This window comes from Aliivibrio sp. S10_S31 (assembly GCF_014694495.1).
Classification (GTDB): Bacteria; Pseudomonadota; Gammaproteobacteria; order Enterobacterales; family Vibrionaceae; genus Aliivibrio; species Aliivibrio fischeri.
Genome location: NZ_JAAUWR010000023.1, coordinates 1 through 57,671, shown reverse-complemented (window position 1 = coordinate 57,671; position 57,671 = coordinate 1). Strand labels below are relative to the sequence as shown.

Annotated in this window: 53 protein-coding genes (1 of these 53 running past the window's edge); 40 read left to right on the top strand and 13 right to left on the bottom strand. The window is 38.9% G+C overall.

All coding sequences use genetic code 11. The features are described from left to right. The 4 genes from recC to HC728_RS17095 form a co-directional block, all read left to right on the top strand. Positions 1–3,021 carry the 3' portion of an exodeoxyribonuclease V subunit gamma gene (gene recC / locus HC728_RS17110; RefSeq protein ID WP_190395801.1) on the top strand. 399 nt of this gene lie to the left of the window's left edge, so 3,021 of the gene's 3,420 nt are visible here — the last part of the coding sequence; its start codon lies off the left edge, out of view; the stop codon is at positions 3,019–3,021. A gap of 299 nt (positions 3,022–3,320) precedes the next feature. Continuing rightward, positions 3,321–6,947 carry an exodeoxyribonuclease V subunit beta gene (gene recB, locus HC728_RS17105; RefSeq protein ID WP_190395800.1) on the top strand — a complete coding sequence of 1,209 codons (3,627 nt, stop codon included), beginning with the start codon at positions 3,321–3,323 and terminating at the stop codon, positions 6,945–6,947. Then, positions 6,940–8,958 (top strand): exodeoxyribonuclease V subunit alpha, encoded by a 2,019-nt coding sequence (gene recD, locus HC728_RS17100; protein WP_065640137.1) that lies wholly within the window; start codon positions 6,940–6,942, stop codon positions 8,956–8,958. Before recB ends, recD begins: the two co-directional genes overlap by 8 nt. A gap of 231 nt (positions 8,959–9,189) precedes the next feature. Further along, positions 9,190–9,522 (top strand): multidrug efflux SMR transporter, encoded by a 333-nt coding sequence (locus HC728_RS17095; protein ID WP_065640143.1) that lies wholly within the window; start codon positions 9,190–9,192, stop codon positions 9,520–9,522. An 81-nt stretch (positions 9,523–9,603) separates the two neighbouring features. On the opposite strand, the gene argA is transcribed toward HC728_RS17095, so the two are convergent. Next, entirely contained in the window at positions 9,604–10,944 is a 1,341-nt protein-coding gene (argA, locus tag HC728_RS17090; protein ID WP_190395799.1) for an amino-acid N-acetyltransferase, read from the bottom strand. Between the two features lie 152 nt (positions 10,945–11,096). On the opposite strand from argA, the gene HC728_RS17085 reads away from it, so the two are divergent. From HC728_RS17085 to tcdA, 3 genes are all read left to right on the top strand, one after another. Then, a complete protein-coding gene (locus HC728_RS17085; protein WP_005417866.1) occupies positions 11,097–11,480 on the top strand; it encodes a DUF2850 domain-containing protein in 384 nt (127 codons plus the stop codon). 190 nt (positions 11,481–11,670) lie between these two features. Next, positions 11,671–12,771: a murein transglycosylase A gene (gene mltA, locus HC728_RS17080; protein WP_005417868.1), complete on the top strand. Its 1,101-nt coding sequence runs from the start codon at positions 11,671–11,673 to the stop codon at positions 12,769–12,771. Between the two features lie 93 nt (positions 12,772–12,864). Then, a complete protein-coding gene (tcdA, locus tag HC728_RS17075) occupies positions 12,865–13,674 on the top strand; it encodes a tRNA cyclic N6-threonylcarbamoyladenosine(37) synthase TcdA (RefSeq protein WP_005417869.1) in 810 nt (269 codons plus the stop codon). An 81-nt stretch (positions 13,675–13,755) separates the two neighbouring features. Here the strand turns inward: tcdA and csdE are convergent, their stop codons facing one another. Both csdE and HC728_RS17065 read right to left on the bottom strand, forming a co-directional pair. After that, positions 13,756–14,181: a cysteine desulfurase sulfur acceptor subunit CsdE gene (gene csdE, locus HC728_RS17070; protein WP_190395798.1), complete on the bottom strand. Its 426-nt coding sequence runs from the start codon at positions 14,179–14,181 to the stop codon at positions 13,756–13,758. Positions 14,182–14,204: 23 nt separating this feature from the next. Then, positions 14,205–15,422 carry an aminotransferase class V-fold PLP-dependent enzyme gene (locus tag HC728_RS17065; RefSeq protein WP_190395797.1) on the bottom strand — a complete coding sequence of 406 codons (1,218 nt, stop codon included), beginning with the start codon at positions 15,420–15,422 and terminating at the stop codon, positions 14,205–14,207. A 369-nt stretch (positions 15,423–15,791) separates the two neighbouring features. On the opposite strand from HC728_RS17065, the gene HC728_RS17060 reads away from it, so the two are divergent. Genes HC728_RS17060 through rlmM form a run of 3 tightly spaced genes read left to right on the top strand, consistent with a single transcriptional unit; the run spans position 15,792 to position 18,167 of the window. Continuing rightward, entirely contained in the window at positions 15,792–16,700 is a 909-nt protein-coding gene (locus HC728_RS17060) for a transcriptional regulator GcvA (protein WP_005417875.1), read from the top strand. Further along, positions 16,693–17,079 carry a DUF423 domain-containing protein gene (locus tag HC728_RS17055; RefSeq protein WP_012534127.1) on the top strand — a complete coding sequence of 129 codons (387 nt, stop codon included), beginning with the start codon at positions 16,693–16,695 and terminating at the stop codon, positions 17,077–17,079. The genes HC728_RS17060 and HC728_RS17055 overlap by 8 nt, the downstream gene beginning before the upstream one ends. After that, positions 17,076–18,167 (top strand): 23S rRNA (cytidine(2498)-2'-O)-methyltransferase RlmM, encoded by a 1,092-nt coding sequence (gene rlmM / locus HC728_RS17050; protein ID WP_017019840.1) that lies wholly within the window; start codon positions 17,076–17,078, stop codon positions 18,165–18,167. The genes HC728_RS17055 and rlmM overlap by 4 nt, the downstream gene beginning before the upstream one ends. 274 nt (positions 18,168–18,441) lie before the next feature. On the opposite strand, the gene xni is transcribed toward rlmM, so the two are convergent. From xni to queF, 5 genes are all read right to left on the bottom strand, one after another. Next, the gene (gene xni / locus HC728_RS17045) at positions 18,442–19,221 is read right to left on the bottom strand and encodes a flap endonuclease Xni (RefSeq protein WP_190395796.1); all 780 of its coding nucleotides are present in this window, start codon (positions 19,219–19,221) and stop codon (positions 18,442–18,444) included. A gap of 93 nt (positions 19,222–19,314) precedes the next feature. Further along, complete coding sequence (gene ppnN / locus HC728_RS17040; protein ID WP_012534000.1) at positions 19,315–20,673, bottom strand: nucleotide 5'-monophosphate nucleosidase PpnN; 1,359 nt, start codon at positions 20,671–20,673, stop codon at positions 19,315–19,317. Positions 20,674–20,824: 151 nt separating this feature from the next. Further along, complete coding sequence (locus HC728_RS17035; RefSeq protein WP_155663101.1) at positions 20,825–22,387, bottom strand: GGDEF domain-containing protein; 1,563 nt, start codon at positions 22,385–22,387, stop codon at positions 20,825–20,827. A gap of 175 nt (positions 22,388–22,562) precedes the next feature. Continuing rightward, complete coding sequence (locus HC728_RS17030; protein WP_190395795.1) at positions 22,563–24,782, bottom strand: lipopolysaccharide assembly protein LapB; 2,220 nt, start codon at positions 24,780–24,782, stop codon at positions 22,563–22,565. A 98-nt stretch (positions 24,783–24,880) separates the two neighbouring features. Beyond that, entirely contained in the window at positions 24,881–25,726 is an 846-nt protein-coding gene (gene queF, locus HC728_RS17025) for an NADPH-dependent 7-cyano-7-deazaguanine reductase QueF (RefSeq protein ID WP_065622248.1), read from the bottom strand. 104 nt (positions 25,727–25,830) lie between these two features. Between queF and syd the strand changes: the two genes are divergently transcribed. Both syd and HC728_RS17015 read left to right on the top strand, forming a co-directional pair. Then, on the top strand, positions 25,831–26,382 hold the full coding sequence (gene syd, locus HC728_RS17020; protein WP_005417891.1) for a SecY-interacting protein: 552 nt from the start codon (positions 25,831–25,833) through the stop codon (positions 26,380–26,382). Positions 26,383–26,463: 81 nt separating this feature from the next. Then, positions 26,464–27,237 (top strand): Zn-ribbon-containing protein, encoded by a 774-nt coding sequence (locus HC728_RS17015; protein WP_005417893.1) that lies wholly within the window; start codon positions 26,464–26,466, stop codon positions 27,235–27,237. 41 nt (positions 27,238–27,278) lie between these two features. Here HC728_RS17015 and HC728_RS17010 read toward each other — a convergent pair whose 3' ends face one another. Further along, positions 27,279–27,728 carry a YaiI/YqxD family protein gene (locus HC728_RS17010; protein ID WP_005417894.1) on the bottom strand — a complete coding sequence of 150 codons (450 nt, stop codon included), beginning with the start codon at positions 27,726–27,728 and terminating at the stop codon, positions 27,279–27,281. Further along, the gene (locus tag HC728_RS17005; protein WP_065622247.1) at positions 27,728–27,997 is read right to left on the bottom strand and encodes a hypothetical protein; all 270 of its coding nucleotides are present in this window, start codon (positions 27,995–27,997) and stop codon (positions 27,728–27,730) included. Before HC728_RS17005 ends, HC728_RS17010 begins: the two co-directional genes overlap by 1 nt. A gap of 963 nt (positions 27,998–28,960) precedes the next feature. On the opposite strand from HC728_RS17005, the gene HC728_RS17000 reads away from it, so the two are divergent. The 7 genes from HC728_RS17000 (at position 28,961) to HC728_RS16970 (ending at position 36,011) form a co-directional block, all read left to right on the top strand. After that, positions 28,961–30,316 (top strand): PTS sugar transporter subunit IIC, encoded by a 1,356-nt coding sequence (locus HC728_RS17000; protein ID WP_012533885.1) that lies wholly within the window; start codon positions 28,961–28,963, stop codon positions 30,314–30,316. Positions 30,317–30,348: 32 nt separating this feature from the next. Continuing rightward, positions 30,349–30,654, top strand: coding sequence for a PTS sugar transporter subunit IIB (locus HC728_RS16995; RefSeq protein ID WP_005417897.1), 306 nt, complete (start codon positions 30,349–30,351; stop codon positions 30,652–30,654). A 39-nt stretch (positions 30,655–30,693) separates the two neighbouring features. Next, complete coding sequence (locus HC728_RS16990; protein ID WP_005417898.1) at positions 30,694–32,103, top strand: glycoside hydrolase family 1 protein; 1,410 nt, start codon at positions 30,694–30,696, stop codon at positions 32,101–32,103. A gap of 26 nt (positions 32,104–32,129) precedes the next feature. Next, positions 32,130–33,065 (top strand): ROK family protein, encoded by a 936-nt coding sequence (locus HC728_RS16985; protein ID WP_190395794.1) that lies wholly within the window; start codon positions 32,130–32,132, stop codon positions 33,063–33,065. Between the two features lie 11 nt (positions 33,066–33,076). Next, on the top strand, positions 33,077–33,400 hold the full coding sequence (locus tag HC728_RS16980; protein ID WP_011261351.1) for a PTS lactose/cellobiose transporter subunit IIA: 324 nt from the start codon (positions 33,077–33,079) through the stop codon (positions 33,398–33,400). 69 nt (positions 33,401–33,469) lie between these two features. Continuing rightward, on the top strand, positions 33,470–34,474 hold the full coding sequence (locus tag HC728_RS16975; protein ID WP_190395793.1) for a LacI family DNA-binding transcriptional regulator: 1,005 nt from the start codon (positions 33,470–33,472) through the stop codon (positions 34,472–34,474). 259 nt (positions 34,475–34,733) lie between these two features. Next, the gene (locus HC728_RS16970) at positions 34,734–36,011 is read left to right on the top strand and encodes a carbohydrate porin (protein ID WP_190395792.1); all 1,278 of its coding nucleotides are present in this window, start codon (positions 34,734–34,736) and stop codon (positions 36,009–36,011) included. A gap of 66 nt (positions 36,012–36,077) precedes the next feature. On the opposite strand, the gene HC728_RS16965 is transcribed toward HC728_RS16970, so the two are convergent. Next, positions 36,078–36,386, bottom strand: a complete 309-nt coding sequence (locus HC728_RS16965) for a DUF3301 domain-containing protein (protein ID WP_065621584.1) — start codon at positions 36,384–36,386, stop codon at positions 36,078–36,080. A gap of 3 nt (positions 36,387–36,389) precedes the next feature. Further along, positions 36,390–37,427 carry a DUF3549 family protein gene (locus HC728_RS16960; protein WP_190395791.1) on the bottom strand — a complete coding sequence of 346 codons (1,038 nt, stop codon included), beginning with the start codon at positions 37,425–37,427 and terminating at the stop codon, positions 36,390–36,392. 102 nt (positions 37,428–37,529) lie between these two features. Here HC728_RS16960 and HC728_RS16955 point away from each other — a divergent pair, with 102 nt between their 5' ends. Together HC728_RS16955 and truC are read left to right on the top strand one after the other, a co-directional pair. After that, entirely contained in the window at positions 37,530–37,844 is a 315-nt protein-coding gene (locus HC728_RS16955) for a YqcC family protein (protein ID WP_017018645.1), read from the top strand. A gap of 1 nt (position 37,845) precedes the next feature. Continuing rightward, positions 37,846–38,625, top strand: coding sequence for a tRNA pseudouridine(65) synthase TruC (truC, locus tag HC728_RS16950; RefSeq protein ID WP_188863758.1), 780 nt, complete (start codon positions 37,846–37,848; stop codon positions 38,623–38,625). Positions 38,626–38,689: 64 nt separating this feature from the next. Here the strand turns inward: truC and suhB are convergent, their stop codons facing one another. After that, the gene (gene suhB, locus HC728_RS16945) at positions 38,690–39,493 is read right to left on the bottom strand and encodes an inositol-1-monophosphatase (protein WP_017018643.1); all 804 of its coding nucleotides are present in this window, start codon (positions 39,491–39,493) and stop codon (positions 38,690–38,692) included. A gap of 207 nt (positions 39,494–39,700) precedes the next feature. Here suhB and trmJ point away from each other — a divergent pair, with 207 nt between their 5' ends. The 19 genes from trmJ to der all read left to right on the top strand — a co-directional run bounded on the left by trmJ (position 39,701) and on the right by der (position 57,488). Further along, a complete protein-coding gene (gene trmJ / locus HC728_RS16940) occupies positions 39,701–40,426 on the top strand; it encodes a tRNA (cytosine(32)/uridine(32)-2'-O)-methyltransferase TrmJ (protein ID WP_005417908.1) in 726 nt (241 codons plus the stop codon). A gap of 107 nt (positions 40,427–40,533) precedes the next feature. Next, entirely contained in the window at positions 40,534–41,040 is a 507-nt protein-coding gene (gene iscR / locus HC728_RS16935) for a Fe-S cluster assembly transcriptional regulator IscR (protein WP_054776010.1), read from the top strand. Positions 41,041–41,071: 31 nt separating this feature from the next. Next, positions 41,072–42,286 (top strand): IscS subfamily cysteine desulfurase, encoded by a 1,215-nt coding sequence (locus HC728_RS16930; RefSeq protein WP_026029255.1) that lies wholly within the window; start codon positions 41,072–41,074, stop codon positions 42,284–42,286. Between the two features lie 34 nt (positions 42,287–42,320). Next, positions 42,321–42,704, top strand: a complete 384-nt coding sequence (iscU, locus tag HC728_RS16925; RefSeq protein WP_005417914.1) for a Fe-S cluster assembly scaffold IscU — start codon at positions 42,321–42,323, stop codon at positions 42,702–42,704. A 124-nt stretch (positions 42,705–42,828) separates the two neighbouring features. Beyond that, entirely contained in the window at positions 42,829–43,152 is a 324-nt protein-coding gene (gene iscA, locus HC728_RS16920) for an iron-sulfur cluster assembly protein IscA (protein WP_005417916.1), read from the top strand. Between the two features lie 15 nt (positions 43,153–43,167). Beyond that, complete coding sequence (gene hscB / locus HC728_RS16915) at positions 43,168–43,683, top strand: co-chaperone HscB (protein ID WP_011261361.1); 516 nt, start codon at positions 43,168–43,170, stop codon at positions 43,681–43,683. Between the two features lie 38 nt (positions 43,684–43,721). After that, positions 43,722–45,572: a Fe-S protein assembly chaperone HscA gene (gene hscA, locus HC728_RS16910; protein ID WP_012534025.1), complete on the top strand. Its 1,851-nt coding sequence runs from the start codon at positions 43,722–43,724 to the stop codon at positions 45,570–45,572. A 2-nt stretch (positions 45,573–45,574) separates the two neighbouring features. Then, positions 45,575–45,913 carry an ISC system 2Fe-2S type ferredoxin gene (gene fdx / locus HC728_RS16905; protein WP_005417920.1) on the top strand — a complete coding sequence of 113 codons (339 nt, stop codon included), beginning with the start codon at positions 45,575–45,577 and terminating at the stop codon, positions 45,911–45,913. A 123-nt stretch (positions 45,914–46,036) separates the two neighbouring features. Continuing rightward, complete coding sequence (iscX, locus tag HC728_RS16900) at positions 46,037–46,237, top strand: Fe-S cluster assembly protein IscX (RefSeq protein ID WP_005417922.1); 201 nt, start codon at positions 46,037–46,039, stop codon at positions 46,235–46,237. 229 nt (positions 46,238–46,466) lie between these two features. Then, on the top strand, positions 46,467–47,753 hold the full coding sequence (gene pepB, locus HC728_RS16895; RefSeq protein WP_065623539.1) for an aminopeptidase PepB: 1,287 nt from the start codon (positions 46,467–46,469) through the stop codon (positions 47,751–47,753). 283 nt (positions 47,754–48,036) lie between these two features. Then, on the top strand, positions 48,037–48,471 hold the full coding sequence (gene ndk, locus HC728_RS16890; protein WP_012534215.1) for a nucleoside-diphosphate kinase: 435 nt from the start codon (positions 48,037–48,039) through the stop codon (positions 48,469–48,471). 289 nt (positions 48,472–48,760) lie between these two features. Further along, entirely contained in the window at positions 48,761–49,879 is a 1,119-nt protein-coding gene (locus tag HC728_RS16885; RefSeq protein ID WP_005417927.1) for a bifunctional tRNA (adenosine(37)-C2)-methyltransferase TrmG/ribosomal RNA large subunit methyltransferase RlmN, read from the top strand. A gap of 30 nt (positions 49,880–49,909) precedes the next feature. After that, a complete protein-coding gene (pilW, locus tag HC728_RS16880; RefSeq protein ID WP_005417928.1) occupies positions 49,910–50,680 on the top strand; it encodes a type IV pilus biogenesis/stability protein PilW in 771 nt (256 codons plus the stop codon). Then, complete coding sequence (locus HC728_RS16875) at positions 50,661–51,575, top strand: RodZ domain-containing protein (RefSeq protein ID WP_005417929.1); 915 nt, start codon at positions 50,661–50,663, stop codon at positions 51,573–51,575. Before pilW ends, HC728_RS16875 begins: the two co-directional genes overlap by 20 nt. A gap of 12 nt (positions 51,576–51,587) precedes the next feature. Beyond that, complete coding sequence (gene ispG / locus HC728_RS16870) at positions 51,588–52,706, top strand: flavodoxin-dependent (E)-4-hydroxy-3-methylbut-2-enyl-diphosphate synthase (protein WP_005417930.1); 1,119 nt, start codon at positions 51,588–51,590, stop codon at positions 52,704–52,706. A gap of 38 nt (positions 52,707–52,744) precedes the next feature. Beyond that, complete coding sequence (hisS, locus tag HC728_RS16865; RefSeq protein ID WP_005417932.1) at positions 52,745–54,013, top strand: histidine--tRNA ligase; 1,269 nt, start codon at positions 52,745–52,747, stop codon at positions 54,011–54,013. Between the two features lie 11 nt (positions 54,014–54,024). Next, positions 54,025–54,636 carry a tetratricopeptide repeat protein gene (locus tag HC728_RS16860; RefSeq protein WP_054776006.1) on the top strand — a complete coding sequence of 204 codons (612 nt, stop codon included), beginning with the start codon at positions 54,025–54,027 and terminating at the stop codon, positions 54,634–54,636. A gap of 10 nt (positions 54,637–54,646) precedes the next feature. Continuing rightward, complete coding sequence (bamB, locus tag HC728_RS16855) at positions 54,647–55,804, top strand: outer membrane protein assembly factor BamB (RefSeq protein ID WP_005417946.1); 1,158 nt, start codon at positions 54,647–54,649, stop codon at positions 55,802–55,804. A gap of 181 nt (positions 55,805–55,985) precedes the next feature. Then, positions 55,986–57,488 (top strand): ribosome biogenesis GTPase Der, encoded by a 1,503-nt coding sequence (gene der, locus HC728_RS16850; RefSeq protein ID WP_005417948.1) that lies wholly within the window; start codon positions 55,986–55,988, stop codon positions 57,486–57,488. Positions 57,489–57,671: the final 183 nt, after the last annotated feature.

The following is a 57,671-nucleotide window of genomic DNA, read 5'->3' as shown; positions in this document are numbered from 1 at the left end:
ATCTTTGACCAATACTTGGTGTTCCGCCCTGAGTGGATTCAACTGTGGGAAGCCGGAGAAGAAGTTGCTGAATTAGAAGGGGAGCATCCTTGGCAACCTATTTTATGGCGAGCGTTATATGATCAAACGCTTGCTCTTGGTCATTCGCCTTACCATCGTGCCAATATGTTTGAGCACTTTATTGAAACTCTCGAAAATTACCTACAAACGGGCACTTTGCCAAAAGGGATGCCTAAGCGTTTGTTTGTGGTGGGCATTACTTCACTTCCTCCTCGTTATTTAGATGCGCTTGCGGCGTTAGGTCAGCATATTGATGTGCATTTAATGTTTACCAATCCTTGCCGTTATTACTGGGGAGAAATTCGAGACAGAAAATACCTTGCTCGTTTAGAAGCCCGTAATCGCCTGCAAGTTAAATGGCTAGATGATCATAGTGAGCATATTGGTGATTCCGAACAATTAAAAGGTTCTATTGAGGCTAATTTTGAGGATGAATTACATACTTCTGAAGTGGGGAATTCATTGCTTGCCTCGTGGGGTAAATTAGGCAGAGATAATCTTTGTTTATTATCAGAAATGGAAGCACAAGAGATTGATGCCTTTGTTGATGTTGGTAGCGATAATCTGTTGCACTCCATTCAGTCTGATATTTTAAATCTTGAAGAGCGCAGTCGTGATGATGTGCTTGATAATAGTCAGCATAAACAATTAATCGATCCTAATGATCGTTCGATTCTTTTACATTCGTGCCATAGTCCAATGCGAGAGGTCGAGGTTTTACATGATCAGTTATTGGATATGTTTGCTAATGACCCAAACTTAAAGCCGCGCGATATTATCGTGATGGTGGCTGATATCAATGTTTACAGTGCGGCGATTCAAGCCGTCTTTGGTAATGCGGCGTTTGATCGTTATATTCCTTTTGCGATTTCAGACCAAAGTGCTGAGCAAGAAAACCCAGTGTTATTGGCTTTCATGACCTTGATGGCGCTGCCTGAGAATCGTTGTGGTCTTTCTGAATTGCTCACATTATTGGAAGTGCCTGCCGTAATGTCTCGTTTTAAATTCAATGCTGAGCAATTTGAAATTGTGAAACGCTGGGCTGAAGAAACCGGTATTCGCTGGGGATTAGATAACAGCACATCTGCACAGTTTGATCTTCCTGAACACAATCAAAACTCGTGGTTATTTGGTATTCAACGCATGTTGCTTGGTTATGCGATGGAGCAAGGTGCTGGGCTATTCGAAGGCATGGCGAGTTACGAACAAGTGCAGGGCATGAATGCGGAAATTGCCGGTAACTTAGCGCAGTTTATTGATCAGCTTTTGACTTATCAGATCATCCTAGGCCAACCGCATGCCATTACAACATGGCGAACCACCATCAACCAATTAATGGATGATTTTTTAGATGTTGAATTAGAAGGTGAATTGGTCGTTAAAAGCATTCGAGATCAACTGCAAAAGCTAGAAGAGAACTTAGAAGATGCGGGTTTTGATGCGCCAATCTCTGCACCAATTATTAATAATTATCTGAAAAATAACTTATCTGGCGGTAAAGCGAGTCAACGATTCTTAGCCGGGCAAGTTAACTTTTGTACTTTAATGCCAATGCGTTCTATTCCATTTGATGTGGTGTGTTTGCTTGGGATGACGGATGGGTCTTACCCGCGAACCATGCCTGTTGAAGGTTTCGATTTAATGCAAAAACGCATGAAACCGGGTGACCGTTCACGTCGAGATGATGATAGATATCTGTTCTTAGAAGCACTGCAATCGGCAAATAAAGCATTTTATTTAAGTTATATTGGGCGTTCAATTCGCGATAACACAGAAAAAGCACCGTCAGTATTAGTCAGTGAGTTACTTGAATATTGCCAGCAAGGTTATTGCCTAGAGGGTGATAGTGAGTTAAATCCTGAAGCATCCGCAAAACGCTTGGTTAAGCAATTAACCATAGAACACCCTCTGGTTCCTTATAGCCAACAAAGTTTTATTGGTGATAACACAAGCTATGCAAGTGAGTGGTTACCAACGGCTAAATTAGAAGGGGCAGCGGCACCTGAATTTCAGGCTGCGCCATTAGTGTATACACCAGAAACAAAAGAATTGGAGCTTACTGAACTGCAACGTTTTTGGCGATTACCTGTTGCTTATTTCTTTAATCGTGGCTTAAAAGTCTTTTTTGAAACGGTAGAGAGTCGAGTTGAAGATGATGAGCCGTTTACCATCGATGGTCGTACTGGCTATGGTATGAAATCGGATCTATTAGAGGACTTATTGGCCTATGATGATCCTAACCATGTATCTCAAATATCTCGCGATTTTTATCAGCAGCAAAAAGCCCAAGGTAAATTACCGATTGGTAGCTTTGGTGAGATAGCTGCAGATAAAGAAGTGAACACGGTAAAAGATTTGGTTGCTCATATTCAACCATTAACGACATTACCATTAGATGATCAAGAAGTGCGTTTACGCTTTACCTTCTCTCATGGTGAAATGGAACTGCAAGGTTGGTTAAAACAGCGTTATCAGGCCGGAATGCTGCGTTATCGTGGCGGTAAAATTCGCTCACATGAAATTTTAGCAACCTGGATTGATCACCTGTGTCTATGTGCAATGGGCCAGCAGCAATTTACTCACCTATTTGGTACAGATGCGATTTATCACTTTGAAACCATCGAGAAAGAAAAAGCATACCAAGAACTAGAGACTATATTAAGCCTTTATATTTCGGGTAATTGCGCACCATTAGCTTATTTACCAAAAGCGGCATTAGCAGGGCTAGAAGCACACGTTGATAAAAAAGGTGTGTGGAATGATGACGAAGAAACACATCAAAAAGCCCTGAAAAAAATGGCTGATGAATACAATGGAACCCGCTTTGCTGGTGAAAATAGCAATGATTATGTGATACGCATGTGGCCAGAATGGAATGATGATTTTGGTCAGGCTATTTTTGATAATGCTCAAAAGGTATTACGTAATGCATTACTACATAGCGAGAAAGAAAAGTTATAAAGAGTAAAGGTGAGTCATCAGTAGAAAGTAGGGTGGCCGCCAGTAAATCATTTTTAGTGTAGGGCGTTCGCTGTACGGCCACAGGTCAGAGGTTGACCGAATCCTGATTACAAGTGCACATTTAATGAGCGCTTTGTAAGTGGCGCTGAGTGTAACAAAGCTCAAAAAGTGAACCGTGAGAAAGATCTCACATTGATAGCTTTATTATTTTTATTATCTTAGTTTCTGATGAACTACGATATGGATCACATAAATATCTTGTAAAAACAGGATGTTGATGTTTAAAACGGTGATGTTTGATGACGACAATCGCAGCTCCAAATCAATTGAATGCAATGACGTTTCCTTTACATGGGACACGTTTAATTGAAGCTTCAGCCGGTACTGGTAAAACATTTACCATTGCCAGTTTGTATTTACGTTTATTGCTGGGACATGGCGAGGAAAATAGCCGTCATAGTGAAGAATTAACCGTAGATAGAATATTGGTAGTAACTTTTACAGAAGCGGCAACGGCTGAGTTGAGAGAGCGTATCCGAGCAAAAATACATGATGCTCGTTTAGCGTTTGCTCGTGCTGTTCATAATAATGATTATAAGAGTGGTGATCCGGTTATTGATCCACTGTTGGCATCCATTGGTGATCATAAGTCAGCGGCACAGATCCTGTTGAATGCCGAACGCAGCATGGATGAAGCCTCAATTTTTACCATTCATGGTTTTTGTCAACGTATGTTAACTCAAAATGCCTTTGAATCTGGTGCGCAATTTGAGAGTGAGTTTGTTACCGACCAAGCGAAATTAATGCATCAAGTGGCTGCGGATTTTTGGCGTCGCAGTTTTTATCATCTACCAAAAATGGTGGCTGAAAGTGTTTATGGCTGTTGGTCAAGCCCATCGGCATTATTAGGTGATATGGGCAATAGTCTTACTGGTGTCCCAAAGCATTTAACCGTAGAGCCGTTAGAAAATTCATTAGAAGAGTTTTGTCAGCAAGGCATTGCTCGTATTGATGAATTAAAAAAACAGTGGTCAGAACATTGCTCCGATTTTGAGGCGTTAATTGCAGGCTCTGGTGTTGATAAACGCAGCTACACCAAAAAGAATTTACCGAATTGGTTAGAGCAAGTGTCATCGTGGGCCAATAACCCAACTACCTCATTGCAAGTACACGATAAGCTAGAAAAGTTTTCTCAAGAATTATTAATTGAAAAAACCAAAAAGAGCGAAGCGCCGGAACACGCCGTATTTAAACTCATTGATGATTTTCTAGCTCAACCATTAGAGATCAAACAGCCACTACTATCATTGGCGATTCATCAATGTCGTAAAACTTTGCAGCAAGCGAAAGAGCAAAAGAATTGGTTATCGTTTGATGATTTGCTGACTCAATTATCTCAAGCCACAGAAAATCAAGATAACGCCTTATTGTTAGAAAAGATCCGTGAACAATACCCTGTGGCGTTGATCGACGAATTCCAAGATACCGATCCGCTGCAATATTCGATTTTTAGTACGCTTTATCAAGATCAGCCACAATGTGGTTTATTTATGATTGGCGATCCAAAACAAGCGATTTACGCCTTCCGTGGTGCGGATATTTTTACTTATATTCAAGCTCGTCGCCAAGTGGTGGATCATTACACCTTGGATACTAACTGGCGCTCAACGGCAGATATGGTGTCGTCAGTGAACCGTATTTTTGAACATGGCAAACAGCCTTTTTTGTACGATGATGATATTCCATTTTATCCGGTTAAATATAACCCTGTTAATGCTGAGCAAAAATCATGGGCGTTAGATAATCAAACTCAGCCAGCCATGACATTCTGGTTGCAAGAGAGTAAAGATGGCAATCCAGTAAATAAAACCAGTTATCAGCGTGTGATGGCAGAATCAACTGCCGCACAAATTCAAACTATTTTGACTGGGGCGCAACAAGGCTCGGCGTATTTACAAAACGGTGAGAAAAAACAAGCCATCAAAGCGGGTGATATTGCAGTTCTAGTTCGTACTGGTAAAGAAGGTAAATTAGTTCGTGAAGCCTTATCAAAACAAGGCATTGCGAGTGTTTATTTATCTAACCGTGATAGCGTATTTTCTTCTCCATTAGCTAAAGATGTATTGCGTTTATTGCAAGCGGCCATGATGCCGACAGATGCAAGAGCGGTTCGTTCAGCATTAGCATCGTCATTATTTGCTTATACCGCGGATCAATTGCACCAGTTTAATGTCGATGAAATGCAGTGGGAGCAAGCAGTTAATGAGTTTCGTGCCTATCGTAAGCATTGGCAACAACGTGGCATTATGCCTATGTTGCATCAAATCATTACTCAGCAAGGTATTTCAGAGCGTTTATTAGCTGAAAATGGCGGTGAACGTCAACTGACTGATTTATTGCATATCGGCGAATTACTGCAACAAACCAGTCAAACTTTAGACAGTGATTATGGTTTATTACGTTGGTTGTCTGAGTCTATTTCAGAGCCTAATGGGGATTCAGAAGAGCAGACGGTACGTTTAGAATCAGAGCGTAACTTGGTGCAAATTGTCACTATTCATAAATCTAAAGGGTTGGAATATGACTTAGTCTTTTTGCCTTTTGTTTGCTCATATCGTGCGATAGACAAAAAAGGTGAGGTCAGTTTTTATGATGAAGCCAACCGTTACTCGGTGTTGGATTTATTAAAAGAAGACGATTCCGTTGAGAAGGCAGAAAAAGAGCGTTTAGCTGAAGACTTACGTTTGATTTATGTAGCGCTGACTCGTGCGGTTTATGCTTGTTATATCGGCATCGCGCCTATCACCAAAGGCATCTCGAAAAAGCCACCAACGGGTGTGCATCTATCAGGTTTAGGTTATCTAATCCAGCAAGCCGATGAATGTAATGTTGAAGAACTACAAGCGTGTCTTGAAAAGTTGATTGCAGGCAATTCGCCTATGGTGATCCAATCACCTCAAATCATCACCGATGAGCTGTATCAAGAGGTTCAAGATAAGCATATTGAACTGCACGCTAATAAGTTAATTGAACCTGTGAAAAGTAATTGGTGGATGACCAGTTATTCTGGATTGGTAAAGCAAGGCAATCACCATAATGATGCTTCATTAGAGCTCATTAATTTAGATATCGATTCAGCAGAAGATAAAGACGATAAAGAGTTGGATTTAGAGCCAGAGCGAACCATCTTTACTTTCCCTCGTGGAGCGAGAGCGGGTACGTTTTTACATTCATTGTTTGAAGAGGTTGAATTTACTCAGCCCATCACCAGTGAAGAAAATACGCAAATCATCATTAAGCTACTAGAGAAAGAAAATTACGATGCAGAATGGTTAGAAGTCGTTCAAAACATGATGCAACGAGTGTTAGATTGTCCACTCGATGGTGAGAACTTACGTTTAGCAAGCAAAGGTCCAACTCAACGTTTAGTCGAAATGGAGTTTTTACTTCCTATTAAATTACTGAACTCAAGTTTAGTAAATAAAACCATAGCGAAGCATGATGAAGTGTCTGCGAGAGCGGGGGAATTGGGTTTCTCTACCGTTAGTGGCATGCTTAAAGGCTTTATCGATTTAGTGTTTGAGCATGAGGGCAAATATTACGTTCTCGATTGGAAATCAAATCATCTAGGAGACTCTCCAGAATGTTACGCTGGCGATGCCTTAGTTGAGGCAATGCGAGATCATCGTTATGACTTCCAATACCAGTTATATGCTTTAGCGCTTCATCGATTCTTGAAAAGTCGTATTTCTGATTATGATTACGATACCCACTTTGGTGGTGCGTATTATATTTTCTTGCGTGGTGTTGAAGATACACATGAAGGACATGATGCAAATTCTAATGGGGTATTTTATTCAAAATCGAGCAAAGCTTTGTTAGAAGAGTTAGAGAAATTGGTAGATGGAGAAACAGTTGATGCTTAAGCAATTACAACACTTAATGGCTCATGGTGTACTTCGCCCATTGGATCTTCAATTTGCTAAATTTATCGCTCAACAAGAAAAAAATAGCGATAAAAATCTCATCATGCTGTTGTCTGCGATTACAAGTCATGAGTTAGGAAAAGGTCACGTCTGTATTGATATTGAGCAGATAGAACAGGGCGATCTTTTTACTCTCCCAGCAAAGTATCGTGATGCGTTATTAGAATTAGTTCCAGAAAAAAGCCTCTGGATTTCGGAGTTAACCACTGCTTCTACAGTATCAAATGGTACAGAAGCCAAGCCTTTAGCTTTTGATGGTACTCGCTTGTATTTACAACGCTACTGGGCATTTGAGCAACGTGTGTCTAACCGTATTACTAAAGCGGCGCAAAGTGTGGCGGTAAATCCTCAGCTATCGAATACATTGGATGAGTTGTTTGCTCGTCAGTATCATTTTTTATTTTCAGCATTAAAAAAATTAGAGAATAACAATCAAGTTTCTCGCCAACAATTAGTGTGCGATATGCTTGATGTTGTTCAATCAGATGATCTTGATTGGCAGGCGATTGATGCGGTGTTATTAGCCGCGACCAAATCGTCAGAACTCGAAACGTTAGAGCAATTAATTCCAAATAACCATTGTGTGAATTGGCAAAAAGTCGCGGCAGCTGTGGCGTTAACTCGTCGATTTTCTGTTATTTCTGGTGGTCCAGGTACGGGTAAAACAACCACAGTAACTAAGCTTTTGGCCTCCTTAGTGACGCAAGCTCAGCAGGATAATAAAAACATAGCGATTAAACTGGTTGCGCCAACGGGTAAAGCCGCGGCGCGTTTGACTGAGTCCATTGGTCAGGCGGTACAATCCATTGGTTTAGCACCAGAAGTGAAAGAAGCGATCCCGACTGATGCGAGTACACTGCATCGACTGCTTGGCTATATTCCTAATCAAGTGGATTTTCGTCATAACAAATCCAACCCGTTACATCTTGATGTATTGGTGGTGGATGAAGCGTCTATGGTCGATTTGCCTATGATGGCCCGACTACTCGATGCGGTACCTGAACACGCTCGTGTTATTTTATTGGGCGATAAAGATCAACTAGCTTCGGTTGAAGCGGGAGCGGTGTTAGGTGATATTTGTCAGTTTACCAAAATGGGTTACAGTCAGAATCAAGCTCAGCAATTATCTCAACTAACTGGCTTTAATCTATCGGCACAATCACATAATAATGCGGTTGCAGATAGCTTATGTATGCTGCAAAAGAGTTACCGTTTTGATGCGCGTTCAGGCATAGGCCAGCTTGCCAAAGCTATAAATGAAGGCAGTAAATTTAAAGTAGAAGCTGTATGGGCCAAAGGGTTCTCAGATATTCGTTTTCATGATTTAAGTAATGATAGTTACAATGCAATGATTACTATGATGGTCAATGGTTATCGCAGTTACTTAGGCCATATTCACGCAGGTGATAAACCTGAAATCGTACTGAAAGCATTTAGCCAAATTCAATTATTATGTGCGATGCGCGAAGGGGATTTTGGTGTGGTTGGATTAAATCAACGTATTGAAAAAGCGTTGAAAAAGTCTGATTTAATCCCTCATGGTGATGAAATTTGGTATTCGGGTCGCCCTGTTATGGTAACGCAAAATGATTATGGTGTCGGTTTGTATAACGGTGATATTGGTATTGCGATGCCAGATCCTGTTGATCAGCGTTTACGTGTTTATTTTGATATGCCAGATGGTTCGATTCGTGGTGTGTTACCAAGCCAGTTACCTGAGCATGAAACCGTTTATGCCATGACGATCCATAAATCTCAGGGCTCTGAATTTGAACATACAGTATTGGCGCTACCCGCAGAGTTTAGCCCAATCTTAACCCGTGAGTTAATTTATACAGGTGTGACTCGTGCGAAGAAAAAACTCGATCTGTTCGCAACAGAAAAAGTAGTGGCTCGAGGTGTTATGGTTAAAACTCAGAGAAACAGTGGGTTAGTATCACTAATGAATTAAATAATATGAGAGTGATTAACTTTTAGAAGTCGGTCACTCTATTATTTCATCTTTGTAATAGTTATTTACTGTTTTTGAGTCTAGCCAAAGAGTTAAAAATGCCTATAATTGCGGCTCTAAAATTCGGAAGGAATGTCGGATATTCTATTTTTACCAACCATGTTAATTAGATGATTAGTGGTTGGTTCTGATCTAGAGTTTTACTGTTATATGTTTAAATTACTTGTTTCAATGCCGCCTGCGATGGCTCTTATTATTGCGATTATTTCAGAAGTGATTGCAACCTCATTCATTCCTAAAACCGAGCAATTTACTAAATTGACACCAAGTTTAATTGTGGCTGTTGGCTATGGTATTGCTTTCTTTTTGCTGTCTGTAACCGTAAAAAGTATGCCTGTTGGTATTGTTTACGCAATCTGGAGTGGTGCCGGTATCGTCCTTGTTGCCGCTATTGGATATTTTGCTTACGGACAGAAGTTAGATCTTGCAGGGATCATTGGGATTGGCTTAATTTTGTCTGGTGTTCTTGTGGTTAATTTATTATCAAAAAGTGCCGGTCATTAGCCGTTAATCTCAACGTTGGATAGTTTAAGTTATTCAGTAAGAACAAATAGGCCGCAAAGGGATTTCCTTCTGCGGCCTTTTTTATAATCCTTTTAAAACAAGAATTTTTGATTTTCTCTGAAAGTTATACAGTTTCTGTTTTTTCATCGGTAAGTGTGAAACATCTACCTCAATAAAACCTTGCTCTCTAAACCAATGAAGACTGCGAGTGGTGAGAACAAACAGCTGGGATAATTTGTATTGTTTTGCTTTTGCGCGTAAACGATTTAATAAAATAACACCGCGATCGCCATCTCGATAATCAGGATGAACAGCAACACAGCCCATTTCTGCTATGCCTTCTTCAGGGAAAGGGTATAAAGCGGCGCATGCTATGACCAACCCATCTTTTTCAATAATCGTAAATTGTGCAATTTCTTGTTCTAACTGTTCACGAGAGCGGCGAACTAAAATGCCTTCCTCTTCTAATGGGCGGATTAAATCTAATATGCCACCAATGTCATCAATTTCAGCATCACGAACTTGTTCAGAGCTCGCCATTACTACTTGAGTACCAATACCATCAAAAGAAAATAGCTCTTGGATTAATGCGCCATCTTCTTTGTAGCTAATTAAATGACTACGAGGAACCCCAGCTTTACATGCAGATATCGCTCCTTTTAAAAAGCGCATTGTGCCCGTGAGTTTTCCGTTTTCTGGTGTTAATTCTTTTTCAAGACGTTGAAGGATCTCTTCAGCTTCACTTGGAAATAATTCCGCTAAAATCTGTCCTTTTTCATTAAGGACACCTTGCTCTGAACAGAAACCAATGAGCTTGTCGGCATTTAAGCGGATAGCTAACTGAGTGGCGACATCTTCTGATAAAAGATTAAAACATTCGCCGGTAACAGAACTCGCAACAGGGCCAAGTAGAACAATAGATTGTTGATCTAACATTCGATTGATCCCTTGGGTATCGATTCGACGGACACGTCCACTGTGGCAATAATCAATACCATCATCAACACCTAGAGGTTGAGCAATAACAAAATTGCCGCTGATAACGTTAATTTGTGCTCCTGCCATTGGGGTGTTGTTTAAACTCATTGAGAGGCGAGCGGTGATGTCGAGTTGTAACTGTCCAGCTATTTGCTTTACTAGCTCTAGTGTTTGCTCATCAGTAATGCGTATACCTTTATGGAAAGGAGCGTGATGCTCTGTCTGTTTTAGTAATGAACGCATTTGTGGGCGAGTGCCATAGACGATGACAATTCGTAATCCTAATGAGTTGAGAAGGGCAATATCATTAACTATATTAGCGAAGTTAGGATCTGCAATCGCTTCTCCACCAAGCATAATGACAACGGTTTTATCTCTATGAGCGTTGACGTAAGGTGCGGATTGACGGAATCCCTTAACTAAAGCAGTACTACGAAACTTCACGATATATCTTCCATGATAAATACTTATTCACTTATTGTGACTATTTATTTTAATTTGCGCAAGTATTTAGTAGAAGGTCACATAACTTTTTCTTAATATTTAAAATAAATGCCGATAAGCTTATATATCAATGGTTTTTATTAGGCGTAGTGATGAGTCAAGCCCAAGAAAAAGAGTTACAAAAAAGAAAAGTTCGATTATTGGTATTAATAGGACTTGTTGCGGTTGGTCTTGTTGCTGGGACAATTGCAGCAATGTATCGAGCGGGTATGTTTGCTAAAATGCCATCAACACAATTATATGGTAATTGGGTTGAATTAGGCGTCCCGAGCTATGCACAGGATAGCTTTACTATCAGTTCTGCTGGTATATATACTCATGGCCGTCTAATTAATACACAATATGACTTTGACGGCACAATACTAAGTTATATGCATGGCGATACTGAATACGTGTATCAAGTTGAAGATGAAGATGGCGAACAGCTTTTACGCATTAAGCCTGCTCATTATAAATCCAGTTTTCGTAAACAGTAATTATCTGTTGAAGTATTAATTTATCTGCTTATTTTCTATTCGAGATAGTCTTTTATCTCGAATAGCTTTTCTCTGTAATGTCAAAGTTTGTCAAAATTATCCTTTTCTTACATTTATTGCACTCTAAATAATTGCCCTCTCTGAATTTGTTTGTCATCCTTGCCGCATTATTTCTCAATAAGGCTTTATTGTGTTTCGTAAATTATCTTTTGTGTGTGTTCTTCTTGGATTAGCTGGGTGTGCTGATCAACCAACAGATCGTGCTCAGCAGTATCTGGATGGTGGGTTTAGTAGTAACTTGAATAAAGTTGGCGAAATTAATTCAGATAAGCCTTCAGATTTTAGTGCTTTCAAAAAACAGAGTGCAGAAGTTTTAGAGCGTTCTGAATCAATGTCATTACGTTATGAAGAACTTTATGTTCAATTACAAAAATGGATTGATGAAAGTTCAAACCCTGCAGAGTTGTCGAACTACGGTATTCAATTTGCTCAGATGGGTGGTGGTGATAAAAAAGGTAACGTGATGTTTACCGGTTACTTTTCTCCAGTAATTGAGATGCGTCATACGCCGAACGAAACGTTTAAATACCCAGTATATGATAAGCCTGATTGTGGTTCAGATTGTCCAACTCGTGCAGAAATTAACGCGGGAGCATTAGCAGGATTAGGACTTGAGTTAGGTTATGCTGATAACATGATTGACCCGTTTATCATGGAAGTGCAAGGCAGTGGCTTTGTCCATTTTGGTGATGATGACAAACTTGAGTATTTTGCCTATGGTGGGAAAAATAATCATCCTTACGTAAGTATTGGCCGCATTCTGATAGAGCGTGGTGAAGTTGAGCGTAAAGATATGTCTTTAAAAGCAATCAAAGAATGGGTTGCGAAAAACGATGAAGCAACGGTTCGTGAATTGTTAGAGACAAACCCTTCTTATGTCTTTTTCTCACCAAAAGAAGCGCATCATGTTTTAGGTACCGCGGGTATACCATTGCATGCTGGTGCCGCTGTAGCTGCTGATCGTACTTTATTGCCTATGGGAACCCCAATCCTTGCTGAAGTCCCTCAATTAGATAAAGACGGTAAGTGGACAGGGAAGCACGTACTTAAAGTATTACTTGCTTTAGATACGGGTGGTGCAGTTAAAGAAAACCATTTAGATCAATATTATGGAATGGGAACAGAAGCAGGTATTGCTGCGGGCCACTTTAAGCATTTTGGTCGAGTGTGGAAATTGGGTTTGCAGGATACTGAAACTGAAAATCCTTGGGAAATGCCTAAATCAAAATAATGTGTTGGCCGCTTGTATCGCTTAACACTTGATCTTCTAAAAAAGAGTGCGTATAAATCGTGCTCTTTTTTTGTTTTTGAGTAAGGTAACCCCATGCGCGAATTAACCACTCCTGCTTCTGAAAGTTATGACCAACGTTTTGGTGGCACTCGCCGTTTGTATGGTAATAGTGAAGTAGAAATTATGCGTGCAGCTCATGTATGTGTAGTTGGTATTGGTGGTGTGGGTTCTTGGGCTGTAGAGGCGCTAGTACGTACTGGTTTAGGTGAAATTACGTTAATCGATATGGATGACGTATGTGTGACGAATATTAACCGTCAAATTCATGCGATGACAGGTACGATTGGTCAAAGCAAAATTGAAGTCATGGCTGAGCGCATTAAATTAATTAACCCTGAGTGTAAGATTAATTTAATCGATGATTTCATTACCCCTGAAAATCTATCTGAATACATCTCTAAAGAGTTTGATTACGTACTTGATGCCATTGATAGCATGAAACCTAAAGCGGCATTACTGGCTTATTGTAAGAGCAATAAGATTAAAGTGATTACGACTGGTGGTGCAGGTGGTCAAACGGATCCGACTCAAATTCAAATCACAGATTTAACTAAGACGATTCAAGATCCATTAGCTAAGAAGCTACGTGATACGCTGCGTCGTCACCATAATTTTACTAAGAACCCTAAACGTAAGTTTGGTATTGATTGTGTGTACTCAACTGAGCATTTGAAATACCCACAAGCTGATGGTTCAGTATGTGCAACTAAAGCAACTGCTGAAGGTCCTAAGCGTATGGATTGTGCGAGTGGTTTTGGTGCTGCTACGGTGGTAACGGCGACGTTTGGGTTTGTGGCAGTGTCGAGAATTGTAGAGAAGTTGATTGAGAAACATAGTAAGTAGGGACTAGGGATTAGAATTAAGGTACGAGTAAAAGTCTTTCTCGTACCTAGTTCCTTGAAGGGAAGTGTTCTCGTTCCTGCTTTAAATTAAGCCGTTGATCGTTTCAATGATCGCCTTAAGCCCATTACCACGTGATGGGCTTAAATGTTCAATTAACCCCAATTGAGCAAAGTACCCATCCATGTCGAAAGCCTTAATCTCTTCTGCGGTTTTATTATTAACTGCCGCCATGACTAATGCGATAAGCCCACGAACAATTCTTGCATCAGAGTCTGCGCAGAAGAAATAAACGCCATCAATGACTTGATGTTGTAACCATACTTTACTTTCACAACCAGAGATCGTCACGTTTTCCTGTTGTAGTTCTTCAGGCATGTTAGGCAGTTTTTTACCTAATTGAATTACGTTACGGTAGCGGTCTTCCCAACCTTTAGCGTTACTCATTAAATCAAGTACTGTCGAGTGAGTAATGTCAAAACCAAAAGGCGATGATGGGAAAGTGGACATAAATGAATACCTTAAATTTGAGCTTATAGCATATCTGCGGCTTTGTTTAGCGCGTCGATAAAACGTTGAACATCTTGTTTTGTATTATACAAGGCAAATGAAACACGTACAGTACCTGTAAGCCCTAGAGCATCTAGCATAGGGTGAGCACAGTGATTACCAGAGCGTACAGCGATGCCTTGTTGATCTAATAGCGTAGCGATATCTTGGTGATGGACGCCATCAATAACAAAAGAGAATAGGCTGGCGTTATCTTGTAATCCAATAAAGCGTAAGTCCTCAATATCTTTGATTCCATCAATCGCCATTTGACGAAGTTCATTAATATGAGCATTTAGATCATCATGGGCAAATTGCTTAACCCAGTTAATGGCTGTGGCAAAAGCAATCGCTCCGGCAACATTAGGTGTACCTGCTTCAAACTTTCCTGGAAGTTCTGCAAATGTGGTTTTTTCAAACGACACTTTCTCAACCATTTTACCACCCCCGTGCCATACAGGCATGGACTCAAGTAAGTGTTGTTTACCATATAGAGCACCGATCCCAGCAGGTGCAAATAATTTATGACCAGAGCAAACATAGAAGTCGGCATTCATTGCTTGAACATCAATCGCATGATGAACAATCCCTTGAGCGCCATCAACAACAACAATCGCCCCAACGCTGTGTGCAATGTTAATGATTTCTTCAACAGGGTTTTGTGTTCCTGTCACGTTGGTTACTTGAGCAACGGCAACAATTTTGGTGTTTTTGGTTACCAATGACTCAAATGCATCCATATCTAATGTGCAATTTGACTTCATTGGGATTTTAATGATTTTTGCTCCGGTTTGTTCTGCAACAATTTGCCAAGGAACAATATTCGCGTGGTGTTCTAATTCACTCACTAAAATTTCATCATTAACTTGTAATGTATTACGAGCATAAGTTTGAGCGATTAAATTAATGGCTTCTGTGGCACCACGAGTCCAAATTATTTCCTTACTGCTTTTCGCATTAATGAAGTGTTGAACCGTTTCTCTGGCTTGTTCAAATTGAAGCGTAGCAGAGGCAGTTAGGCTATGACTGCCACGATGCACATTAGCGTTACTTTTTTGATAATAATCTTGAATTGCATTTAATACAGCTAATGGTTTTTGTGTGGTTGCCGCACTATCAAAATACGCAATAGGTTGCTCATTTACTTCTTGTAATAGAGCTGGGAATTGAGAGCGAACAAGTTCAACATTAAATGCAGTCATAAGAATTTTCTTCATTGGGTTAGCAAACAGGAGAATGATGCGGATTTATGGTGCGTAAGTCAAAATTACAGGCAAAAAAAAGCACCGTATTAAACGGTGCTAACTAATCTTTTTTAACCATAGGTCAAAAACACAGGAAATATTGAGCATTGGTATCAATAAGTTGATATCAATGATCGGGCTCTAACAGTCGAGCCAATATGCAAACACAACATTGCAGTTTAGAGAGAGGGGAAAAATATTCAGGGAGGAATATATGTCTTACCTCTAAACTACGGGGCTAATATTAGGTTTTATCTGGTAGTTCGACAATGGACAAATTATAATACTTGGCATTAAAAAAACTAATGGTTCAAAATGTGAGTTCTTATGTCTCGAAGATTACCACCTTTAAATTCTTTACGTGTGTTTGAAGCGGCAGCCAGGCACTTAAGCTTCACGCGTGCAGCAGAAGAATTATTTGTTACACAAGCGGCAGTTAGCCACCAAATCAAAGCATTAGAAGAGTTTCTTGGTCTTAAACTTTTTCGACGCCGAAATCGCTCTTTGTTATTAACAGAAGAGGGACAGAGCTACTTTTTAGACATTAAAGAAATCTTCTCTTCTTTATCTGAAGCAACAGATAAAGTATTGGAAAGAAGTGCCAAAGGGGCACTAACTATTAGTTTACCGCCAAGTTTTGCTATTCAATGGTTGGTACCAAGATTATCGGATTTTAATAACCAAGAACCAGATATTGATGTTCGTATTAAAGCCGTTGATATGGATGAAGGTTCATTAACCGAAGATGTGGATGTTGCTATCTATTATGGTCGAGGTAATTGGCCGGGTCTGCGAGTTGAACTGTTATATCAAGAGCAGTTATTGCCATTATGTTCACCTCAAGTGCTACTGAATGAAAAACCATTAGCAACCATTGATGATTTACGTTTTCATACGTTATTGCATGATACTTCTCGTAAAGACTGGAAGCAGTTCGTTAAGCATTACGAATTAGCTGGCATGAATGTAAACCAAGGACCTATTTTTAGTCACTCGACTATGGTGTTACAAGCTGCTGCTCATGGGCAAGGTATTGCGTTAGGTAATAACGTATTAGCTCAACCTGAATTAGATGCGGGTCGTTTGGTTGCTCCATTTGAAGAAGTATTAGTGAGTAAGAATGCTTTCTATCTTGTATGTAATGAAAAACAGGCTGATACCGGTCGTATTGCTACGTTTAGAGAGTGGATTTTAAGTAAAGCTCGTAGCGAACAAGAGATTGTGGATGATGAATAGTCGCTTATGTTTATTGATTGCGAGTATGAGTGGAGCATTAACTGTTGGACTAGGGGCATTTGGTGCTCATGGTTTAAAAGCGGTTTTATCTCCTTATCTACTTGATGTATATGAAACTGCAGTTCAATATCAAATGTGGCATACCCTTGCTTTATTTGGATGTGGAATTTTGTTGAGAAATTCATTTTCAAAAGGGGTATCATACGCGGCTTTGCTATTTACCATTGGGATGCTTTTCTTTAGTGGTAGTTTATATGCGTTAGTATTCACTGGTGTTAAATGGTTTGGACCAATAACGCCATTAGGTGGATTCTGTTTTATTATTGGCTGGTTAATACTGGCTATTTCAACTTATCGTTTGACTGAGGTTTCAAAGTGAAACAAGTAATGTTCTATTGTCGCTCTGGTTTTGAAAAAGAGTGTGCAGGTGAGATCCAAGATAAAGCCACTCAACTAGAAGTGTTTGGTTTCCCTCGCCTAAAAAATAATACGGGTTATGTGTTATTTGAATGCTATCAGGAAGGCGATGCAGACCGATTAATTCGTGAAATTAAATTTAATGAGCTAATTTTTGCTCGTCAAATGTTTGCGGTTGCAGTTGAAGTTAGTGATTTACCAAAAGATGATCGTATTTCTCCAATTTTAGATGCGCTATCTGAAGTTGAAGATGTGCCTTGTTGTGGTGATATTCGTATTGAAACGCCAGATACTAACGAAGCAAAAGAATTATTAAAATTCTGTCGTAAATTTACTGTACCAATGCGTCAGGCTTTACGTGGAAAGAAAATGCTAACAGAAAGAGATTCAAATCGAATCCCTGTTTTGCATATTTGCTTTATTGCTCCGGGTCACTGTTACGTAGGTTACTCTTACACAAATAATAACTCTCAGTTCTTTATGGGTATTCCTCGTTTGAAATTCCCTGCTGATGCGCCAAGTCGTTCAACATTGAAATTGGAAGAAGCGTTTCACGTATTTATTCCAAAAGAAGAGTGGGATGATCGTTTAGCATCAGGCATGTGGGGTGTTGATTTAGGTGCATGTCCTGGTGGTTGGACTTACCAATTGGTTAAGCGTTCTATGTTTGTTCATGCGATTGATAATGGCATGATGGCTCAAAGCTTAATGGATACAGGCCAAGTAAAACACCACATGGTTGATGGTTTTAAATTTGAACCACCAAGAAAGAACGTAACATGGTTAATTTGTGACATGGTTGAGAAACCTGCTCGTGTTGCACACCTTATGGGTGAATGGCTAATTAAAGGTTGGGCAAAAGAAGCGCTATTTAACCTTAAATTACCAATGAAAGGTCGTTATGATGAGGTTCTTCAAGATATTGAAAACCTAAAAGATTTCTTGAAGAAAAACGGTTTCCAATACAAGCTTCAAGCTAAGCATTTATATCATGACCGTGAAGAAATCACTGTTCATATCCAAGCGATTTCAAACATTTCTCCACATTAATATTTCGTTATACAAATATTGATGTAATCTAAACTAGTGAGAAATAAAAAACGCCCGCTGATGTTGATAATCAGCGGGCGTTTTTATTGAACTTCAACAATGGTTATCTGTGTTGAGATTATTTAGATACGATGTTGAATATGGTGTGCTTTGGCGCAAAAAAAACTGTTTGTCATCGTTTTGGTAACCACATCAAATATAGCCATCTTTCTTTTGCAGAAAAGCACACTATATTCATTATACTTGGTAGTCCCTAGTCCCTAGTCCCTAGTCCCTAGTCCCTAGTCCCTTTCTCATATCGTATATCTTGCAAATTAAACCCAAGCTCAATATCCGTTCTTAACCCCGCAACCTGACGACATAAAATAGCGGTTTCGTAATGTTCATCAAACTTCTTACGGTATTTTTTAGGAAGATCTTGAGACTCGTTCGCGGCCTCAATCGTTGGGAATTGAGTTAGAATTTCTAAGGCTGCTTTTGGACCGACTCCCGGAATCCCCGTAATTTTGCTTGAACTGATCCCAGCTAATCCCCAGTAATCAGCCAATTGTTCAGGCTTTAACCCAAACTCTTTTTCTACAAAAGGAGCATCTAACCAGCGATGTTGGAAATAATCTCGAATACGTAAAGTAGGAGAGAGCAACTGACAGTAGCCTTTATCGGTAGAAATAATCGTAACTTGTTCATTATGCACCGCTACTTTATTAGCTAGGGTTGCAACTAAGTCATCCGCTTCATCACCATCAGAAAGCAGTGAATCAATGCCTAGTTTCCACCATGCTTCTTGGATATCATCCATGCCTTTCTGTAATGCTTCAGGCATGGGCTTTCTGTCTTCTTTATATTGAGGAAGAATTTCTGCACGCCATCCTCGATCTTGAAGATGATGATCAAATACCGCAATGATATGAGTTGGCTCTGTTTCTTTTAATATTTTATTAATAGTACGAGTGGTGGTAGTGATAACCGCTTGGATATCATCTTGGTTAGGTTGAGCTGAGTGAACGCGACGAATAAGATTAAGAGCGTCAATAATAACCAGATGAATTGCCATAACGTATTCATACCTATCAATAAAAAAAGAAAAAGCCCATGCAATTCGCATAGGCTTATTATTGTACGTTAGTGAAGGTGAAAAATTCCAGCCTTAATCCATAACGATTTTATAGCAAGGTTCATATTTAGAACCGGGTAACTTCATTCGACCCTGTTTTACAAAGTCTTGAAGTAAACGATCCATCTTTTTCATCAAGTCAGGATCACCATGCAGTTTAAATACACCATGCTTTTCGATCTCAGCAATGCCTTCGGCTTTTACATTACCAGAGACAATTCCCGAGAATGCTTGACGTAAGTTGGCTGCTAATGTTTCTTTTGGTTGATTTAAATGTAAATCCAAAGAGGACATCGCTTCATGGGTTGGTTCAAATGGTAACTGAAATTCAGGTTCAATTTTTAGAGCCCAGTTAAAGCTATAAGAGTCATCCGTCGCTTTACGATATTCTTTTACTTTCTTAATACCATGATTAATGAAAACCGCCGCTTTAGCAGGGTCACCAATAACAATATCATAATAGTGAGTAGCTTCTTCACCTAAGGTATCGCGAATAAAGGTATCAATAGAGCGGAAATAAGCCTCACTCTCTTTTGGACCAGTAAGAACGATAGGCATAGGTTGCTGTCTATTGGCAGGGTTCATCATGATCCCTAAGATATAAAGCAACTCTTCTGCCGTTCCTGGGCCACCAGGAAAAATAACAATACCATGAGCCATACGTACAAACGCTTCTAGACGTTTTTCAATATCAGGCATAATGATAAGTTCATTGACGATAGGGTTTGGTGGCTCTGCCGCAATGATTGATGGCTCGGTTAGGCCAACAAATCGACTATCGTTATAGCGTTGTTTCGCATGACCAATAGCAGCTCCTTTCATTGGGCCTTCCATTGCTCCGGGACCACAGCCAGTACAAATATTTAATTCACGTAAACCAAGCTCATGACCGACTTCACGAGTGTATTGATATTCGACAGGATTAATTGAATGCCCGCCCCAACAGACGACTAAGTTAGGCTCAATACCTGTATGCAAGGCTTTTGCATTACGCAAGATACTAAATACCAAATTGGTTAGGTGAGTGGCTTTGGTGAGGTTTAGTCGATTGTGATCCGCGATTTGCATGTTCACGTAAACCATGTCACGTAAAACAGAAAATAGATGCTCTTGAATACCTTTGATGATAGTCCCATCAACGAATGCGTGCTCTGGTGGGTTATTTAATTCAAGTTTAATTCCGCGATCTCGGCGCGTAACAGCAACATCAAATGATTGATATTTATCTAATAATTCTTTTGAACTATCAGTATGACTTCCTGAATTTAATACCGCTAGTGTGCAGTTTCGATACATGCGATAAACTTCACTTGAAGCGGTTTTCTTTAACTGATCAACTTCTAATTGTGATAGCAAATCCATGCTACCTGCAGGGCTTATATGAGTAATCATATTGTGCCTCCCTTGCGTATTTTTATTATTGTTTGAATAATAAACTTACACAGCAAAAGAGACTTTTGCTAGGAAAATTGTAAAAAACTGAGAGGGTTATAATGCTATTTTGCATTTAATTATCAGTAAAAAAATGAAACTTTAATGATAACTACGCAGTAATGAGTTGCTCAATACCTTTTGTTTTTTGCTTGTATAACGCTTGTATTGAACGTTCAATAACTTTCTCAGGTATATCACTGTTTGTGAACTCTGAGCTACAAATTGAAACCGTGATTTTTACATGATTATCTTTGAATTTAAATGGCAGTTTTGCAATCGCAGATTGAATATTGGTTAATACTTTATTTCTTTCATCTTCTGTGGTTTCAGTAAATAGAATTAAAAATTCTTCACCACTGAAGCGAGCAACAAAATCAGTATCTGATACTTGGTTTTCAATGGTTTTTGCAATAATACTAAGAGCCTTATCTCCAGCTAAATGACCGTAGTTTTTATTAATTCGTTTGAACTGATCGATGTCGATGATACTAAGCACTAAAGAGTGTTGATGGCGTACCCAACGCTTATATTCTAAATCGAGACGCTCATGCATTGCTGCTCGGTTATAAACTTTGGTTAGTGGATCTTTGAAAATTCGTTGTTGCTGGTTATTAAGCTGACGGCGATACTCTAGAGTTTCTTCATAAAGTGTATTGAGCTTTTTGGTTGCATATTCGTGTCGCTCAATTAATGCTGCTTCACGCTCTTGCATTGCTTTATTACGTTCAGATAAATCACTCATTTCACTGAGTAGCAGAGCCATTTGAGCTTTATGCTCTTGCATGCTTACTTTACTATTTAATAAGTTCTCAGCTTGCTTTACTAGCAGGGAGTATTCTTCATTTAATAGGGATCTTTGTTCTAAATAAGCTTGGCTTTTTTCTTGGTTTTGTTCACTTGTTTTGATTATTTGAGCAACTTGCGTATTCATTTCACCAACAAACGCTTGTGATGCTTTACGTTCATTGTTTGTGCCTTCTAATACCAACTTCAGGGTTTGAAGTGCAAGATCAATTAAAGATACTGCATCGACACCTGTCAGTAGTTTATTGCGGATCTCAAGTAAGTCTTTTCCTGACGTACTGTCAAAATCTAATTCAGAAATTAAATGTTGTAGTTCATTACTCAACTGCTCTTGGGTATCGACATCAATAATTTCATTGGAATTGATTTCAGATGATAACTGGCCTACTGAAATGAATTTGATCGCTCGTTCATAGAGCTCAATAAGTCGAACAATACGTTGAATGTGTTTACTGCCATCGTGAGAAGGGTGTTGTAATAAGTTACGAAGATCTCTTTTAAGTCCGGCAGGCAAGCCAATGACTCGTTGCAACGTTTCACCACAATAAGAAATATGATCTTCCATCATTGAATGCTCTTTTTGAACATTCTGCCTATATCTATTAATTAAACGCTCAAAAGTAGCAATACGAACAGTTAAATCTGATGTGTTTTCTACTTGCTCTATACTGGTAGCAAGTTCAACAATCTCTTTATCTAGTTCACTATCATGATGTTTACACGCAGCACAAAAACGCAAAATAATACGCTTTAATAGCATTATTTCACGACGTGATTTTAACGTAGTGTCTCGGTGTGATAGGCGTGTTTGATCTAGCTGTTGCTTAAGTTGGTTTAATTCAGAGGCAACAATGGATACTTCAATCATAATAACTTAGGTAAAAACTCACATTGGTAGATAGCGATAACCTATAAATAGGTCAATATTTTCATAGTAACAAAGATATTAGTAACTGACTAAAATAAAGTATCAAATTTGTTTAATTGATAATCATTACTATACCGTTAATGTTAATTTTGTGATGCATTATTCATTTTTGTTACTAATTCCTTGATGTTATTACCTTTATTAAACCTTGGCTAATTGCTTGTTCACAAGCTAAGCGTATATTATTACTTGCGAAACTTGCGGCTGGTGCATTATCTATCGCTCGATAATTTACCCATTGGCTGCTTGATAACTCTTCACTCAAATGTTGAGCTGCATTAGTCGCCATTAATAGAATATCAATTAATTCTCTATCATTAATTGCAGTGTAGGCCCGTGGTAAAAATGGATATTCAACCATTCCTATATTAACAGTTTTATCAGTTAAAATATTTGAATCAAAATTATTGATCCAGCTTTGAACGGTTTCAGCCATTTCTTGAACACTACAGGTTGAGTCCGATTTATGCTCGATATAGAGAAAACTGGCATCTGAAAAATGATAAATACGGCTCGGAGAAGTCACTACAGAAGATAAGTAATCCCCAAAAGCTTTCTCAATTGATAAACCTTCCTGGTAGCCATGAGTTAGGTATAGCTCTTGTAACATAGGTATATGGAACAGAGTGAACCGCAATCTATCACTTAGTGGTTCATTGATTAATTCACCTAAATGCCATTGCTCAATATTAGAACTACTTTGTTGTAGTGATGACGGTAATCTTTCTGTTAGCAGACGTAAGTTACGTAATCCACTGCGAGGGTGGGTGTAATATTTATTTAGTAACAGATGGAGACGTTTTTTCAAGAAACGATTCACTTGCTGTTTTCTAAATGCATAAATTGAAATGATAGTTAGTAATGCAACTAAGAATCCTGCAATTTTTTGAATTTTAAGCGTTTGTAAATGATTTTCTTTTAATTGAGCTTCTAATCCTTGGTAATGCAGAGATTGTTCAATAATACTTTTTTGTTGTCTAAATACTTCTTCATTGATTTCGTTTTGAACCGCTTGAATAGACGAGTTCAGTGTTTCGTATTCACGCTGGGCTTTTAATGCCGCTTCAAATAATCCCATTTTTTCATAGGTTTCAGAAAGCAATTTTTGAGACTGTAATTTGAGCGGTTTATCATTGTCTTTTTTGCTATACACAATCGCAGTCTGAATATCATTAATAGCCAGATCCGGTTTATTGTTTATTAGATTCAATTTTGCTTGTAGAAGAGCCGCTCTTGCTTTCTGCTTTGGTAATTTTACGTATTCATTAAGATTGTTAGCTTGTTTTAAGTAATGCTCACTTAATGCGTAGTTGTAGAGTAAGAAATAAGTATTTGCGATATCTAATCGTAATGAGATTAATTTATTAACGTTATTTTTTTCTTTCTCTTGATCCAGAGCGTTAAAGTACTGGACTAACGCTAAGTTGAATCGACCTTGTTTAAGGTGTATCTGAGCGATTAAGGTTAAAACGTTAGATAGTTGTTCGCTGTTATTGTAACGGCCGTAAAATTCAGCTGATTGCGAGGCGTGTTCAAGCGCTTTATCCAGTACTTTTCTTTGGAAAAAAAGCTCACCTAATAAGAAGTTAGCTCTAGCTAGTTGACCACTTTGATCTGCTTCAATTGATTGCCAGTAAGCACTTAATAATTCTGTTAATGCTTGATCAAATTGTTTGTTCTTTAAAAAGTGTCGACCATAAGAAATATGATAGAAAATGAGGCTGCTTGGATCTTTTAGTTTTGCCCCATGAGTCATTGCTTGTTTGTAATATTGTTGTGCTTTGCTGTTATTTCCTTGCTCAGACTCAACTTCAGCATGAATTAACGCAAAACCAAAATACAGTTTGTCGTGAATGCCAATGGTATTGCCTGTTTCAAGTAACTCTTGTTCAATAATGGCTAAAATACTATTTGTCTCATCTACATCTTTGGTTAAATTCCACCATAAATAAGCATAGATTAATTTAGATTCTAAATAGCCTGACTTTAATTGAAAGTCTTTAGCTAGAGATATCGCTTCTTTGATAGCTTCAATCGCTTCTCTATTTTTATTTAATCTTTTATTAGCGAGTGCTTTGATTTGAAATGCTTCAACAGTACTTATTGGCGTTCTGATAGTACGTTCAGAATCATTGTTAATTGGAATTTGATTCGGATTTTGACCCGGCGAGATTTGTCTTTGCTCAAGATATTGATTAACGATTCTAAGTGATTGCGCAGGTTTGGTATCTAAAAGTTGATAAGCATCATTCAGAATTGGGGCTGAGAAAAATTTAGCCCATGCAGAAAGTGGGAAAAACACAAAAATAAAAAGAATACACTGACGGAAAGACATGTAAAGGATCCACAAAAAAACAACCATTACATACTATCGTTGTGAGTGGATTTGTCTACAAAGAAACGTTCTTTGTAGACAAAATTAATCAAAATGTCTTACTGGCGAGCTAAACGTAAATTGTCTTTAGGTGCCAATAGGTGCGAGCTACGGAATGGGTTGATATCAAGACCACCGCGTCGCGTATAACGAGCAAATACAGTTAATGATTCTGGTGCGCAATATTTCATAATATCCGTGTAAATTCGTTCTACACATTGTTCATGAAACTCATTATGTTGACGGAAAGAGATTAAATAGCGTAGTAGCTTCTCACGATCAATTTTTTTGCCTTTGTATTGAATTTCAACACTGCCCCAATCAGGCTGGTTTGTAATTAAGCAGTTAGATTTCAATAAATGACTGTGCAGTGTTTCTTCAATTTCTGCATCAGATGTACTCGATTCTAAATAAGCGGCATTGAACTCGTAATCATCAATAATAATATCTTGATCATCAATGCATTCGCCTTGCATATCAACAATAGGTTGTTGTGAATATCGTTGTACAGGGAATAGATCTACTTTTACGGTTTCACCTGCACATGCACTTAAATCTTTTACCAATGTCTCTTTTACTTCATCCCATGAGGTGAATTTTGTTTGGTTAAAACTGTTTAGATAAAGTTTAAACGATTTTGATTCAACAAGGTTTGGGCTCGTTGCAGGTAGTGCGACTTCACCAACAGCTACTTGTGGTAAACCATTTTGATTTAGCCACGACAGTTCATATAGCGTCCATACATCACAACCTACAAAAGGAAGTTCATCACCTAGTGCAAGATCATCACGATTAAGACTTCGAGGAACCGCTTGTAGTAATTCAGGCTCGTAAGTGTGTTTGTATTCTGTTTTTTGTCCAAGGGTCAGTGATTTTAGCTCATCTGCATTGGTGTATTTAGTCATATTGAAAATACCAAAAGTAGATTAGAATAAGGCGTACTAAGTAGACAGCCTTTCGTTTAATATTGGATAGTTTACTTGAAATTTTATCTTATGAGGAGAATCGAATGCCACTTTCGGTAGAGCAAGCGCTTGCTAACTTTAGCCAACGTTATGTAGAAGCATGGAAAGCACAACATGATTGCTTGCCAATTAATGAAGAGTTAGTGGGATTAGCTTCTCCTTGTATTGAAGAAACGCGAGATTTAGAAATATCTTGGCAACCTATTGTTAGAGATGAAGCGATTCGTTTGCATAATATCGAGCAAGGAATTGAATTGGATCTTCATGACGACTTCCATGCATTTTATGGCACTCAATATAGTGCGGATATGACAGCCAAGTTTGAAGATATGAATATTGAACTTCTTCAAGTGTGGAGCGATGAGGATCTGGAGCGTTTGCAAGGCAATATGCTAGGTCATTTAGTCATGCAGCGTCGTCTGAAACTAGTACCGACTTTATTTGTTGCTGTTACAGATGATGAAATGGAAGTCGTTTCTATTTGTAATCAATCTGGTGAAGTGATTTTAGATCGCGTTGGTACTAAAAATAGAACAGTATTAGCGGCGAATATGGCTGAGTTTTTAAATAAACTAGAGCCGGTTATTGCTGCATAGTTAATTGGTAAATGATTAAATCAATTCCGGTGTAATTACATCGGAATTTTTATTTTTAAAGTGGTTAGGAAAAGAGCGTTAATGTTTGTTACTGAGTTAGATTTTGAAGTGTATTGTGATACTTCGATGGCAGCGGTAGAAAAGGCAATAAATTATTGTTTAGATTGCCTACGTTACAATGGACAAGTTATTGGCCGTGAATTACCTGTTGTGATGAAAGGAACGAACTTTGTTGCTCGTGTTGTTTGTCCTGAAGTAGATTCATTACATCCGGATAATCACAGCCCTCAGGTAAAGCTAGCTTTCAAACAACTGAGTGAGTTTGGATTATTACAACCTAAAGTTAAAGTGGTTGGTCAAGACATGAACTCAGATCCTAGTGATGAGAGTGAAACCGTTAGTTGGCAAATTCTTTATACTAGCCATTTACATACGTGTTCGCCGATTCGACATGGTGAGACATTCCAACCTATTCCATTATACCGTTTACCTGCGGTAGCCAATGGTGATCAAAAACAGCTTATTAAATGGCAAGAAGATTGGAGTGCATGTGATCAATTACAGATGAATGGCTCTGTTGTTGAGCATCCTTCATTGCATGAGATCAGTTCAAGCAAAAGTCACCTATTTAAACGTGGTTGGGATTTGTGTCGTCGTATGGCGGTAGTAAGTGGCATTCCAACGTATTTATACATTTATCGTGTGGCTGGCGAGAGTAAAGAGAAAGAGCAAGCACGTCGTTGTCCTGTGTGTGATGGGGATTGGGCTTTAAAAGAGCCGCTTCATGAAGTATTTGATTTCAAATGTGATGAATGCTTATTAGTAAGTAATTTATCTTGGGACTTTAAAGACTAAGTTTGGTTGAATAAAAATGGGAGCCTAGATGCTCCCATTTTTTATATTTTGGCTTTGGCTAAAATGCGATCCAATTGATTCGCAAATTCTCGACGTTCTGTTTGAGAAAGTGGAGCTGGGCCGCCTGTTTGAATGCCACTGGCGCGCATTGTATCCATAAAATCACGAATATTTAATCGAGCTTTAATGGTTGCTTCGGTATATAACTCACCACGAGGGTTTAATACTTGTACTTTCTTTTCAATGAGCTCTGCAGCTAATGGAATATCGGCACTGATCACTAAATCGCCCGCTTCAGAACGTTTTACTATTTCATCATCGGCAACATCGAATCCTGCTTCTACCTGCATAGAACGAATATTGGCTGCACTTGGTACAGGAATATAATGGTTAGCAACTAAGGTTAATTGAATTCCAGTTCGAGTTGCGGCGCGAAATAGCACCTCTTTTACTACCTTTGGACATGCATCTGCATCCACCCAAATTTGCATTATTTATTCTCCAGAGCGATTAAGCGTTCTGTTAGCTCTTTAACTTGTTGTTCAAGTTGAGCAATACGCTCGTCCGCTGTTAGTGAGGTTTCTCGAACTTCTATTTTTGGTACATGGGAAGTCGATTTAAAAGATTTTACCGCAGCAATAATAGCAGGCATAGGGACTGGAGTCGTTAAGCGAGCTCGTACCAATGCCGTGGTTGGTTTTTTGCCTTCATCGGTTAAATCTTGCAGAATTTTTTGCAGTTCATCCGTTACGTTTTTCATTGTGACTTCCTATATTTCAGCTTTGTTTATAATAACGAATTCTCTATACCAATCCTAGAAGAATAAAAGTGTGATAAAAATCACATAGAATGATGGGTATTAAATAGATGAAAATGGAAAAAAGAGAACATGCTTGTGCGATATCTCTCACGTGCAAGGTGAGAAATATCGTTTATTTTATCGTAAATTAGCATAAGGACCTTATTAAGTTATTGTTATTAATGGTGTTTTATTTTTTGGTATGATTGTGGATGCAAAGAAAGATAAAAAATATGTCGCTAGACCATTGTTCAAAAAAGTCAAAAGCGTAATCTTATTGGTGTCGGAAGGATACTGACACGGAACAGGAACTAGCCACGGATTTGGTAAGCTTCAGGTTGAAGCATTCGGTTATTTAGGATGAATAATCGGCAAGGAAAGCAAAGGACATTGAACGGACGCAATAGTAACTTGGATGGTTGCTACTAAGGAAGACAATGGATACCTCTAGGATAGAGGAAGGACTGAACATCAGGATGATGTAAGGGACACCGCTCACGGAACAAGTGAAGAGAGTTAACGACGGACTGTTGACGGATCAGGATGAGATCAAGGACACCGCTAGGACGGCGACGAACGGAATAAGCTGAAGGAATCAGCATACTATCATGGATTTGATGCATGGAGCACCACTTAGTAGCCGGACTGCTGCGAGTAGAGTTATAACCCCATTAAGCGAGAGCTTGATGGGGTTTTTCTTTTTTACGCAATCATTAGCACTTATACCCCCACCGAATACGCCCATTTCCTAGTTTAAAAAAACATCAATTTATCTAGATCACATTTTTAATCTGTAAATTATTAATATTCGTGAGTTGAATCATATTTGCTCAATCATGCTATGTAACCGGTTACTGAAACCGGTTACATTTCTCGTCAGTGAATAAAAGTTAATAAATTTATAATTCTAATTAGGGGTGAACAATGAGTACTCAAGCGGTAAATTTGCAAAGTACTATCATGGAAAAGGTGAATAAATTCCTACCTAAAGTTTTAAAGGTTGTGAATTCAAAACCGATCGTAGCGATTAAAGAAGGCTTCATGTTAACAATGCCATTGACCATTATAGGTTCAGTGTTTTTGTTATTGGCGTTTGTACCTATTGATGGTTACAGCGAGTTTATGGCTGGAATTTTTGGAGCAGAGTGGTCAACACCATTGTTCCAAGTTGTAGGGGCAACATTTGATATTTTGGCATTAATTGGTGCTTTTGGTATTGCGTATACTTACGTTAAATATGAAGGACATAATGGTGTAAATGCGGGGGTATTAGCCATTGTTTCTCTTCTTATTGTAATGAATGCCTTTGTTGTCGCACCTGATGGTGTAACTCAAATTGGTGGCGTAATACCGAAAGCCTTTCTTGGTGGTAAAGGTATGATCGCAGCCATCGTGATTGGTTTAGTTGTTGGTATTATTTATTCAATGGCCTTTAATCGTAATTGGGTTATCAAACTGCCTGATAGTGTGCCTGAAGGGGTATCCAATGCTTTTAAATCGCTTATTCCTGGTTTTCTTATTATCACTCTTGCTTTCTTAACTTACATCTTCTTTGAAGTTGTATTTGAAAGAACCTTTATTGAAACCATCTATCATATTATTCAAACGCCACTACAAAGCATGTCTGATTCATTCTTTGGAGCGGTTGGTATTGCTTTACTTATCTCTCTACTTTGGTGGTGTGGTGTTCACGGTCCAGTTATTGTTATGGGCATTATGGGACCAATCGTGACAGCGAACGCACTTCATAATCAATCTATCGTGAATGCAGGCGAAGCATTGATTGCTGGCGAAAATGGTAAGGTGGTAACTAACCAGTTTGTTGACCAATTCATTACTGTTGGTGGGTCAGGTTTAACGTTTGGTTTAGTGTGCTGCATGGTGTTATTTGCCCGCTCTATTCAGTTCAAACAGCTTGGTCGCCTTTCTTTTATCCCAGGTATTTTCAATATCAATGAACCTGTGATTTTTGCAACTCCAATTATCTTTAACCCAATCATGTTTATTCCATTTGTAACAGCACCTGTGCTATCAGCAATTATGGTTTATACGTCAATTAATATGGGGTTTGTTGGTCCATTTACCGCAGTTCAAGTGCCTTGGACAACACCTATGGTGCTTAGCGGATTCATCGTTGGTGGTTGGAGTGCCGCATTACTACAAATAGCCGTGTTCTGTATGACAGTGTGCGTTTATTTCCCATTCTTTAAATATCAAGACAAGTTAGCTGCTCAAGATGAAGCAAAGGCAGCAGCGCCAACATCACAAGCAACAGCTTAATTAAAACAGATTAGATGAGTATCGAGGTTATTATGAAAAAGATTTTATTACTATGTGCAGCAGGTATGTCTACGTCAATGGTTGTAAAAAAAATGCGTGAATCAGCAGAACAAAAAGGATTAGATATTCATATCGAAGCCCACGGCGTTGAAACGATTCAAGACTATTTATCTGAATATGATTTATTCCTATTAGGGCCACAAATTCGCTTTAAAAAAGACGAACTTCAGAAATTGGCAGATGAAGTAAATAAGAAAGTCGAAGTCATCGACATGATGGATTACGGCATGATGAAAGGCGAGAAGATCCTAAATGATGCATTGGCTCTTTTAGACTAACCATATTCAGTTGGCTACAGTAATAGACAGGAATTTGAAATGAAATTTGCACATGATTTTTTATTTGGCGCAGCAACCGCTTCTTATCAAGTGGAAGGCGCGTGGGATCAAGATGGTAAAGGTCCAACAAACTGGGATGAGTTTACCAAAATACCAGGAAAAACGTTTGAAGGAACTAACGGTGATGTCGCTGTTGATCATTACAATCGTTATAAAGAAGACATCGCTTTAATGGCGGAAATGGGATTAGAGTCATACCGTTTCTCAATTTCTTGGGCTCGTATTTTCCCAAATGGAACGGGGGAAATTAACCAAAAAGGCATCGATTTTTATAATAATCTGATCGATGAATGTTTGAAATATGGCATTGTTCCTTTTGTTACTCTATATCACTGGGATCTGCCATTAGCACTAGAAAAAGAAGGTGCATGGTTAAATAAAGCAACGGGCGATGCGTATGTCGAGTTTGCTAAATTATGTTTCAACGAATTCGGTGACCGTGTTAAGCATTTTATAACGTTTAATGAAACGGTTGTGTTCTGTGCTCTAGGATATATGGCAGGCGCACACCCACCAGGCATTCAAAATGACCCGAAAAAATACTTCCAAGCAACACATAACGTATTTTACGCTCATGCTAAAGCGGTGATTGAATATAAAAAATTAAATCAATTTGGTGAGATTGGTTTGAGCCATGTATTTAGCCCTGCATTTGGGGTTGATGATTCTGAAGAGAGTCACTTTGCTGCAATGCATGCGAACCAATTTAGTATGAACTGGTTCTATGATCCTATTTTGCTTGGTAAATATCCAGAGTATGTAGTTAAGCAATTACAAGAAGAAGGTAACCTTCCTGATTGGACGGATGAAGAGCTACAAACTATTTTTGAAGCCGCACCTTTGAATGACTTTATGGGATTGAATTATTACCAGCCTCAGCGTGTAGAGAAAATTCAAGGGGATGTTGAAGCTCGTACGATTACACGAGAAAACTCAACGGGCTCACCTGGTAACCCTAGTTACGATAATGTGTACCGTACTGTGAAAATGGCAGATAAAAAGTACACGAAATGGGATTGGGAAATTTCACCTGAAGGGTTTGTTGGCGGATTAGAAATGCTGAAAGAGCACTATGGTCAAATTAAACTCTACATCACGGAAAATGGTTTAGGTGATGAAGATCCTATCATTGAAGGTGAAGTGTGCGATATTCCACGTATTAATTTTATTAAAGAGCACTTAGGTGCGGTAAAAGAAGCGGTTCGTCGCGGTGTTCATATTAAAGGGTATTACGCTTGGTCTGCCATTGACTTATTAAGTTGGTTAAATGGTTATAAAAAGCAATATGGTTTTATCTATGTAGATCATCAAAATGGATTGGCTCGTAAGAAAAAAGCATCATTCCATTGGTTTAAAGATGTCATTGCCACTCGTGGTGAAGATATTTAACTGAAATAAAGGGAGAAGTTCGCATTATGGCAACGTACATTTCGTTTGATATTGGTGGTACAGACATAAAGTTTGGCGTGTTAAATGAACAAGGAAAAGTTCTTGAGCAAGGGAAAGTGAAAACTGAAACTTGCGGAGAAAAAATCATTGCCACTCTTGTGGATATAAAAGAGCAGTGGTCAAAAAAGTATACGTTCGATGGTGCAGCTTTCTCTCTTCCTGGATTTGTAGATGTAAACACAGGGTATTTAAAAACGGGTGGAGCAATTGATGATTTCTACGGTTTTCAATTTAAAGATGAATTAACCAAGAAGTTATCGTTACCTGTTGAATTAGAGAATGATGTTAACTGTGTAGCGCTTGCTGAAAAATGGCGCGGTAAAGCACAACATGTTGGGAATTTTATCTGTATTACGATAGGCACAGGAATTGGTGGTGCTATCTATATTAATAATCAAATGGTTCGAGGTCATGGTTTTATGGCTGGCGAGTTTGGTTATATGTTTACAAAAAATGTATTTGATATTGAAGATAAAGCAACAGCAAGTATGAGTTTTACTGCATCAGTTAGAGAAGGGCTAAGACGTCGATATTCAAAATTAAAAAATATTAATAGTATTGATAATATATCAGGAAAAGATATTTTTGAACTCGCATCAACAGGTGATGAAGTTGCAATAAAAGTAATTGATGACTTTTATAATAATATTGCTATCGGTTTATATAACCTTACGTTTATTTTAAATCCAGAAAAAATAATTATTGGTGGAGCGATAAGTAGTCGAGAAGATTTGATTTCTAATATTGAAGAGAAATTTAATCAGATTATTAAAAGCCAAAGTTCAATTAATGAATTTAATGTTAAAGAGTTAGTTTCCATTGAGAAAAGTACATTTAATAATGACAGTGGATTAATTGGAGCGGTATATCACTTTTTAACAATGAAAAACAAATTTAAATAGGAATAAAGAATATGCTAGTCGGTGAAGAGTTAGAAACTACAGTAATGGAACTTATTATTAATGCAGGTGAATCTAAATCATGTGCAATGGAAGCATTACGAGCAGCAAAATCTGGCGAGTGGGATAAAGTTGATGATCTTTTAAAGCAATCAGCTGAAGCTTCGAAAAGAGCGCATGATGTGCAAACACAGCTTATTGGCATGGATGAGGGAGAAGGAAAAGTACCAGTAAATTTAATTATGGTGCACGCCCAAGATCATATTATGACTTCTATGCTTGCAAAAGAGATGATTCAAGAGCTAATTGAGATTCATCGCGCGTTGCAGAATAAATAATAAAGTGTATTTAGCGTAATAACTTAGCTATTATTACGCTAATTTCATCTACATATTTTTGAGGGCTCAATGGCAACAATCAATGACGTATGTAAGCTTGCAGGTGTTTCTAAGGCGACCGTTTCTCGAGTAATGAATGGAAAAGGTCCAGTAAAAGAAGAAACAAAAAAACTGATTTTTGATGCAATGGAAACATTAGACTATAAACCGAGCCTTGTCGCTCAAGCATTGGCAACAAATAGTTCTAATAGTATTGGCCTTATTGTGTCGTTCTTTGACGGTTATTATTTTGGTATTTTACTCAAAGAAGCGACAAGAATTGCAGAAGAGTCAGGAAAGCAATTAATCGTCACTGACGGTCATAATCAAGTTGAAACTGAAATCGAAGCCATTAATTCATTAGTGGCAAGAAAGTGTGATGCTATTTTAATTTATAGCCGTACGATGACGGCTGATGATTATTGTGAAATTCAGAAAAAACTGCCAATCCCACTTGTGGTAATTAATCGAACCTTACCTGATGGCTTAGGGCACGCTGTTGCTTTTGACCAATATAATGCAAGTCAAATGGCTATTGAGCATCTTGTTGAATTAGGGCATAAAAACATTGCAATTATTACTCTTAATATGACATCCAGTACTGGTCAAATTCGTTTGAAAGGAGCGAAAGAAACCCTTGAAAAACATGGTATTACTTATGATGATAACTTAACTATAGTAAAGAATGGTAAGTTAGAAGATGGGTATCAAGCATGTAAGGAATTGCTGAAGCGTTCACAAGATATTTCCGCTATTTTTTGTTTTAATGATCATTTAGCACTCGGTGCAATTAAAGCCTTAAAAGAGATGAATATTCGTGTTCCTGAAGATATTTCCATCGTTGGGATAGATAATGATGAGATCTCTGCATTTTTATCTCCAGCATTAACAACGATTAATATTCCTATTCAAAAAGTAACTCAGTTGGCAATGGATAAAGCATTAAGATTGATTTCTGATAAAGAAGTAAAAGCAACAACTGAAATATTAAAAGGTAATATAATTGTTCGTGAATCAACAAAGGATATTAATTAAACTATTTTATTTTCAATAAGCATCGATTAATTGGTGCTTTTTTGTTTTTATTGAATAGATATCTCTTAAAAAGCTAAAAATAAAATATATATAAATATAAAACGTGCGTGATCAGGTTAATATTTAAAAATTATGATTGTTGAATATTAATAATATAACAGTAAATAATTTAATTAGTTCATGAATGAGTCGTAAATATAATTCGATAATGTTCATGATGATTTTAAATTGCTGTTTTAATATTTATTAAGGAATTATAATGAAATTATTACCTGTTGCTCTGGCTGTTACTGCGACCCTTTCTTCATTTTCTACTTTTGCTGAAACAGATCCATTAGATAATATTCAATTAGATGATCAACAACCTTTAGTTATTTCTCCTGAAACCAAAATCCCTGATGGGATCGTTTTTTCTGGTTATGCTCGTTATGGATTTCATTTTTCTGATGATACACAAAAATACGTCTCAGCTGATGGCCAATTAATTGGTAATGCTGCTGGTCGTTTAGGTAATGAAGGCAATGGCGGTGAGTTTCAGTTTGCAAAAGGATTTGTTTCTGATAATGGCACCATTTGGGATGTGGTTGTCATGCTAGAGCATTGGGGGGATGAGGTTGGCTTGAAGAAATTCTATGCGGGGGCGACGAATGTCTTTGAATCTCAACCTAATGCTTATATTTGGGCTGGTCGAGATTTCCATAACCGACCACAGACAGGATTAAACGATTACTTCTGGATGATGAATGATTCTCAAGGTGCTGGTATTAAAAACCTTGAGTTTGGTAACGTGAAATTCGATATGGCTGCAGTTGCACAAGTTGTTGATGGTGGTGGTACTGGTGACAGTGGTAATTACGCAATTACATCTAAATTACATGGAATTAATTTAACGGACGCATTAGATCTTTCTTTCTATGCGAACTATGGTTTTTCCTCTAAAAATACTGAAACTGACAAGAACACGCAAACTTGTACAGGAACTGGTGTAGATAAGCAGTGTTATGTCGATGATATTGACTCGTACCAATTGGCGCTTGAGTTAAATCATAGTGTTGGAATGCTGAGTAATAAGTTTGTGACTCGCTATGGTAATAACGTTGATAACAATATTTTTAATAAGACAGAAGATTTATCGACGTTGTTGATGCAGCTAGAAGGTAAGTTAGTGATGAGTAATCAAACTAATATTGAATATTTAGTTGGTTATCAATCATTAGAAGATAAAAATGAGAGTCAAGATGACCGAGCTAACTACAGTGCCATTGTGCGTCCCACTTATGCATGGAATAACATTCACTCAACATGGCTAGAAGCGGGTTATTCAGTGGTTGATTTTGATAATCAAAGCGGACAAAACGATGCTTGGAAAGTCACCTTATCTCAAAATATTAGCTTTGATATGGATTCAGGTGCAAGACCAATGTTGAGATTTTACGCAACCGTTGGTGACTCAAATACAGAAGTGGATTTAACTCGTGGAGAAACGGGTAAACAAGATACTTTTGCTGTTGGTGCTATGTGGGAAGCATGGTGGTAACCAAAAGGATATAAAATAAGGGGGGAATTGGGCTAGCAGCAATACTATGTGCTAGCCCAGTTTTCATTAGTATTCTTCAGCCATGCGATACGGAGGTAAATTAAACTTTGCGGCTTTAAAGCCTATCATGATCAATTTACCTGTGTAGTGGTCATCTCCCACGGAAGAAAACTCGAATTCATAAATAGTATGTAGACGCTTTTTACCGTCAGGTAATTGAATACCGTAAGCACCTCTTGCGACACTAAGCAGCTGTAATTCCATTTTTTTACAATAATGTTGAATAGCTTGGTGAGCATATTCCGATTGCCTTCTTTGTTGCCAAAAAAGAAAGCAGAATAGGGTTAGTGCTAATATCGCAAGTAGATTATCCATATCTTAACTCTTGGTGGTTTGCTGCAATTTTAATAAAGCGTTAGCCAGTTTAGGATCCGCTTCTCCATGAAGGATCTGAAGCATGCACATACGAAGTTTCGGTTGCATTACTAAATCAGCAAACAACTGATTAAATAGCTGTTGATCACCCGTTTGAGCCAATCGTAATAAGAAAAGATTAGCAACAGACAGATCCTCTAATCCACTCCAGCAACGACCAGCAATAGCGACAAGAACTTCAGGGTGGCTTAGACGCTCACTCGATAAAATTAAAGTCAGTGCTTTAATTAAAGTATTCTTATCTGCCCCAGAAAGTGCACGAATATGTGCAGATAATAGAAACAGATCAGATTCTTTGTCGTTGCATAGCTCTTGGATTGTTTCTAATTGCTTTTGTGCTAATTTTTCAGGCAAATTGATGTGTTCTAAGTAGCCTAATGTGGCGTATAAAACCGTTGTCGGTAAATGAGACAGCGATTTGCGAAGTGCAGTACTGTTGTTGTCTTTATCTAGATTTGCACATACATCTGCTAACCCTTGCATTCCCACAAATTGCCAGTTATCCCAACCGTTTATACCCGAAAGATAAGTTTTCGCATGATCATAGTATTGACTCATAGGCTGTGCTAATTCCGCACGCAAGAAACTATGAAACATTGCCATCTTGTCATCTTTAGGCTTAAAGGTATAAGGGTTATTTGACAACTTTTGTTGTTGCTCTTCGCTTAAATCGCCGCTTAATGACACCCCAATCGCTTCGATAACGTACTTAATAAAATTACCTATATCAGCTTGTTGCAGTAGACTTCGTTCATCTAAAGGCAGTTTTAAAAACCAAATCCAAGGTTGTTTTGTCTCATTCCAATAAGCGATAGCTAAATGAGCATGACGTTGTAATGGGTAAGGATAAGGTTGCTGTCCAGCTTCAATAGATTCAAATTGTTTATTTGAGATAGGTTGAACACGGCGACCTAAGTCATAAATCGTGTATTCACAATCTGATTGCTGTATCAGTTGGGTAAGCGTATAAATCTGATCCATGATATGTCTTATTTTATGGGTAATGTCGTGATTATACCCAAGCCTTGATAAGATGGTATCCTTTGTCATCAAAAGTATCAGAGAGTGCGAGTTTTATCGGATATGACGACATCGTTAGAATTATCAACATTATTAGAGCAGTTAGCTCAGCAATTAGAACATCATGGGCACTGGCAACGTACGTCACCATCGATAGCCGATTTATCAAGTACAGAGCCGTTTGCCATTGATACTCTATCTGCATCTGAGTGGTTGCAGTGGATTTTTATCCCTAAGATGAATTATCTAATTGAGAATAATAAACCGACGCCAAAAGGGTTCTCAATTGCTCCCTATATTGAAGAAGCATTAAAGGATATTGAAGGGTATAACGAGATTGTACGCTTATGTCATGCCATTGATGCATTAGGTAAATGAAGTGAATACAGAAGAAATTACAGCTGTGAATGATGAGTTATTAGAAGAACAAGTTGAGCCAATAGAGCTTGAGATTGTTTATCGTGATGAACATTTAATTGCGATTAATAAACCTGCAGGAATGTTAGTACACCGCTCATGGCTTGATAAGCACGAAACGGTATTTGCGATGCAAACGTTACGTGATCAAATTGGTCAGCATGTGTTTCCATTACATCGTTTAGACAGACCAACATCAGGAATATTATTCTTTGCTTTATCAAGCGAGATTGCTGCACAAGTATCTCCACTTTTCGCAAGCAGAGAAATAAAGAAAACCTATCATGCGATTGTTCGTGGATGGATTGAAGAGGCGGACACGCTTGATTATCCATTAAAAAAAGAACTCGATAAAATTGCAGATAAAAAGGCATCACAAGAAGTCGAAGCTAAAGAAGCGATCACTGAGTATAAACCGTTAGCTAAAGTGGAGTTACCTTATTCAACAGGTAAGTTTCCAACCACGCGATATTGTTTGATGGAGTTAAAACCACATACAGGTAGAAAGCATCAACTTCGTCGTCATATGGCACATTTACGTCACCCAATTGTTGGTGATACAAGCCACGGCGATGGAAAGCATAATCGTTTATTTAAAGAAAAATTGGATAGCCACCGTTTGTTACTTCACGCATCTGAATTGAATTTTACTCATCCAATAACGGGGGAGGATATCGTGATTAAAGCGGATTTTGATGATACGTGGAAAAAACTATTTACTGAGTTTGGTTGGAATTTTTGATTTTTATAATAAAAAAGGGAAGACAGATAACCTGTCTTCCCTTTTTTTAAATCAATAAATGAAATTACTTCATCATTGCTTCGTTGCCGTTTTCACGAACTTTTTTAAGCATCGCTTTAACAACACGTGGGCTACCAGCAACTAGGTTACCAGATTTAAGGTAATCAGTACCGCCAACGAAGTCAGTACAGATAACACCAGCTTCACGAGCAATTAAGTCAGCAGCAGACATTTCCCAAGGCTTAAGACCTAGTTCAACAAAACCATCCATACGAGCTGATGCTAAGTAACATAAGTCTAGAGATGCACAACCAGTACGGCGAACGTCAGAACCTTCGATGAATAGTGCACTAACCACTTTCATGAAGCTTTCAGAGTGTTGTTTGTGACGGTATGGGAAACCTGTAGAGATGATAGCTTCGCTAAGATCTTTTAACTCTTTAACGCGCATACGTTGGTTGTTGCGTTGAGCACCAGCACCACGTTGAGCAGTAAATAGTTCATTGCGAATTGGATCGTATACACAAGCGACTTCTGTACGGCCTTTGATGCGAACAGCAATAGAAACAGAGAAGTGTGGGATACCTTTAACGAAGTTAGTCGTGCCATCTAATGGGTCAATGATCCATTGAATGTCAGTGTCTTTACCTTCAATTAGGCCAGACTCTTCAGAAATGATGCTGTGATCAGGGTAAGATTTCTTGATCATGTCAACAAGAATGTATTGAGCATCGGCTTCGATGTTCGTAATAAATTCGTTGTTGCCTTTCTTTGTTGTTTCAATTTTGTCAGTTTGCTCAAAAGATTTAGCAACAAAGTCACCAGCTTTACGTGCAGCACGTACAGCAATGTTTAGCATTGGATGCATAGTAATATCCCAAAAGATGTTAAAGAACAGAAATCGGCGGCGAGTATACACAGACTTATTATAAAAAGGAAGTGTTTATTTTTTGTTCATTCATTCTCTTTATTAAAAAAAAAGCGATCCAAGGTTAAAATCTCAGCGAGATAAAGGAGAAAGCCGTATTGCTTTATGTTAGTATCCGGCGGCTCTTTTCATTAGATGGGAAATAACATGTTAGATAAAATTCGTATTGTTCTTGTAGGAACTAGCCATTCAGGAAATATTGGTTCAGCTGCTCGCGCGATGAAAGTGATGGGGTTAACTAATATGGTACTTGTTGCACCTGAGTGTGAAGTGGATGGCCAAGCCATTGCTTTAGCTGCAGGAGCAAGTGACATTGCGAATAACGCACGTGTTGTTGATACATTAGATGAAGCCATTTCTGATTGTGGTCTAGTTATTGGTTCAAGTGCTCGTTCAAGAACACTTGAATGGCCAATGTTAGAACCACGAGAAGCTGGTATTAAAGCTATTGAAGAAGCGCCAACACATCCAATTGCTTTTGTATTTGGTCGTGAAAGAGTCGGTTTGACCAATGAAGAGTTACAAAAGTGTCATTTCCATGTATGTATTCCAGCCAACCCTGAATACAGCTCTTTAAATTTAGCAATGGCAGTGCAAACTATTAGTTACGAAGCACGCGTTGCATGGTTAGACAGTCAAGCATATAAAGGCGAATCAAAAGAAGCGGATTACCCTTTAAACCATGAACTGGAATTATTCTACGAACACCTTGAAAAAGTGATGACGAACACCGACTTTATAAATAAAGCACATCCAGGTCAGGTAATGAATAAAATGCGTCGTATGTTTAACCGCACACGTCCAGAAACTCAAGAATTACGCATTTTACGCGGTGTATTAACCGCCGTAGAACGCAGTATGAAAGACAAGTAATATCAAATAGTAAGTACTTGACTAAAATAGTAGGATAAATACTTGACCAAAATAGTCAGGTATGGGAAACTTCATTCCATACGAATAGTGTGGATATGAGGTAACTTATGAAATTAACTTCAAAGGGAAGGTATGCAGTAACAGCAATGTTAGACGTTGCACTTCATGCCCAAGAAGGACCAGTGCCGCTTGCTGATATATCAGAGCGCCAAGGGATTTCATTATCTTATCTTGAACAATTATTCTCTAGATTACGCAAAGCAGGTTTGGTTGCAAGCGTTCGAGGTCCTGGTGGTGGTTATCGCTTAGGATTAAGAGCTGAGCAAATTGCAGTTGGAATGGTTATTTCAGCTGTTGATGAATCAGTTGATGCAACCAAATGTCACGGAAAAGAAGGCTGCCAAGGTGGCACGCGTTGTTTAACGCACACATTGTGGCGTGATCTAAGTTCTCGAATCAGTACTTTCTTAGACGGTATTACGCTTGGTGAACTGATGCAAGATAATGAAGTTCAGCAAATATCTGATCGACAAAATGTTGATCTTGCCATAACAAATGGCTTAACTACGAATTCAAAATTAACAAATTCTGTGGGTGTTAATGTCCGTTCTTAACGGTCAAACGTCTGTATTTTTGGAGATGAAAATGAAACTGCCAATTTACTTTGATTATTCGGCTACGTGTCCTGTTGATAAACGTGTAGCGGATAAAATGGTTCAATACATGACAATGGATGGTTACTTTGGTAACCCTGCATCACGCTCACACCGTTACGGCTGGCAGGCTGAAGAAGCGGTTGATACTGCACGTGAAAATATTGCCGATCTATTGAATGCTGATCCTCGTGAAATCGTATTCACATCAGGCGCTACTGAGTCTGACAACTTAGCAATTAAAGGTGCTGCGCATTTCTATAATAAGAAAGGTAAGCACATCATTACTTGTAAAACAGAACATAAAGCGGTTCTTGACCCATGTCGTCAACTTGAGCGTGAAGGTTATGAGGTAACTTACCTTGAGCCTGAATCAAATGGTCTTATCGACCTAGCTAAGCTTGAAGCAGCGATGCGTGATGATACTGTTCTTGTTTCAATTATGCATGTAAATAACGAAATTGGTGTAATTCAAGACATTACTGCAATTGGCGAATTATGTCGTTCTCGTAAAATTATTTTCCATGTTGATGCGGCACAATCTGCGGGTAAAATCCCTCTAGATGTACAAGCAGTTAAAGTTGATTTAATTTCACTATCAGCACATAAGATTTATGGCCCTAAAGGCATCGGCGCATTATATGTTCGTCGTAAACCTCGCATTCGTTTAGAAGCACAAATGCACGGTGGTGGTCATGAGCGTGGTTTCCGTTCTGGTACTTTAGCAACACACCAAATCGTTGGTATGGGTGAAGCTTGCCGTATTGCAAAAGAAGAAATGCAAAAAGATTACGATCACTGCTTAGCAATGCGTGACCGTTTATTGGATGGCATTAAAGATATGGAAGCAGTACACATTAATGGTGATTTAGACCAACGTGTACCAAGCAATTTGAACATCAGTTTTGAATTTGTTGAAGGTGAGTCTCTATTAATGGCTCTTAAAGACCTTGCAGTATCTTCTGGTTCTGCATGTACTTCAGCAAGTCTTGAACCTTCATATGTACTACGTGCATTAGGTTTAAATGATGAGCTAGCACACAGTTCGATTCGTTTCTCTTTTGGTCGTTACACAACAGCAGAAGAGATCGACCACGCGGTTTCACAAATTAGCCAAGCAGTAAACAAACTGCGTGATATGTCACCACTGTGGGACATGTACAAAGAAGGCATCGACTTAAACACGGTTGAGTGGGCACACCACTAAAACACGGACGTTACAGAATTTAGAGGTATATATCATGGCTTATAGCGAAAAAGTAATCGACCATTACGAAAACCCTCGTAATGTTGGTTCATTTGAAAAAGACGACCCATCAGTGGGTAGCGGCATGGTTGGTGCTCCGGCTTGTGGTGATGTTATGAAACTACAAATCAAAGTATCTCCAGAAGGTGTTATCGAAGATGCAAAATTCAAAACATACGGTTGTGGTTCTGCAATTGCATCAAGCTCACTAGTTACTGAGTGGGTAAAAGGTAAAACACTAGACGAAGCTGCAGCACTTAAAAATGCTGAAATTGCAGAAGAGCTTGAGTTACCACCAGTGAAAGTTCACTGCTCAATTCTTGCAGAAGATGCAATCAAAGCAGCGGTATCTGATTACCGTAATAAACACCAAGATTAATTATTTTTGGTTAGATAAAGCACCTTTATTATTTGTTTTATTAATAAAAGGTGCTTTATTATTGAGTAATGTCGTTAATAATTAATGACTCCCATGACCACAAACAAAAAGTAAAGGTTGCAGTATGGCCATTTCAGTCACCGAAGCAGCGGCAAGCCGTGTACAAAAATTTCTTGAAAACCGAGGAAAAGGCGTTGGTTTACGTTTAGGCGTAAGAACCTCTGGTTGTTCGGGTATGGCTTATATTCTTGAATTTGTTGATGAGCTAAACGAAGAAGACCAAGTTTTCGAACAGTTTGGTGTGAAAATCATTATCGATCCAAAAAGCTTAGCTTATATGGATGGCACTGAATTAGACTTTGCAAAAGAAGGTCTAAATGAAGGCTTTAAATTCAACAACCCGAACGTAAAAAGTGAATGTGGGTGTGGTGAAAGCTTCAACGTATAGAGCAAAACATTACTTATGAATCATTTTGAATTATTTGGGCTACCGAACCAGTTTGAACTGGATGGTGGCCTTCTTTCTCTTCAATTTAGAGAGTTGCAAAAACGCTTTCATCCAGATAATTTTGCAACGTCTTCAGAGCGTGACCGTTTACTTTCCATTCAAAAAGCTGCGCAAATTAATGATGCGTATCAAACATTAAAAAATCCAGTATCACGAGCTGAATACATACTTTCAGAGCAAGGTCATGATATTCGTGGTGAACAAACCACAATGCAAGATCCTATGTTTTTAATGCAACAAATGGAACTGCGTGAAGAGTTAGAGTCATTACCATCAAGCTCAGATCCTGAAAGTGCTTTGTTTGATTTTGCTGAGAATGTAACAGCAATGCGTAAATCACAGTTAGTTCAACTGCAAGAACTATTGAAAAACGAAGCATGGATTGAAGCCGCTCAGAGCGTTCGAAAGCTCAAATTTATTGAAAAACTGAATCAAGAAGTTGAGCAGTTAGAAGAGAAATTATTAGGTTAACTCTTTTGGGGTTAATGAGATAAACGAAGGATACTTTCATGTTATTACAGATTGCTGAACCAGGACAAAGTGCTGTACCGCACCAACATAAACTGGCGGTAGGTATTGATTTAGGAACAACAAACTCTTTGGTTGCTTCAGTTCGAAGCGGTGAAGCTAAAACATTACCAGACATGAAAGGTAATGTTATTTTGCCATCTGTTGTTCAGTATCAAGAAGATAAAATTTGTGTAGGCATGAATGCATACCAATCTGCAGCAATGGATCCACAAAATACCATTATTTCTGTAAAACGTTTAATGGGACGTTCACTTAAAGATATCCAAGCTCGTTATCCTGAGCTTCCATATCAATTTTCAGAAAGTGAAAATGGATTACCAGTAATTCAAACCGCTCAAGGTGAAGTTAACCCTATTCAGGTATCATCTGAAATCTTAAAATCGTTATCACGTCGTGCTCAAGATACACTAGGTGGTGAGTTAGAAGGGGTAGTAATTACCGTTCCTGCTTATTTTGATGATGCGCAACGTGCAGGTACTAAGGATGCTGCGACATTAGCAGGCCTAAATGTTCTTCGTCTACTAAATGAACCGACTGCAGCGGCAATCGCATACGGCTTAGATTCAGGTCAAGAAGGTGTTATTGCCGTTTACGATTTAGGTGGTGGTACGTTTGATATTTCAATCTTACGCTTATCTAAAGGCGTATTTGAAGTGCTTGCAACTGGTGGTGATTCTGCGTTAGGCGGTGATGATTTCGACCATGTTCTAGCTCAGTGGATTAAAGAGCAAGCAGGTATAACTAGCTCGCTATCAAGCCAAGAACAACGTGAATTATTGACATTAGCAACACAAACAAAAGTTGCATTATCTGATAGTGATAACGTTAAGATCAGTTTTAAAGATTGGAGCGGTGAGATTAGCGTTGAGCTTTTCAATAGTCTAATTCAACCTTTGATTAAAAAGACCCTAATGGCATGTCGTCGTGCACTTAAAGATGCGGATATTACTTCAGAAGAAGTGATGGAAGTGGTTATGGTGGGTGGTTCAACACGAACGCCATTTGTACGTACTTCTGTTGGTGATTACTTTGGTCAAACGCCATTAACCAGCATCGACCCAGATCAAGTTGTTGCAATTGGTGCCGCGATTCAAGCGGATATCTTAGTGGGGAACAAACCTGATTCTGAAATGTTACTGCTTGATGTTATTCCACTTTCTCTCGGTATTGAAACCATGGGTGGACTTGTTGAAAAGATCATTCCACGTAATACCACGATCCCTGTAGCAAAAGCTCAAGAGTTCACCACATTTAAAGATGGGCAAACTGGCATGATGGTGCACGTTGTTCAAGGTGAACGAGAGATGGTTGAAGACGGTCGTTCTTTAGCTCGTTTCTCTTTAAAAGGTATCCCACCAATGGCGGCGGGTGCTGCACATATTCGTGTAACTTACCAAGTTGATGCTGATGGTTTACTTTCTGTTACTGCAATGGAAAAGAGCACTGGCGTTCAATCTCATATTCAAGTTAAGCCGTCTTATGGTTTAAGTGATAATGAGGTAGCTAACATGCTTAAAGACTCAATGACGTACGCAAAAGAAGACATGCAAGCACGTGCATTGGCTGAACAGCAAGTAGAAGCGGATCGAGTTATTGAAGGGTTAGTTGTTGCGCTTAATAATGATGGTGATGCGTTACTGTCAAAAGAAGAGCAAGCAGAAATTTTACAAGCAATTGAAGCGTTAATCACATTACGTCAAGGTACTGATGCGCAAGCAATTGAAGATGGAATTAAAAAGGCTGATGAAGCAAGTCAAGAATTTGCAGCGCGTCGAATGGACGCCTCAATTCGAGCTGCGTTGGCTGGTCAATCTATTGATGAGGTATAGAAATGCCAAAAATTATCGTTCTACCACATGAAGAATTATGTCCAGAAGGGGCGGTTCTTGAAGCAAATGAAGGCGACAGTGTTTTAGATGTTGCTTTAAAAAACGGCATTGGCATTGAGCATGCGTGTGAGAAATCATGTGCTTGTACTACATGTCACGTTATTATTCGTGAAGGCTTTGACTCACTAGAGGAAAGCGACGAATTAGAAGATGATATGTTAGATAAAGCATGGGGACTTGAGCCTGAATCTCGCTTAGGTTGCCAAGCTTTAGTTGCACAAGAAGACCTTGTGGTAGAAATTCCAAAATATACTCTAAACTTAGCATCAGAAGATCATTAATCTTTCTTCTATTAAGTTAAAGTAGATAAGAGGGCAAGTATTGAGAAGTAAGTAATTACTCCCCTCAAGCTTGCCTTTTTTATTAGCTAACAAATAGCAAATCAAAATAATAAGGAGTTTATTATGAGTTTGAAATGGATTGATTCGAGAGATATTGCAATTGAATTACTAGATAAATACCCAGATACCGATCCAAAAACAGTGCGTTTTACTGATTTATACCAATGGGTATTAGAACTAGAAGATTTTGATGATGATCCTAAGCATTCTGGTGAAAAAGTGCTAGAAGCCATCGTATTATGTTGGATGGATGAATGGGATTAGTTTTTTACCATTTATGATTCGCTTTTAGAAAGTATAAAATCCCATCACCTGCTTGGATCTACCTCTTACATTTTAGTGAAATACCTTGTATCGCTAGTGTAAAGTAGGCAAATTGTATAAAAAGATGGATGTTTTATTCATTTATACCGTTCGACATTCACGCAATATAAATAATCATATGCAATTAAATGATGTTATGGAGTTATTGCGTATTTAAAGGAGATACACCATGTCACAAAAGATGACTGTACAACTTTCATCAATCGCAGCCCCTGCTCATTGGGGAGACAAAGCTATATTGTCTTTTACTTCTGAAGCTGCCGTTATTCATTGTATTGAAAGTGACGTATACAGTCTTATCCAGCGAGCGGCTCGTAAATTAAATTCACAAGGTTTAACCGCTGTTGAGCTTGATGGCACTGATTGGGACCTTGAATCGATTTGGTCATTTATTCAAGGTTTCCGTGACTCTAAAAATAGCGATGATGTGAGTTGGGCTGCATTGAGTGAAAATGATGAAAAAGAGTTAAACGCTCGAATTCTAACCACGAATTGGACTCGTCAAATCATTAATAAAACGGCTGAAGAAGTCGCTCCTCGTCAACTTGCTACTATGGCTGCAGAGTTTATTAAATCTGTTGCTCCAGAAGGCACAGTCACCACTAAGATTGTAAAAGATAAAGATCTTCTGACTCAAGGTTGGACGGGGATTTATGCCGTAGGTCGTGGCTCAGAACGTACCTCTGCAATGTTACAGTTAGACTATAACCCTACTGGAGACGAAAATGCGCCAGTATTTGCTTGTTTAGTCGGCAAAGGCATTACGTTTGATTCTGGTGGTTACAGTATTAAACCATCTGCAGGTATGGCATCGATGAAAGCGGATATGGGAGGCTCTGCATTAGTGACAGCAGGTCTTGCGATGTCCATTCTTCGTGGTTTAGATAAACGTGTTAAGCTGATTTTATGTTGTGCTGAAAATATGATTTCAGGTCGAGCATTAAAGTTAGGTGATATCATCACTTATAAAAATGGTAAGACGGTAGAAATTCTAAATACGGATGCAGAAGGACGTTTAGTTCTGGCTGATGGTCTTCAGTTTGCATCAGAGCAAAAGCCTGAACTTATTATTGACTGTGCGACGCTAACGGGTGCAGCGAAAATGGCTGTAGGTAATGATTTCCATTCATTATTAAGCTTTGATGAAGCATTGAGCCAAAAAGCGTTAAATGCGGCTCAAGAAGAGAATGAAGGTCTATGGCGCTTACCATTGATGGAGTTCCACCGCGCTATGCTGCCATCAAACTTTGCTGATTTAGCGAATATTGGCTCAGGTCCATATTCACCGGGTGCAAGTACTGCCGCAGGCTTTTTATCTTACTTTGTTGAAGATTATCAGAAAGGATGGATTCATATGGACTGTTCAGCGACGTATCGCACAGCGCCATCTGATAAGTGGGCTGCCGGTGCGACCGGAGTGGGTGTAAGAACACTTGCTAATATCTTAACTAAATAATTAAAATGAAGATCGAGCTCGCTCGGTCTTCTTTTTTAACAGGTAATTCCTATCAGTATTTATAGTAGTTGTAGTAAATAACTGCTCATCCTAGCTTGTTAAAATGCTCGATAACGGCGTTGTTTTTTGATTTTAGAGTCACTACTTATCGAAAAATTCCGTCTTGTTCTCAAGTCTTTTTTCTTTGCTATTTCTGAGCATTGACTTACTGTGATTAGTATTAGATAAATAAGTACTGATTGAAATTAATATAAGAAGTAAAAGAAATCTAAAGGAAAGTAGAATGACAATAGAACGTACTTTTTCAATTGTAAAACCAGATGCCGTTAAGCGTAATTTAATTGGTGCTATTTACCGTCGTATTGAAAAAACAGGTATGCAAATCGTTGCTGCTAAAATGCTTCGTTTAACTAAAGAACAAGCAGAAGGCTTTTATGCTGAGCATGAAGGAAAAGAGTTTTTTGATGAATTAGTGGCATACATGATGTCAGGACCTGTAATGGTTCAAGTTCTTGAGGGTGAAAATGCGGTTGTACGCTACCGTGAGCTAATGGGTAAAACTAACCCAGAAGAAGCAGCATGTGGCTCACTACGAGCGGATTATGCAATTAGCATGCGTTACAATTCTGTTCACGGTGCTGATAGTCCAGAATCTGCTGCACGTGAGATTGCGTATTTCTTTGCTGAAGATGAAATCTGCCCACGTCCAGTGGAATAATGGGGACGAGAGCCTAGAACGTTCGCAAGCTCCCTAAAGAATAAAGGGAGCTTGTTTTGTTGAAAGCTCGAGCATTGTAATTAATTTCAGAATCAGTTTTCTTTTTTGTAGATACTCTACATTCTCTTACTCGAACCTCGAACCTCGAACCTCGAACCTCGAACCTCGAACCTCGAACCTCGAACCTCGAACCTCGAACCTCGAACCTCGAACCTCTAGTAATATCCTCTCAAAGGCTGTACAATTCTGCGCCCATATTCGCGGTGATGTCATTTATCAGAGAGGCAACATGACTACAGCTAAAATCAATCTACTGGACTTTGATCGTAAAGGACTTCGAGCATTTTTTTCTGAGGAATTAGGAGAGAAAGCCTTCCGTGCAGATCAAGTAATGAAGTGGATGTATCACTTTGGTTGTGATGACTTCGATCAAATGAACAACATCAATAAAAAGCTTCGTGAAAAACTAAAGCACAAGTGTGAAATTCGCGCACCTTACGTATCAGAAGCACAACATTCATCTGATGGCACGATTAAGTGGGCGATGAAAGTTGGCGATCAAGACGTAGAAACGGTATACATCCCAGATGGTGACCGTGCAACGCTTTGTGTATCTTCACAGGTTGGTTGTGCATTAGAGTGTAAATTCTGTTCAACAGCTCAACAAGGCTTTAACCGTAACCTAAAAGTTTCTGAGATTGTGGGTCAAATCTGGCGTGCAGCTCGTGAAATTGGTCTAGAAAAAGAAACGGGTCGTCGTCCAATTACTAATGTAGTAATGATGGGGATGGGTGAGCCATTACTTAACATGAAAAACCTAATTCCTGCATTAGAAATTATGCTAGATGATTTAGGTTTTGCTCTATCTAAGCGTCGTGTAACGGTTTCTACATCAGGTGTTGTTTCTGGTCTTGACCAAATGACAGGCAAAATTGATGTTGCATTAGCGATTTCGCTGCATGCACCAACTGATGAACTTCGTAGCCAAATTATGCCTATCAATGATCGTTGGGATATTGATGCGTTTTTAGCTTCAGTTCGTCGTTACATTGCATCATCAAATGCAAACCGTGGTCGTGTAACGGTTGAGTATGTTCTTCTTGATCATGTTAATGACGATATGGATCATGCAAGACAACTCGCAGAATTGCTAAAAGATACGCCTGCGAAGATTAATTTGATTCCATTTAACCCTTATCCTGGGTCACCATATAAGAAACCAAGTAACTCACGTATTGATCGTTTCATGAAAACCTTAATGGAATACGACTATACCGTGACAATTCGTAAAACTCGTGGCGATGATATCGATGCTGCTTGTGGTCAATTAGTTGGTGATGTAATCGACAGAACTAAACGCACTAAAGTTAAACAGCAAGGTGAGGCAATCCCTGTAAAAACTGTTTAATCTTGGTGTATTACAGCAAGGGAAAGCAGGATGAGAAAATGGAGTGCAGCACTATTAACGATTGGATTGTTAACGAGTGCTGGTTGCGTCACTGTTGACAAAGCCGATGAAATGACCAAAGAAGAGGTAATTCGAGCTGCTGAAGCTCGAATTACACTTGGATTAAGCTACTTAAATGCGGGCGATATGATGAAAGCTCGCGAGAATTTGGAACTGGCTGTACAATACGCTCCCGACTATTACCGCTCTCAAACCTCCCTCGCTTATTATTATCAACAAGTAGAAGAAGACGATTTAGCTGAAAAGGCATACAAACGAGCATTACGTTATTCGTCAAAAAATGGTAATGTATTAAATAACTACGGCGTTTTTCTATGTAAAAAGGGCCGATATGAGGAAGCTCAAGAGAAGTTTACTCAAGCAATAGACCAACCTTACTACTATCTTGTCTCGGCAAGTTATGAAAATGCAGCGATGTGTGCATTAAGTAGTGGGGATAAAGTGACAGCAAAAACGTATTTTGAGCGCTCGTTAGCTCATGATCCGAATCGGATTCGTTCGACCCTTCAATTGGCTAAATTGAATATTGACGAAGGTAATTATTCCGAACCGAGAATTTCGCTGTTTAAATTTAATAAGAAGTACGGATACAAACCAGTTAGCCTAAGCTTACTCATAGAATTAGAAAAAAAAGCAGGCAATGCGCATTTAGTTAAAAAATACGCAAATATTCTGGGAAAAGAGTATCCGGACTCGCGAGAATATCAGAATTATATAAATCATGACGACAGAACATATTGAAGAAACAGTAGAAACATTTATCGCACCTGGCCTATTGCTTAAAGAGGCTCGAGAAGAATTAAATTTAACGCTTGAAGATATCTCTTCACGACTGCGTTTACGCGTAGAAGTGCTAGAGCAAATTGAAGCGGATCAGTTTGACATGGGTAAACTAGCCACGTTTACCCGTGGTTACTATCGTTCATATGCAAAAGTGGTTAATGTTCCTGAACAAAAAGTGCTTGATGCATTAGATCAACTTGGTAAAGCTCAAATAGAACAACATGATATGCAAAGTTTTTCTCGCAAAACGAAGAGAGAGAAACACGATAACCGTATTATGAAACTAACGTGGGTTATTTTTGCGTTGATTTTAGGTATGTCAGTATTGTGGTGGTGGCAAGAGCAAGCACAACTAGAGAGTGCCAATGATGCAGAATTAATTGCAGAAGTTGAAACCGCTAAATCAATGGAACAAGTTGAAGAAACTAAAGCTGATGCCCCTCAAACCGAAGAAACAGCTCCAGCATTAGATGAGGCTGAAATGCTTCAATTAGATACTAATATTTCAGAGCTAGAGACTGATTCGAAAACGCTTGAAAAAGAAACCATTAAAGCTCCTGAAGTTCCTGTAGAAGCTAAAAAAGAAGAACCAGTAGCTGAAAAAGCTGTTGTTACTGAAGATGTTGTTATTACATTTAGTAGTGATTGCTGGTTACAAGTACAAGACGCTTCAAATAATCGCCTGTACTCGGGTGTGAAAAAATCGAATCAAACACTAAAATTAACAGGTAAAGCACCTTATAAGTTAGTTATTGGCGCTCCAAATGCGGTAACACTTACTTACAAAGGCAAACCTGTTGATTTATCTGCATACCCTGCAGGTAAAGTTGCACGATTAACCCTACCTCAATAATGAGTTGATTCCATGCATATAGAGTCCCCAATTAAACGCCGTCAATCTACTCGCATTTATGTGGGTAATGTTCCTATTGGTGATGGTGCACCCATTGCCGTTCAATCAATGACGAATACACGCACTACTGATGTAGATGCAACTGTTGCTCAAATTAAATCACTTGAAAAAGTAGGCGCAGATATTGTTCGAGTTTCTGTACCGACAATGGACGCTGCTGAAGCATTCAAACTAATTAAACAACAGGTATCAGTGCCGCTGGTTGCCGATATTCATTTTGACTACCGTATTGCTCTCCAAGTTGCGGAGTATGGTGTTGATTGTTTACGTATTAACCCTGGTAATATTGGTAATGAACAGCGTATTCGCTCAGTAGTTGATTGTGCTCGTGATAAAAACATTCCAATTCGAATCGGTGTTAATGGCGGCTCATTAGAAAAAGACATTCAAGCAAAATACAAAGAACCAACAGCAGAAGCGTTATTAGAATCAGCAATGCGTCATGTTGATATTTTAGACCGTCTTAATTTTGATCAATTTAAAGTAAGTGTAAAAGCATCTGATGTTTTCCTTGCGGTTGATTCATACCGTTTATTAGCAAAACAAATTGCTCAACCATTACATTTAGGCATAACTGAAGCGGGTGGCGCTCGTGCTGGTTCGGTTAAATCAGCGGTTGGTTTGGGTATGCTGTTATCTGAAGGTATCGGTGACACATTACGAATTTCTTTAGCTGCGGATCCTGTTGAAGAGATCAAAGTCGGTTTTGATATCTTAAAATCATTGCGTATTCGTTCTCGTGGTATTAACTTCATTGCTTGTCCAACGTGCTCTCGTCAAGAGTTCGACGTGATAGCAACAGTGAATGAACTTGAGCAACGTTTAGAAGATTTAATCACACCAATGGATGTCTCTCTTATTGGATGTGTAGTAAATGGCCCTGGTGAAGCCGAAGTTTCACATATGGGTATCGCGGGCAGTAACCGTAAGAGTGCTTTTTATGAAGACGGAGTACGTCAGAAAGAGCGCTTTGATAACGACAACATTGTTGATCAACTAGAAGCAAAGATCCGCGCAAAAGCGGCAACGTTATCAAAAGAAAACCAAATTGATATCAATCAGATCGACTGATTGGTAGTAGATATAAACAAACCCATTGGGAAGTAAACGTGGCTAAAACAATCCAAGCAATTCGAGGCATGAATGATTGCCTTCCAACACAGTCTCCATTGTGGCAAAAAGTTGAAGGTAGCGTAAAACGCGTTATCAGCGCATATGGTTATAACGAAGTTCGTATGCCAATTGTTGAGCAAACTCATCTATTTAAACGTGCTATCGGTGAAGTAACTGATGTTGTAGAAAAAGAGATGTATACGTTTGAAGACCGTAATGGCGATAGCTTGACTCTTCGTCCAGAAGGTACAGCGGGTTGTGTTCGTGCAGGAATTGAAAATGGTTTACTGTACAACCAAGAGCAACGTTTATGGTACATGGGTCCAATGTTCCGTCATGAACGCCCTCAAAAAGGTCGTTACCGTCAATTCCACCAAGTAGGTGTTGAAGTTTTTGGCTTAAACGGCCCTGATGTTGATGCTGAATTGATCATGATGACAGCTCGTTTATGGCGTGAACTGGGTATCGATCAACACGTCCGTCTAGAGTTGAACTCAATTGGTTCACTAGAAGCTCGTGCTAACTACCGTACAGCATTAGTTGCTTTCTTAGAGCAACATTTAGATGTATTAGATGAAGATTGTAAGCGTCGTATGCACACAAACCCAATGCGTGTATTAGATACTAAGAACCCTGATGTTCAAGCTATTTTAGGTGATGCACCTAAGCTATCAGAATACTTAGATGACGATTCTAAAGCACATTTTTCTGGATTATGTGAACTACTTGACGCTGCTGGCATCCAATATCAAGTTAATGAACGTTTAGTTCGCGGTTTAGATTATTATAACCGTACTGTTTTTGAGTGGATTACTGAAAGTTTAGGTGCTCAAGGTACAGTATGTGGTGGTGGTCGTTACGATGGTCTAGTTGAGCAGCTTGGTGGTAAAACAACACCAGCAGTTGGCTTTGCTATGGGCTTAGAACGTCTTGTTCTTTTAATGGAAACATTAGAATTAACAGACGTTCGTCGCTCTGTTGACGTATACATGGTAACCGCTGGTGAAGGTACACTTATGGCTGGTATGAAACTGGCTGAATCACTACGTGAACAAGTTCCAGGCTTACGAGTTATGTGTCACTTCGGTGGTGGTAATTTTAAAAAGCAATTTAAACGTGCTGATAATGCAGGTGCAGCAGTAGCCCTAATCCTAGGTGAAACTGAAGTTGCAGAGCAAACAGTTAACGTTAAAGATTTACGTAATGGCGAGCAAGTGACTCTGCCACAATCAGACGTATTCACAAAATTAGCTGAATTGATTTAAGAGGATAGGACGTGGAAGCCTACGAAACTGAAGAACAACAAGTTGAAGCCATTAAAAGTTGGTGGAAAGAAAATGGCAAGGCTGTCGTTATTGGTGGTGTTGTTGGTATTGGTGCAATCTTGGGTTGGAAATATTACCAATCATCACAGATCACTGCGAAAGAAACAGCTTCTGCTGCCTATGAAAGAGCGCTAACTGCGTTACAAGCTTCTGGTGCAGATGCGGTTGAATCTACACAAACATTTATTGATGCAAATAAAAGCAGTGAATATGCATCATTAGCGGCACTTCAGTTAGCTAAAGTACAAGTAGAAGCTGGTCAACTTGAAAATGCGCTTGAGCAATTAAATTGGGTTGCTAGTAACAGCAAAGACGAATCATTAACAGCAATGGCTCAAGTTCGTTCTGCTCGTATTCAAGCAGAACAAGGTAACTTTGATGCTGCATTAGCAACATTAGCTAATGTTAAACCAGCAAGCTGGGCTGCTCGTGTTGCTGAATTAAAAGGTGACATTGCACTTCGTCAAGGTGATATTGCTACAGCTCGTTCTTCTTACACTGAAGCACTTCAAGCTGGCATGAACCAAGCAGTTCAAATGAAACTGGATGATTTAGCTGAGTAAGGACAACTGAATGCGTAAGGTGTTAAAAAAAGCGGCGTTATGTACCTTTGGTTTCTCGATGCTTTTTGGCTGTGCGAGTGAAGAAGATACAATCGTAATGGCACCGGTTCCTGTTGTTCAGAATCAATTTGAACCAACAACGGAATGGACAAGTTCAATTGGTGATGGTGTTGGACATTATTTTTCACGTCTAACACCAGTATATGCTTATCAAAAAATATACGTTGCTAGTCGAGATGGTCTTGTTAAAGCTCTGGATCCTGAAAATGGCAAGACCATTTGGGAAAGAGATTTAGAGCAAGATGATACCGCTCGATTATCTGGTGGTTTAACACTGACTTACGGTAAAGTCTTTATTGGTTCTGAAAATGGTGAGCTTATCACTCTTGATGCAGAAACGGGTGAAGAGTTATGGCGTGAGAAGGTAGATGGTGAAGTATTAGCTAAACCACTGGCTGATGAAGGTTACGTCATGGTTCATACCAGTCGTGGAGCATTAATAGCTTTTGATGCAGAAACGGGTGTGGAGCAATGGCAAATCAATAGTGAAGTACCAAACTTAACACTTCGTGGTGATAGTGCTCCTGTGAGCATTTCAGGTGGGGTGTTTTGGGGCATGTCGAATGGTCGCTTAGCGGCAGCGTTGATTTCAAAAGGTCAACTATTATGGCAACAACCAGTTGGTACACCAAAAGGTGCAACAGAAATTGATCGTTTGGTTGATGTTGATGCATCACCACTGATCCTTGGTGGGCGACTATTTACTATTGGCTACAATGGCCAGTTAATTGCGTTGGATTTACGTACCGGCCAACCGGTATGGAAACGCAATTATTCATCAGCCATGAATATGTCATCTGATGGTAAGCGACTCTTCTTAGTAACAGAAAAAGATCACGTTGTTGCTGTTGATGCTCGAAGTGGTACTGAACTTTGGAGCAACGAAGAGCTAGAGTATCGTCAATTAACATCACCAATGATCATTGATAGCTATATTGTTTTAGCGGATAGCGAAGGTTATTTACATTGGTTAGATAGAGATACTGGACTGTTTATGTCTCAACAAGAGATAGACAGTGATGGTATTGCTGTTTCTCCAATTTTAGTTGAAGACAGCTTCCTCGTTGTGACTCGCGAAGGCGATATCAAAAAAATGCGAATTAAATAATATTTATTTGCTATAATTGTGAATTGGCTCCAAGTCCTTTTGGTTTTGGGGCCTTTTATTGTTTTTAGATAGTGAAAGATAATCCAATTTGGTGATGGCTTTATGTGTAATCAATCAGTCAAAACCATCATCAAATTGGTATTAGCTCGCGCTATGCCTATGATTAAATAAAGAGGTATATATGATTCCTGTTGTTGCTCTGGTAGGGCGTCCAAATGTTGGTAAATCGACGCTATTTAACCGTCTTACACGCACAAGGGATGCATTAGTTGCTGACTTTCCTGGCTTAACTCGTGACCGTAAATACGGACGAGCTAAATTAGAAGAGCAAGAATTCATTCTGATTGATACCGGCGGTATCGATGGAACAGAACAAGGCGTTGAAACTAAAATGGCAGAACAGTCATTAGCTGCGATTGAAGAAGCTGATGTTGTGCTATTTATGGTTGATGGTCGTGCTGGTTTAACATCTGCAGATGAAGCCATCGCAAAACACTTACGTTCACGTGAAAAGCCAACGTTCTTAGTTGTTAACAAGATCGATGGTATTGATGCAGATGCTGCAAGTGCAGAGTTCTGGCAATTAGGTATGAACAAAGTGTACCAAATTGCAGCTTCACACGGTCGTGGTGTAACGTCTTTACTTGAACTTGCTCTAGCTCCTTTTATGGAAGAGCTTGTTGAAGAGTCTTTGAAAGATGAAAACGGTGAAATCACTGATTTAACTGAATTTGAAGATTTTGAAGACGAAGAGAAAGAGCTAACTGAAGAAGATGCAGAGAAAGATTTTGCTCGCCTTCAGGACCAACCGATTAAACTTGCGATCATTGGGCGTCCAAACGTAGGTAAATCGACACTGACTAACCGTATTCTTGGTGAAGAACGTGTGGTGGTTTACGATATGCCTGGTACAACTCGTGACTCTATTTACATTCCTATGGAACGTGAAGGTCAAGAATACGTATTAATTGATACTGCGGGTGTTCGTCGTCGTGGCCGTATTAACGAAACCGTAGAAAAATTCTCTGTAATTAAAACATTAAAAGCCGTTGAAGATGCAAACGTTGTTCTATTGGTTATTGATGCTCGTGAAAACATCTCAGATCAAGATTTAAGTCTACTTGGTTTTGCACTGAATGCGGGTCGTTCATTAGTAATTGCTGTGAACAAGTGGGATGGTTTAGATAACGATGTGAAAGAAAAAGTAAAATCTGAACTTGATCGCCGTTTAGGTTTTGTTGATTTTGCTCGTATTCACTTTATTTCTGCACTACACGGTACAGGTGTTGGTCACTTGTATGAATCGGTTCAAGAAGCATACGTTTCTGCGACTAAGCGTGTTGGTACTTCTGTTCTAACTCGTATCATGAAAATGGCACAAGATGATCACCAACCACCATTGGTTCGTGGCCGTCGTGTGAAGCTAAAATACGCTCACGCAGGTGGTTACAATCCACCGCTTATCGTTATTCACGGTAACCAAGTGAAAGAATTACCATCTTCATACAAACGTTTCTTAATGAACTACTACCGTAAGTCTTTAGAAATTATGGGCACTCCAATTCGTATTCAATTCCAGAATAGCGAAAACCCATTTGAAGATCGTGGTGGCAAACTAACTATGTCTCAAGAGCGTCAACGCAAGCGTCTGTTAGGTGCAGTGAAAAACCGCAACAAGAAGTAATCCAGAGTTACGTTCTTAAATGTATATTAAATAATAAAACGCCCACCTAGTTGTTGTAATGCCGATCGTTTAAGGGACTTGAACGATCCTTGGCAGCCTTCATAATCGGTCTTAAATTTATTTTAAGGCCGATTTTTTATGTCTGAGTTTTCTCGTGAATTACAATTAACTGCAGAATTTCAC

What these genes read in the sequence shown, in the direction of transcription:
- HC728_RS17015 (WP_005417893.1), top strand. Translation starts at nt 26,464, where the DNA reads ATGTTTGTTACTGAGTTAGATTTTGAAGTGTATTGTGATACTTCGATG.
- HC728_RS16955 (WP_017018645.1), top strand. Translation starts at nt 37,530, where the DNA reads ATGACGACATCGTTAGAATTATCAACATTATTAGAGCAGTTAGCTCAG.
- tcdA (WP_005417869.1), top strand. Translation starts at nt 12,865, where the DNA reads ATGCGCGAATTAACCACTCCTGCTTCTGAAAGTTATGACCAACGTTTT.
- HC728_RS16995 (WP_005417897.1), top strand. Translation starts at nt 30,349, where the DNA reads ATGAAAAAGATTTTATTACTATGTGCAGCAGGTATGTCTACGTCAATG.
- HC728_RS16965 (WP_065621584.1), bottom strand. Translation starts at nt 36,386, where the DNA reads ATGGATAATCTACTTGCGATATTAGCACTAACCCTATTCTGCTTTCTT.
- pilW (WP_005417928.1), top strand. Translation starts at nt 49,910, where the DNA reads ATGAGAAAATGGAGTGCAGCACTATTAACGATTGGATTGTTAACGAGT.
- ppnN (WP_012534000.1), bottom strand. Translation starts at nt 20,673, where the DNA reads ATGATTACTCATATAAGCCCTGCAGGTAGCATGGATTTGCTATCACAA.
- HC728_RS16875 (WP_005417929.1), top strand. Translation starts at nt 50,661, where the DNA reads ATGACGACAGAACATATTGAAGAAACAGTAGAAACATTTATCGCACCT.
- iscX (WP_005417922.1), top strand. Translation starts at nt 46,037, where the DNA reads ATGAGTTTGAAATGGATTGATTCGAGAGATATTGCAATTGAATTACTA.
- xni (WP_190395796.1), bottom strand. Translation starts at nt 19,221, where the DNA reads ATGGCAATTCATCTGGTTATTATTGACGCTCTTAATCTTATTCGTCGC.
- HC728_RS16885 (WP_005417927.1), top strand. Translation starts at nt 48,761, where the DNA reads ATGACTACAGCTAAAATCAATCTACTGGACTTTGATCGTAAAGGACTT.
- HC728_RS17000 (WP_012533885.1), top strand. Translation starts at nt 28,961, where the DNA reads ATGAGTACTCAAGCGGTAAATTTGCAAAGTACTATCATGGAAAAGGTG.
- HC728_RS17010 (WP_005417894.1), bottom strand. Translation starts at nt 27,728, where the DNA reads ATGCAAATTTGGGTGGATGCAGATGCATGTCCAAAGGTAGTAAAAGAG.
- ndk (WP_012534215.1), top strand. Translation starts at nt 48,037, where the DNA reads ATGACAATAGAACGTACTTTTTCAATTGTAAAACCAGATGCCGTTAAG.
- der (WP_005417948.1), top strand. Translation starts at nt 55,986, where the DNA reads ATGATTCCTGTTGTTGCTCTGGTAGGGCGTCCAAATGTTGGTAAATCG.
- HC728_RS16990 (WP_005417898.1), top strand. Translation starts at nt 30,694, where the DNA reads ATGAAATTTGCACATGATTTTTTATTTGGCGCAGCAACCGCTTCTTAT.
- csdE (WP_190395798.1), bottom strand. Translation starts at nt 14,181, where the DNA reads ATGTCCACTTTCCCATCATCGCCTTTTGGTTTTGACATTACTCACTCG.
- recB (WP_190395800.1), top strand. Translation starts at nt 3,321, where the DNA reads ATGACGACAATCGCAGCTCCAAATCAATTGAATGCAATGACGTTTCCT.
- trmJ (WP_005417908.1), top strand. Translation starts at nt 39,701, where the DNA reads ATGTTAGATAAAATTCGTATTGTTCTTGTAGGAACTAGCCATTCAGGA.
- iscA (WP_005417916.1), top strand. Translation starts at nt 42,829, where the DNA reads ATGGCCATTTCAGTCACCGAAGCAGCGGCAAGCCGTGTACAAAAATTT.
- HC728_RS17030 (WP_190395795.1), bottom strand. Translation starts at nt 24,782, where the DNA reads ATGTCTTTCCGTCAGTGTATTCTTTTTATTTTTGTGTTTTTCCCACTT.
- hscB (WP_011261361.1), top strand. Translation starts at nt 43,168, where the DNA reads ATGAATCATTTTGAATTATTTGGGCTACCGAACCAGTTTGAACTGGAT.
- fdx (WP_005417920.1), top strand. Translation starts at nt 45,575, where the DNA reads ATGCCAAAAATTATCGTTCTACCACATGAAGAATTATGTCCAGAAGGG.
- HC728_RS17085 (WP_005417866.1), top strand. Translation starts at nt 11,097, where the DNA reads ATGAGTCAAGCCCAAGAAAAAGAGTTACAAAAAAGAAAAGTTCGATTA.
- HC728_RS17065 (WP_190395797.1), bottom strand. Translation starts at nt 15,422, where the DNA reads ATGACTGCATTTAATGTTGAACTTGTTCGCTCTCAATTCCCAGCTCTA.
- hscA (WP_012534025.1), top strand. Translation starts at nt 43,722, where the DNA reads ATGTTATTACAGATTGCTGAACCAGGACAAAGTGCTGTACCGCACCAA.
- HC728_RS17055 (WP_012534127.1), top strand. Translation starts at nt 16,693, where the DNA reads ATGAATAGTCGCTTATGTTTATTGATTGCGAGTATGAGTGGAGCATTA.
- HC728_RS16930 (WP_026029255.1), top strand. Translation starts at nt 41,072, where the DNA reads ATGAAACTGCCAATTTACTTTGATTATTCGGCTACGTGTCCTGTTGAT.
- HC728_RS16985 (WP_190395794.1), top strand. Translation starts at nt 32,130, where the DNA reads ATGGCAACGTACATTTCGTTTGATATTGGTGGTACAGACATAAAGTTT.
- HC728_RS17095 (WP_065640143.1), top strand. Translation starts at nt 9,190, where the DNA reads ATGCCGCCTGCGATGGCTCTTATTATTGCGATTATTTCAGAAGTGATT.
- HC728_RS17035 (WP_155663101.1), bottom strand. Translation starts at nt 22,387, where the DNA reads ATGATTGAAGTATCCATTGTTGCCTCTGAATTAAACCAACTTAAGCAA.
- queF (WP_065622248.1), bottom strand. Translation starts at nt 25,726, where the DNA reads ATGACTAAATACACCAATGCAGATGAGCTAAAATCACTGACCCTTGGA.
- ispG (WP_005417930.1), top strand. Translation starts at nt 51,588, where the DNA reads ATGCATATAGAGTCCCCAATTAAACGCCGTCAATCTACTCGCATTTAT.
- iscR (WP_054776010.1), top strand. Translation starts at nt 40,534, where the DNA reads ATGAAATTAACTTCAAAGGGAAGGTATGCAGTAACAGCAATGTTAGAC.
- HC728_RS17060 (WP_005417875.1), top strand. Translation starts at nt 15,792, where the DNA reads ATGTCTCGAAGATTACCACCTTTAAATTCTTTACGTGTGTTTGAAGCG.
- HC728_RS16960 (WP_190395791.1), bottom strand. Translation starts at nt 37,427, where the DNA reads ATGGATCAGATTTATACGCTTACCCAACTGATACAGCAATCAGATTGT.
- HC728_RS17005 (WP_065622247.1), bottom strand. Translation starts at nt 27,997, where the DNA reads ATGAAAAACGTAACGGATGAACTGCAAAAAATTCTGCAAGATTTAACC.
- HC728_RS16975 (WP_190395793.1), top strand. Translation starts at nt 33,470, where the DNA reads ATGGCAACAATCAATGACGTATGTAAGCTTGCAGGTGTTTCTAAGGCG.
- syd (WP_005417891.1), top strand. Translation starts at nt 25,831, where the DNA reads ATGCCACTTTCGGTAGAGCAAGCGCTTGCTAACTTTAGCCAACGTTAT.
- HC728_RS16970 (WP_190395792.1), top strand. Translation starts at nt 34,734, where the DNA reads ATGAAATTATTACCTGTTGCTCTGGCTGTTACTGCGACCCTTTCTTCA.
- pepB (WP_065623539.1), top strand. Translation starts at nt 46,467, where the DNA reads ATGTCACAAAAGATGACTGTACAACTTTCATCAATCGCAGCCCCTGCT.
- bamB (WP_005417946.1), top strand. Translation starts at nt 54,647, where the DNA reads ATGCGTAAGGTGTTAAAAAAAGCGGCGTTATGTACCTTTGGTTTCTCG.
- recD (WP_065640137.1), top strand. Translation starts at nt 6,940, where the DNA reads ATGCTTAAGCAATTACAACACTTAATGGCTCATGGTGTACTTCGCCCA.
- suhB (WP_017018643.1), bottom strand. Translation starts at nt 39,493, where the DNA reads ATGCATCCAATGCTAAACATTGCTGTACGTGCTGCACGTAAAGCTGGT.
- HC728_RS16980 (WP_011261351.1), top strand. Translation starts at nt 33,077, where the DNA reads ATGCTAGTCGGTGAAGAGTTAGAAACTACAGTAATGGAACTTATTATT.
- iscU (WP_005417914.1), top strand. Translation starts at nt 42,321, where the DNA reads ATGGCTTATAGCGAAAAAGTAATCGACCATTACGAAAACCCTCGTAAT.